We start from the raw sequence: 57,367 nt of genomic DNA, 5'->3' as shown, positions 1-57,367 counted from the left end.
CTTCATCGTTCGACTTGCATGTGTTAAGCACGCCGCCAGCGTTCGTCCTGAGCCAGGATCAAACTCTCCGTGAATGTGTACCCGTAATCGGGTCCGACACCACGAGAGCGGAACAGCCGAGAGGAATAATCCCGACCGTTCACAGCGTCCTCGCTGTGCGCCTGCACGACCATCGGCCGTACAGGACTTTTTCAAAGGAACCTCAACTCACCGGAGTGAGTCGGGGTATCAACATATCTGGCGTTGACTTTTGGCACGCTGTTGAGTTCTCAAGGAACGGACGCTTCCTTTGTACTCACCCGAGAGACTCTCTCAGGCTTTCCTCCGGGCGCTTCCCTTCGGTGTTTCTTTTTGTTTCTCTTGTTCTCGCGTTTCCGACTCTATCAGATCTTTCCGGCTTCCCGTTCCGATCCGATTTTATCGGTGCTTTCCAGGTCTCCGCTTTCGCGTTTCCCTTTCCGGCGGCTCCGACTTTATCAGAGATTCTGAGTCGGACTTTCCGGCCCGTTCGAGGCTCCCCGGCACACCGTGCGCGGCGGTTCCCCGTCTGGCGGAGCCGTAAACGTACTGGAGCGGGGCGCCCCGATGCAAATCGAGGCGCCCCGCTCCGGAAGACCGCTCGTCAGAGGGGTCGTACAGGTCGGGTGGGCCCTCAGACCTCGACCACGACAGGCAGGATCATCGGGCGGCGGCGGTAGTTGTCCGACACCCACTTGCCCAGCGTGCGGCGGATGAGCTGCTGCAGCTGGTGGGGTTCGACGACGCCGTCCTGGGCCGACTTCTCCAGGACCTCCTGGACCTTCGGCAGGACCGCGTTGAAGGCGGAGTCCTCGATGCCGGACCCGCGGGCCTGGACGTGCGGGCCGCCGGTGATCTTGCCGGTGGTCGAGTCGACCACGACGAACACCGAGATGATGCCCTCGTCCCCGAGGATCTTGCGGTCCTTCAGGGCGGGCTCGCCCACGTCGCCCACGGAGAGGCCGTCGACGTACACATACCCGGCCTGGACCTTGCCCGTGATCTTGGCCTTGCCCTCGACGAGGTCGACGACGACGCCGTCCTCGGCGATGACGATCCGGTCGTGCGGGACGCCGGTGAGGGCGCCGAGCTCGGCGTTGGCGCGCAGGTGGCGCCACTCGCCGTGGACCGGCATCAGGTTCTTCGGCCGGCAGATGTTGTAGAAGTACAGCAGCTCGCCGGCCGAGGCGTGGCCCGAGACGTGCACCTTGGCGTTGCCCTTGTGCACGACGTTGGCGCCCCAGCGCGTCAGGCCGTTGATGACGCGGTAGACCGCGTTCTCGTTGCCCGGGATGAGGGACGAGGCCAGGATCACCGTGTCGCCGGAGACGATACGGATCTGGTGGTCGCGGTTGGCCATGCGCGAGAGGGCGGCCATCGGCTCTCCCTGGGAGCCCGTGCAGACCAGGACGACCTCGTGGTCGGGCAGGTCGTCGAGGGTCTTCACATCGACGACGAGGCCCGGCGGGACCTTCAGATAGCCCAGGTCACGGGCGATGCCCATGTTGCGGACCATGGAGCGGCCGACGAAGGCGACCCGGCGGCCGTACTCGTGGGCGGCGTCCAGGATCTGCTGGATGCGGTGCACATGGCTGGCGAAGCTGGCCACGATGATCCGCTTGCGGGCGCCCGCGAACACCTGGCGGAGCACGTTCGAGATGTCGCGCTCCGGCGGCACGAAGCCCGGGACCTCGGCGTTCGTCGAGTCCGAGAGGAGGAGGTCGATGCCCTCCTCGCTCAGGCGCGCGAAGGCGTGCAGGTCGGTCAGGCGACGGTCGAGGGGCAGCTGGTCCATCTTGAAGTCGCCGGTGTGCACGACCATGCCCGCGGGCGTGCGGATGGCCACGGCCAGAGCGTCCGGGATGGAGTGGTTGACCGCGACGAACTCGCAGTCGAAGGGGCCGACACGCTCGCGGTGGCCCTCGGCCACCTCCAGCGTGTAGGGCCGGATCCGGTGCTCCTGGAGCTTGGCCTCGATCAGGGCGAGGGTCAGCTTGGAGCCGATCAGCGGGATGTCCGGCTTCTCGCGCAGGAGGTAGGGGACACCGCCGATGTGGTCCTCGTGACCGTGCGTGAGGACGATGCCCTCGATGTCGTCCAGGCGGTCCCGGATGGACGTGAAGTCCGGCAGGATCAGGTCGATGCCGGGCTGCTCCTCCTCGGGGAAGAGGACGCCGCAGTCGACGATCAGAAGACGCCCGTCGTACTCGAAGACGGTCATGTTGCGGCCGATCTCGCCGAGGCCGCCGAGCGGGGTGACCCGCAGGCCGCCCTTCGGGAGCTTGGGCGGGGCGCCGAGTTCAGGATGCGGATGACTCAAAAGACTCTCCTCACCACACACGCCACGTACCTGAGGGGGCACGTGGCGCGCATGACGTTCGTGCAGTAGCAGTTGTCTGGGTGCAGGCTTCTGGCCTGCGGTGTTGCGTATTCAGTTGTGAAGTCTGTGGTTACAGCTGTACCCCACCGGCGGCAAGATCGATCTTGAGCTGGGCCGTCTCCTCGGGTGACAGTTCGACGAGCGGAAGGCGCAGCGGTCCGGCGGGGCGGCCCTGGAGGGCGAGCGCCGCCTTGCTGGTGATCACACCCTGCGTGCGGAACATGCCCGTGAACACCGGGAGCAGCCGCTGGTGGATCTCGGTCGCCTTCTGGACGTCGCCGTTGCTGTACGCCTCGAGCATCGCGCGCAGCTCGGGCGTGACGACGTGGCCGACCACGGAGACGAATCCGCAGGCGCCGACCGAGAGCAGGGGCAGGTTCAGCATGTCGTCGCCGGAGTACCAGGCGAGGCCGGAGCGGGCGATGGTCCAGCTGGCGCGGCCGAGGTCGCCCTTGGCGTCCTTGTTGGCGACGATCCGGGGGTGCTCGGCGAGACGGACGATCGTCTCCGTGTTGATCGGGACCCCGCTGCGCCCAGGGATGTCGTACAGCATCACCGGCAGCTCGGTGGCGTCGGCGATCGCGGTGAAGTGCCGGAGGAGGCCCTCTTGCGGGGGCTTGTTGTAGTACGGCGTGACGGTGAGCAGTCCGTGTGCGCCGGCGCGCTCGGCGGCGCGGGCGAGCTCGATGCTGTGGCGGGTGTCGTTCGTGCCGACACCGGCGACGACGTGGGCGCGGTCGCCGACGGCGTCCACTACGGCTCGTACGAGTTCTGCTTTCTCCGCGTCGCTGGTGGTCGGGGACTCGCCGGTGGTGCCGTTGACGATCAGGCCGTCGTTGCCTGCGTCCACCAGATGGGCGGCCAGCTGCCGTGCGCCGTCGAGGTCGAGTGCGCCGTCCGCCGTGAAGGGCGTGACCATGGCGGTGAGGACCCTCCCGAAGGGGGTCTGCGGAGTGGAGGTCGGAGCCATGGGTAACACGCTACTCGCTGCTCAGCGCGGGGTCGCCCCTCGGGTGACGCACTGGACCTGACAAGACCTGACAAGAGAGGAGCCCGGCACTGCCTGCTCGGGGGTTCAAGCAGTGCCGGGTCCGTTTGATCAGGCTAGATGAACTTCTAGAAATGCCGCAATACGGACACTTCGCTTGGATCACCCGCACATCTGTGCCGCGGCGAACCGCGCGTCCGCGCCGCGCGCGGCGCGACGAGGGGGCCGCACGCGGTCGTGCGCCCCAGGTCACCGCGGTCCGGTACCCGCATCTTTGACGAATTTGCCGAAACCGGGCACCTTTTGGGCGATTCGAGCGTCTGTCTAGTTGACACAGTTCAGTTCGAGTCCCGTGAGGAGACGCGCTACCCATGTTCCGTCGGCGAGAGCCCGTACCCTTCGCCTTCGTCGCCGAAGCCGACAAGTTCCGCAGCAACGTCACTCCCCCTCCGCGCGAGCGCGCCACGGCGGGCCAGATCATGGGCCGCACGCTCATCGGCCTCACCGTGGTCGCCGGCCTGGTGGGCTCCCTGCTCTTCGGGATGCCCGCGATGTCCGCCGGCCAGTCGCCCGCCAAGACCCAGCAGTCCGAGGCCTCCGACGGACGCTGACCCCCTTGGCCCCCCAAGGGTGGTAGCAGGGAGCACGGCTCGATAACCTCACCGGGCACAGCCCATGCATGGATTGAGTGAGGATCAGCCGTGCCCCTGCCCTTCCTGACCGCGGACCGCGCCTTCGACGACGCGGCGCACGATGTCGCGCTGCCCTTCGACGACCGTGACCGCTGGCGTCGGCCGTACCGCCCCGGCCCCTGGCGCGTGGGCGCCGCCGCCGTGCTGCTGCTCCTGGCCTCGTACGTCCTCGCGGCCGCCGTGATCATCGCCGCCGCCGAGTCCCTGCCGGGGGCCGGGGCCTGCGCCGGTCTCGCCGTCCTGATCATCGGCACCGCCCTGCGGCTCCTCCGCATGGGCACCTGGGTGAGCGCGCAGGGACTGCGCAGGGTCTCCTTCCTGGCCACGCGGACGGTGCCGTGGGCGCAGGTGGGCTCGGTGCGCACGACCCAGCAGCCGGTGCGGTGGCTCGGACTGCCCCGCACCGTGCAGGGCCAGGCACTGCTCCTCGTACGGCAGGACAAGGCGGCCGCTGATCCCTGGCTGCTCCTGACCGACCGGAACGCGGACTTCCTCGCGCGCCGCGCGGCCTTCGACCGGGCGGCCGACACGGTCGAGGTGTGGGCCGAGGAGTACCGGGCCACGGCCTGACCGGGCCCTCCGACCCTCCGGGGCCTCCCCGGCTCCCGGCCCGTCCGTCGGCTCCCGGCCCGTCCGTCGGCTCCTGGGCCTCCCCCGGCCCCCGCTCCTAGGCCCCGACCGCCCCGCCCTCGTGCAGAGTGATCGCCTTCTGCATGGCCTTGCGCGCGCGGGGGGTGTCCCGGGCGTCGTGGTAGGCGATGGCGAGCCGGAACCAGCAGCGCCAGTCGTCCGGGGTGTCCTCCGTCTCCGCCTTGCGCCGGGCGAAGACCTCGTCCGCCGAGTCCCGGTCGATACGGCCGCTCGGCGTCCGCTTCAACTCGTCGACGGGCAGCCCGCCTTCGGCCTCGAGCTCGGCGGCGAGCCGGTTCGCGCGCTGCACGAACCGGGTGTTCTGCCACAGGAACCAGACGCCGATGACCGGCAGGATGAGCACCGCGACACCGAACGTGACGGTGAGCAGGGTGCCGTGCTGTATCAGGAGCACACCCCGGCTGCCGACCAGGACGAAGTAGACGACCAGGACGGCAGCCGTGACGGCGTAGGTGATCTTTGCGCGCATGAGCTCAGTTCAGGTCCATGATGTCAGTTCAGATCCAGGAAGTGTTCCAGGCCGAAGGTCAGGCCCGGAGTGGACACCACCCGGCGCACGCCGAGCAGGATGCCCGGCATGAAGCTGCTGTGGTGCAGCGAGTCGTGGCGGACCGTGAGGGTCTCGCCCTCGCCGCCGAGCAGGACCTCCTGGTGGGCGAGGAGGCCGCGCAGCCGCACCGAGTGCACCGGCACACCGTCGACGTCCGCGCCACGGGCACCGTCGAGGGCGGTGCTCGTGGCGTCGGGCTGCGGGGCGCTGCCCGCCTGACTGCGGGCCTCGGCGATGAGCTGGGCGGTGCGCGTGGCGGTGCCGCTGGGGGCGTCCGCCTTGTTCGGGTGGTGCAGCTCGACGACCTCGACCGACTCGAAGTACGGCGCCGCGATCTGCGCGAACTTCATGGTCAGGACCGCGCCGATGGAGAAGTTCGGGGCGATGAGGACGCCCGTCCCCGGGGACGCCGCGAGGGACGTCCGCAGCTGCGCGAGGCGTTCGTCGGTCCAGCCCGTCGTACCCACGACGGTGTGGATGCCGTGTCGTACGCAGAAGTCGAGGTTGCCCACCACCGAACCCGGGTTGGTCAGTTCGACCGCGACCTGGGCGCCGGCTTCCACCAGCGTCTCCAGCTTGTCGCCGCGGCTCAGGGCGGCGACCACTTCCATGTCGTCGGCGGCCTCTACGGCCCGGACGGCCTCGGAGCCGATCCGGCCCTTGGCGCCGATGACCGCCACGCGCAGCTTGCTCATGTCCTTCATCCTTAAACGGGAGTCGGTCCTCGGCAGGACGGGAGTCCTGCGGGAGGGCGGGCTAGGCGACCGCGTCGTGCAGCCGCGCGGCCTGCTTGTCCTTGAGCGGGCCGATCGCCGAGAGCGAGGGGCGCCGGCCGAGGACGTCCGCGGCCACCGCGCGCACCTCGTCCGGGGTGACCGCCGTGATCTTCGCGAGCATGTCGTCGACGGACATCTGCTCGCCCCAGCACAGCTCGCTCTTGCCGATACGGTTCATCAGCGCCCCGGTGTCCTCGAGACCGAGGACGGTGGAGCCCGCGAGCTGGCCGATGGCACGGGCGACCTCGTCGTCCGTGAGACCGTGCTGCGCGACCTGGTCCAGCTCGTCGCGGCAGATCTTCAGGACGTCGTGCACCTGGCTCGGGCGGCAGCCCGCGTACACCCCGAAGAGGCCGGTGTCGGCGAAGCCCGAGGTGTACGAGTACACGCTGTAGGCCAGGCCGCGCTTCTCCCTGACCTCCTGGAACAGGCGGGACGACATGCCGCCGCCGAGCGCGGCGTTCAGGACCCCGAGGGCCCAGCGGCGCTCGTCGGTGCGGGCGAGGCCCGGCATGCCGAGGATGACGTGGGCCTGCTCGGTCCTGCGGTCGACGATCTCCACCCGGCCCGACGTGGTCAGGCGGCGCGAGCCGGAGCGCGGGGCCACCGGGGTCACGTCCGTGCGGTGCAGCGCGCCGGCCTTCTCGAAGGCGGCGCGGACCTGGCGGACGACCTTCTGGTGGTCGACGTTGCCCGCGGCCGCGACGACCAGGTGCGTCGGGTCGTAGTGCTTCTTGTAGAAGCGGCGGATGCGGTCGGCCGTCAGGGCGTTGATCGTGTCGACGGTGCCGAGGACCGGGCGGCCGAGCGGGGTGTCGCCGAGCATCGTGTGCGCGAACAGGTCGTGCACGCAGTCGCCCGGGTCGTCCTCCGTCATCGCGATCTCTTCGAGGATGACGCCGCGCTCGGCGTCCACGTCCTCCTGCTCGATGAGCGAGCCGGTGAGCATGTCGCAGACGACGTCTATCGCGAGCGGCAGATCGGTGTCGAGCACGCGCGCGTAGTAGCACGTGTACTCCTTGGCCGTGAACGCGTTCATCTCGCCGCCGACCGCGTCGATCGCCGAGGAGATGTCCAGGGCGCTGCGGCGGGCGGTGCCCTTGAAGAGCAGGTGCTCCAGGTAGTGCGTCGCGCCGTTCAGAGCGGGTGTCTCGTCGCGGGAGCCGACGTGGGCCCAGATGCCGAAGGTGGCCGAGCGGACGGACGGCAGGGTCTCGGTGACGACGCGCAGGCCCCCGGGGAGGGTGGTCTTGCGGACCGTGCCGACGCCGTCGCGGCCCTTGATGAGGGTTTGGGTACGGGCGACGGCCCGCGCCTCCGAGGAGGTGCGGGCCGTCGCCTTGGAGCTACGGGACGTCACTTGGCGGCGTCGTCCTTCGTCTCGGAGTCCTTCGCGGCGGTGTCCTCGCCGTCCTCGCCCTCGACGACGGGGATCAGGGAGAGCTTGCCGCGGGAGTCGATCTCGGCGATCTCGACCTGGACCTTCTGGCCCACGCCGAGGACGTCCTCGACGTTCTCCACGCGCTTGCCGCCGGCGAGCTTGCGGATCTGCGAGATGTGCAGCAGACCGTCCTTGCCCGGGAGCAGCGACACGAACGCACCGAAGGTGGTGGTCTTGACGACCGTGCCCAGGTAGCGCTCGCCGACCTCCGGCATGGTCGGGTTGGCGATGCCGTTGATCGTGGCGCGGGCGGCCTCGGCGGCCGGGCCGTCGGCGGCACCGATGTAGATGGTGCCGTCGTCCTCGATCGTGATGTCGGCGCCGGTGTCCTCCTGGATCTGGTTGATCATCTTGCCCTTCGGGCCGATGACCTCACCGATCTTGTCCACCGGGATCTTGACGGTGATGATCCGCGGGGCGTTCGGGGACATCTCGTCCGGGACGTCGATCGCTTCCATCATCACGTCGAGGATGTGGAGGCGGGCGTCACGGGCCTGCTTCAGCGCGGCGGCCAGGACCGAGGCGGGGATGCCGTCGAGCTTGGTGTCGAGCTGAAGCGCGGTCACGAACTGCTTGGTTCCCGCGACCTTGAAGTCCATGTCACCGAAGGCGTCCTCCGCACCGAGGATGTCGGTGAGGGCGACGTAGTGCGTCTGGCCGTCGATCTCCTGGGAGATCAGGCCCATGGCGATACCGGCGACGGCGGCCTTCAGCGGCACACCGGCGTTGAGCAGCGACATCGTCGAGGCGCAGACCGAGCCCATGGACGTCGAGCCGTTCGAGCCGAGGGCTTCGGAGACCTGACGGATCGCGTACGGGAACTCCTCGCGCGAGGGGAGCACCGGCACGATGGCGCGCTCGGCGAGCGCGCCGTGGCCGATCTCGCGGCGCTTGGGCGAACCGACGCGGCCCGTCTCACCGACCGAGTACGGCGGGAAGTTGTAGTTGTGCATGTAGCGCTTGCGCGTCACCGGGGACAGCGTGTCGAGCTGCTGCTCCATGCGGAGCATGTTCAGCGTCGTCACGCCGAGGATCTGGGTCTCGCCGCGCTCGAACAGCGCCGAGCCGTGCACGCGCGGGATGGCCTCGACCTCGGCGGCCAGCGTACGGATGTCCGTGACGCCGCGGCCGTCGATGCGGACCTTGTCCTTGATGACGCGCTCGCGGACCAGCTTCTTGGTCAGCGCGCGGTAGGCACCGGAGATCTCCTTCTCGCGGCCCTCGAACTGCGGGAGCAGCTTCTCGGAGGCGATCTCCTTGACGCGGTCGAGCTCGGCCTCGCGCTCCTGCTTGCCGGGGATGGTCAGGGCCTGGGACAGCTCCGACTTCACGGCGGCGGTCAGGGCCTCGAGGACGTCGTCCTCGTAGTCCAGGAAGACCGGGAACTCGCCGGTGGGCTTGGCGGCCTTGGCGGCGAGGTCGGCCTGGGCCTTGCAGAGGACCTTGATGAAGGGCTTCGCGGCCTCGAGACCGGCGGCGACGACCTCCTCCGTGGGGGCCTCGGCGCCGTCCTTGACGAGCTGGACGGTCTTCTCGGTGGCCTCGGCCTCGACCATCATGATCGCGACGTCGCCGTCCTCCAGGACGCGACCGGCGACGACCATGTCGAAGACGGCGTCCTCGAGCTCGGTGTGCGTCGGGAAGGCGACCCACTGGCCCTTGATGAGCGCCACGCGCGTGCCGCCGATCGGGCCCGAGAAGGGCAGGCCGGCCAGCTGCGTGGAGCAGGAGGCGGCGTTGATCGCGACCACGTCGTACAGGTGGTCGGGGTTGAGCGCCATGATCGTCTCGACGATCTGGATCTCGTTGCGCAGGCCCTTCTTGAAGGAAGGACGCAGCGGGCGGTCGATCAGGCGGCAGGTCAGGACCGCGTCCTCGGAGGGGCGGCCCTCACGGCGGAAGAAGGAGCCGGGGATCTTGCCGGCCGCGTACTGCCGCTCCTCGACGTCCACCGTCAGGGGGAAGAAGTCGAGCTGGTCCTTGGGCTTCTTGGACGCGCTGGTGGCCGAGAGGACCATCGTGTCGTCGTCCAGGTAGGCCACGGCGGAGCCGGCGGCCTGACGGGCCAGGCGGCCCGTCTCGAAGCGGATGGTGCGGGTGCCGAAGGTGCCGTTGTCGATGACGGCCTCGGCGTAGTGGGTCTCGTTCTCCACCAGCGGTTCTCCTACGTTTCGTCTTCGCTCCCGGGCCCGTGTGGCCGGGGAGATCCCTCGGCCCGTGTGGCCGGGGGGATTCCACCGCGGGCCCGTGCGGCCGTGCGGTGGCGGGAGAAGCGCATCGTGTGTGCGGGCCGGTCTTCGATCGAAGCACCCGGGGTTCGTCTCTTTCGTATCCCGGGGGCCACTACCGAGGACCGGCGGCGGCGGATGCGCCCCTCCCATGGGGTCGTACTGCGTACGGCGTACTTCTTGCTGTGCTCGATGCACTTCTTGCTGTGCTCGATGCTGTCCGTACCGTGCCGGACGTCACCAGGTTACAAAGCTCCGCTGACAACGCGCACGTACAGCAAAGGGAGCGGCCCCCTTCGAGTGGGAACCGCTCCCTTCACGGCGTCTTACTTGGCGCCGGCCGCACCGCGGCGGATGCCGAGCCGGTCGACCAGCGCACGGAAGCGCTGGATGTCCTTCTTGGCCAGGTACTGCAGCAGACGGCGGCGCTGACCGACGAGGATCAGCAGACCACGACGGGAGTGGTGGTCGTGCTTGTGCGTCTTGAGGTGCTCGGTCAGGTCCGAGATGCGGCGGGAGAGCAGTGCCACCTGGACCTCGGGGGAGCCGGTGTCGCCCTCCTTCTGGCCGAACTCGGTCATGATCTGCTTCTTCGTAGCGGCGTCGAGCGACACGCGTACTCCTTGTGATGTCTTCAGTGCCTTCGAGTGCCCCTGGTCTTCTACTCAGGGGAGCTTCCGTGACTCGGGAGGCCGGGGTCCGCCCCGGGGGGCGGGCTGCCGCGCGGCGCTTCTCCCTGGCCTGGGGGCCTCGGGGGGTGCGCAGACATGCGGCCGTCACACAGAGTACCAGGCCGGGGCTCGGGCGCTTACAGGAGGCGGCTGCCCCGGCCGCGGGGGGTGCGCCTCAGCTCGTCATCGCGCGGGCCGACGCGTACACGTCGAACACCGCAAGGGTGAGCGGCACCAGGGTCAGGAGGACGAAGACCTCGGCGATCTCCAGGAAGCGGCCCCAGAAGGGGGTCACTCCGCTACGTGCCGTGATCAGGCCGACGGCGGTGGTCAGCGCGGCCACCGCCGCGATCGCCGCCACGAGCCAGATCGTCCGCAGGTCGAGCGCGCCCGAGTCACCGGCGAGGGCGTCGCGGACCAGGCCCTCCGGCGGGTTCAGGCACAGCCCGACGCCGAGCAGCAGCAGGCAGCCGAGCCCGGCGGCCAGCGTGGCGGCGACCTGGGCCGTGTAGCGGAAGAGCTGGGCGCGCATGAGCATGGCGACGCCGGTGGCGAGGGCGAGCAGCTGGGCCCACACGTCGTCCGCGAAGCCGAGGACCGCCGCGGCGCCGACGGACACCAGGGCGCAGCCGCCGACCAGGCCGACAAGGAGTTCGTGGCCGCGGCGGGCCTGGGCGGCGATGCGCTCGGCGTCGACCGGCTCGTGGGGCGCGGGGTCCGGGTCGGGGTCGTAGGCAGGTCGTGAGGCGTGCGGCGAGTCGAAGCCGATGGGCAGCCGGGCGAAGCGCATGGAGAGGCCCGGCAGGAAGGCGAGCGCGCCGACGGCCACGGGAGCGCAGAGCGATGCCGTCTCGGCCGGTGTCAGCTCGCGGACACCGGCGGCGAACGCGGCGAGGAGCCCGATGGCGGCGGCGGAGGCACAGGCCACGAACGGGCCGTCGGCGCGCGGCGACACCAGGACGAGCACCACGGAGGCGATGAGCACGGCCGCGCAGGCGAGCAGGAACTGCAGCCTGCCGACGCCCTGTCCGTCGGTCAGGGGCAGCAGCCCCGAGCCGGCCACCGCCACGTTCGGCAGGGCGCCGACGCCGAGCGCCACGGCCGCGGCCCGGTCGTCGTAGATCCGCGCGCGGACGCAGGCGAAGGTGAGCAGCAGCAGGCCGGCGACGGCCGCGAGGACGCCGGAAAGACCGTGCGTGTCGTGCCGGGGAGCCGCGCTCCAGGCCGCGAACGCGAGGAGGAACGGCAGCACGGCGCCGCCTGCCAGGCCCGCGACCCGCGTCAGATCGGCGTTCCACAGCGCCCGGTCGCGCGTCACCGCGGAGGCGATGGCGTCGGACACGTCGTCGAAGACGGCGGGCGGCAGCGACGCGGAGAAGGGGCGCAGGGTGAGCAGCTCGCCGTCGAGGATGCGCTGGGCGGCGAAGGAGCGGGCGCTGTCGAGGACGGTGCCGTCACGGCGTACGAGGTGGTAGCCGACGGGTGCGCCATCGGCGGGGCGCTGCCGCGAGAGGCGGAGGATCTCGGGGTAGATGTCGGCGACCGGGATGTCGTCGGGGAGCGCCACGTCCATGCGGCTGTCGGGGGCGACGACGGTGACTCGGCAGAAGCCGAGGCCGGACGCGGATCCGGGGAGCACCGCGGGTGCGGCGGCGGCCGGGGCGCCGCTCCCCGGCGTCCGCCCGGGACCGCCGGCCCCGGCGGCGGCAGAAGTTGTCACGCTCACCCGTCGTCCCCCTCTGGCGCGCCCGCTGCCGGTCACACCGAACGGCCTTTCTCCTTCGCGCAGTTCGCAGATGCTCACGCGAACCAGAGGCACCTTATCGCCCCGCCTGACGACCTGGGTCAGTAGGATCGCGAGTCGGCCGACAGTCGCCCTCGCACGGTCGCGGCGGGCGGTTCCGCACTCCTGCGAGGGAATGGGTGGTCAGTGAGCCACATCGTCGTCAAGCGGCCGCCGCGGGCTCTGCCGTCCGAGGTGCCCACGGCAGAGGTCGTCCTGCAACCCCCTCCTGAGCTGCCGCGCGGCCAGCAGGAGGGCGCGCTCATGCAGTTGTTGCCGATGCTGGGCATGGGCGGCTCGGTGGTGTTCTTCTTCATGCCCACGGCGCATCCCTTCATGAGGATCATGGGCATGGTGATGATCGCATCGACCGTCGCCATGGCGGTGGCGATGCTCGTCCGCCACCGCCGGGGCGCGCAGGGCCAGTTGGCCGATATGCGTCGCGATTATCTGCGGTATCTGGCGCAAACACGACGTGCCGCCGTCGCCGCGGAGCGGGCGCAGCGGGACGCGCAGTACTACCTCCACCCGTCGCCCGAGCAGTTGTGGGCGCTCGTCGCCGAGGGCAGCCGGGTATGGGAACGGCGGCCGGGCGACCCGGACTTCGGGCAGGTGCGCGTGGGCCTCGGCCCGCAGGCGCTCGCCACACCGCTGCGCGCCCCCGAAACGGCTCCTGTCGACGACCTGGAACCCCTGACCGCCGGGGCGATGCAGCGCTTCCTCGCCGCGCACACCACGGTGGCGGACCTGCCGATGGCCGTGTCCCTGCGGGCCTTCTACCACCTGACCCTCAGCGGTGAGCCGGAGGCGGCGCGTGCCACGGCGCGCGCCCTGACGGCGTCCCTCGTCGCGCTGCACTCGCCCCAGGACGTGGTCGTCGCCGTCGCGGCCGGCCGGGACGCGGCGTCCCACTGGGAGTGGACGAAGTGGCTCCCGCACTGCCAGGCCCCCGACGCGACGGACGGCGCGGGCTCGCGCCGTCTGATCAGCGCGGATCCGCGGGTGCTAGAGCAGTTGCTCGCCGCCCGTCTCGCGGGCCGCCCGCGCTTCCAGCCGTCCGGTACGCCGGTGCCCGACGAGCCGCACCTCCTCGTCCTCCTCGACGGTGTCACGCTCTCGCCGGACTCCCCCCTCGCCACGGCGGAGGGCCTCCAGGGCGTCACGGTCGTCGAGATCGTGCCGGGCGAGCCCGCGGGCGGCCGGGGCGACCTGTCCGTCGTCGTACGGCCGAACGCGCTGCGCATGGAATCCGGACACGGCCTGGTGTACGAGGGGGCTCCCGACGCGCTCTCGTACGAGGCCGCCGAGGCCCTCGCGCGGCAGCTCGCCCCGCTGCGCGTCGCGTCGGGCGGTGACGACGACCAGCCGCTGCTCGCCAACCTGGACTTCACCGACCTCCTCGGCCTCGGCGACGCCGCGTCGGTGGACACGGCCCGCACCTGGCGGCCGCGTTCCCTCGCCGAGCGGCTGCGGGTCCCGATCGGGGTGGGTGAGGACGGCCGCCCGGTGATGCTCGACCTCAAGGAGGCCGCCCAGGAGGGCATGGGGCCGCACGGGCTGTGTGTGGGAGCGACGGGTTCCGGCAAGTCGGAGCTGCTTCGCACCCTCGTGCTCGGCCTCGCCGTGACCCACTCGTCGGAGACGCTGAACTTCGTCCTCGCCGACTTCAAGGGCGGCGCGACCTTCGCGGGCATGGCGCAGCTGCCGCACGTCGCCGCGATGATCACCAACCTCGCGGACGATCTGGCCCTGGTGGACCGCATGGGCGACTCCATCCGGGGCGAGCTCAACCGCCGCCAGGAACTGCTGCGCGACGCCGGCAACTACGCGAACGTCCACGACTACGAGAAGGCGCGGGCGGCGGGTGCCCCCTTGGGGCCCATCCCCTCGCTCGTCCTCGTGATCGACGAGTTCAGTGAACTCCTCACCGCCAAGCCTGACTTCATCGACATGTTCGTGCAGATCGGCCGCATCGGCCGCTCGCTCGGCGTGCATCTGCTGCTCGCTTCGCAGCGTCTGGAGGAGGGGCGGCTGCGCGGCCTGGAGACCTATCTCTCCTACCGCGTGGGCCTGCGTACGTTCTCCGTGGCGGAGTCCCGGGCGGCGCTGGGCGTCGCCGATGCCTACCACCTGCCGAACGTGCCCGGCTCCGGCTACCTCAAGTTCGGCACGGACGAGATGGTGCGCTTCAAGGCCGCGTATGTCTCCGGGGCGTATCGGTCCGGTGCGGCGCGGGCCGCCGCGCTCGGCGGGCCGCTGCCCGTGGACCGGCGTCCTGTGCTGTTCACGGCGGCCGAGGTGCCGGTGCGCTACGCGCGGCCCGCGGTGCCCGATCCGCGGGCCGCCGCCGACCCGGACGCCGACGACGCGCTCGCCGACACGGTGCTCGATGTGATCGTGGGCCGCGTCGAGGCCCGCGGCCCGGCCGCGCACCAGGTGTGGCTGCCGCCGCTGGACAGTCCGCCGCCGCTCGACGCGCTGCTCCCGGGGCTCGCGGCCGTGCCCGGCCGGGGTCTCACGCAGCCCGGTTACGAGGGCGCGGGCCGTCTCGTCGTACCCCTCGGCCTCGTCGACAAGCCGTACGAACAGCGCCGTGACCCGCTCTGGTGCGACTTCGCGGGCGCGGCGGGCCATCTGCAGATCCTGGGCGGCCCGCAGTCCGGCAAGTCGACGCTGCTGCGCTCCCTGATCGCGTCCTTCGCCCTCACCCACACCCCGCACGAAGTGCAGTTCTACGGACTGGACTTCGGTGGCGGCGGCCTTTCGGCGGTGGCGGGCCTGCCGCACGTCGGCGGGGTGGCGTCCCGGCTCGACCCGGAGCGGGTGCGGCGGACGGTCGCCGAGGTGTACGGCGTCCTGTCGCGCCGCGAGGAGTACTTCCGTACGGCGGGCATCGCGTCGATCGCCGACTTCCGGGCGCGCCGGGCGCGCGGGGACATCACCGTCCAGGACCAGCCGTGGGGCGATGTCTTCCTGGTGATCGACGGATGGGGCAACTTCCGTTCCGAGTACGAGGCGTTGGAGGAGCACGTCCTCGACATCGCGGCCCGCGGCCTCGGCTACGGCGTCCATCTGGTCCTTGCCGCGTCCCGGTCGATGGAGGTCCGCGCGAACCTCAAGGACCACCTGGTCAACCGCCTGGAGCTGCGGCTGGGCGACACGATGGACTCCGAGTTCGACCGCAAGGTCGCCGCCAACGTGCCCCCGGGGGTGCCGGGCCGCGGCCAGTCGCCCCAGAAGCAGCACTTCATGGCGGCCGTGCCGCGCCTCGACGGCGTCACGTCGGACGTGGACCTCGCCGAGGCGACCGCCGCGCTCGCCGCCGAGGTCGCCCGGCACTGGACGCAGGCGCCCGCGCCCCAGGTCCGGCTGCTCCCGCGTGAACTCCCCGCGGAGCTGCTGCCGCCGGGCGACGCGTTCCCCGACCGGGGTGTGTCCTTCGCCCTGGACGAGTCCCGTCTGGAGCCCGTCTTCGTGGACTTCGAGCAGGACCCGTTCTTCCTGATCCTCGGTGAGAGCGAGTCCGGCAAGTCGAACCTGCTGCGCCTGCTCGTCCGGCGCCTGACGGAACGCTACAGCGGAGACGCCTGCAAGCTCTTCGTGGTCGACAACCGCCGCTCGCTCCTGGACGTCACCCCGGCGTCGCACCTGGCGGAGTACGTGCCGATGTCGAACGCCATGGACCATCACGTCGACGCCCTCGCCGACCTGATGCGCCGCCGCACGCCCGGCTCGGACGTCACGGCGCAGCAGCTGCGCGACCGCTCCTGGTGGCAGGGCCCCACGGTCTTCGTGATCGTGGACGACTACGACCTCGTGTCCACATCCAGCGGCAACCCGCTCGCCAAGCTCACCGAGAGCCTGCCCTTCGCCCGCGACGTCGGCGTCCGCTTCATCATCGCCCGCTCGACCGCGGGCGCGAGCCGGGCCGCGTACGAGCCCTTCATGCAGCGCATGCTGGAACTCGGGGCGCAGGGTGTCGTCATGGCGGGCGATCCGAGCGAGGGTGACGTCCTGGGCGGGGTACGGCCCCGGCCGATGCCGGTGGGGCGGGGCGTCTTCGTCTCGCGGAAGCGGGGGAGGCCGTTGGTGCAGACGGGGTTGGTGGCTGCGCGGTTGTGAGGCCAGGGGGGCGGGCGGGGCTGCTTCGGGTTCGCTGGACGCCCCCCTGAGTAACAGAGCGCGAAGTAGGGTGTGCGCAGAGTTCGTCCGTACGCCGTACGTCGGGAAGGGGCCGTTCCACCATGGCCGAGGCACAGAACGAGGCGCAGGAGCAGGGCGGGGAATTGGAGCCAGGCCGGGAGTCGGAGCAGGCCCGAGGGGCGGAGCCAGGCCGGGAGTCGGAACAGGCCCGAGGGGCGGAGCCAGGCCGGGAGTCGGAACAGGCCCGAGGGGCGGAGCGGGGCCGGGAGTCCGAAGAGGAGATCAAGGCGCGCAAGGAGCGGGAGAAGAACGAGCTCTACGCACTCGACATCTCCGGCGTCGAATGGCACAGCGCCCCCGGTACCGAGACGCACGAGGAGCGGGTCGAGATCGCGTACCTGCCCGACGGCGCCGTCGCCATGCGGTCCTCCCTCGACCCGGAGACCGTCCTGCGCTACACCGAGGCGGAGTGGACGGCCTTCGTGCTCGGGGCGCGGGACGGGGAGTTCGATCTGGAGCCGGCGCCTCAGGACGGCGGTGCGGCGGGCGGGTAGCGGGTGGGGCGCGGCTTGGGGTGCGGCTTGCGGCACGGCTTGCGGCACGGCCGAGGAGGGGGTTCCGCGCCTGCGCGCTGCGTGCTGCCCCGCGTCGGGGCAACCGGGCAAGACGGTGACCGGGCAAGACGGGGATCGGGCAAGACGGGGATCGGGCAAGACGGGGTGGGCACCTTCCGCGCGTGCCCACCCCGTTGTCCCGTACCGGTATTCGGCCTCGTCGGCCTCACTGGAAGTAGCTGGCGCCCTTCAGGTCGCCACCCCGGTAGTCACCGCCCGCCTGGCCGACCTTCTGGCCGATCTGCATGAGGGCCTGGTGGATGGCCTCGGCATGCTCGTCCCACGCCTTCTGCTTCAGGAGGTACGCCTGGTGGGCATCGCCCTCCCACCCTTCGGCGACCTTGGCCACCGCCCGCTTGATGTCGGCGAGGTCGGACTCCAGTTGCTTCGCCTGGAGACCGAGTTCGGTGGTGATGGAGTCCAGGCCGCCGTACTTGACGGCGAGTTCATCGAAATTGACGCTTGCCATGTTTGTCCATCTCCTGGTGGTGTCGGCCGGGCTCCCGGGGGGGCCGGTGCCCGGTGCCTATGGCCCGCTGCTTGGGGCCTGGGGACAGTCCGCTCAGTACCTGAGTACCTAAATACCTAAGTACCTAAATGCCGAAATACCTGCGTACCTCAGTAGCCCAGTAGCTCAGTAGCTGCTGATGGCCGAGTGCTTGCCGCCGTGCTGCACGTCGATGCTGTTCATCGTCGCGCGCACCTCGTCCTCGAGCCTGTCCTTGTCCTTGCGGTTGGCGTTGATGCCTTCCAGGAAGTCCACGAGGATGCGGCCGATGGCCTGCATGCGCTGGTTGATCTCGGTCTGCTTCGCGTCGAAGGCGTGCGCGCCGATGCCCCGCCAGTTGGCCTCCATGGTGTCGAGCGTTCCCTGCAAGCGCTTGAGTTGCCTCTGGACGGAGTCGTACTTGTCGACGATCTCCTTCTCGAGCAGCGCGACTTGCTGATCATTGAGCTTCCGGCCGTCGCCCATGAGCGGGCTCTCCTTAGGTAGGCAGGTGGTCGTTCAGGCTGTGGTTGATGCTTGTCGGCGCGGGTCGCGCGGGTTGCGCGGGTCGCGCGGGTTGCGCGGATCGCGCTGCTTGCACCTGTTGTTGTGCTCAGGCATTGCGTCGGTTTCGTACGAACGCGAAGGCCGCGCCGCCGATGACCGCCACCGCGGCTGCGGCGCCGACGGCGATCCACAGCTGGTCGTTGTCGTCGTCCGACTTCACGTTTGCCGCGGATGCCGCGGGTTCGCTGTCGGCCTCGCTCTCACGGGGGTTCGCGGTGGGCGCTGAGGACTCCTTCGGCGGAGCGGAGGTTCCCGTAGCTGCTACGCCGGGCGTCTTCTTGTTGGTGAGGGGATCGATGTCCGGCGGTCCGGGGTTCCCTCTGCCCTTCAACAGATTCGGCGCCGGCCGCACCAAGCCGTAGCCGAGGTAGTCACTGGGCTTGTCCTTCGGCCAGCTGCGGCCGGCAGTGTCGATGAGGACGCGGAGGACCTGGTTGGCGGTCCAGTTCGGGTGTTTGGACCAGATGAGGGCTGCGGAGGCGGACGCGATTGCGGTGGCGGCGCTGGTGCCGCCCTCTCCCTCACAGTAGGAGCGGAACGTCGCGTCGCACCAGCGGGGGATATCACGGCCCGGCGCCGCCAAGTCCACGTACTTTCCGAACTCTGAGTACTTGGCAACCTTGCCTGTCTTATCGGCGGCGGAGACGCCGGTGACATTAGGGTACGCGGCCGGGTAGCCGACAAAATTCTTCTTCCCCGCATCGTTTCCCACGCTCGCGAACAACAACTTGCCCTTGGAGACTGCATACCTAACCGCTGCCTGCTCAGCTGTATACATGACGTCAGCCCCGAACGACATGCTGATGATCTGCGCATCACTGTCTGCGGCAGCACGAATGGCTTCAGCGCTATCACTCGCGTCCTTCTTACCGCCGCTGGCATCTCCGGCCTTCTTGAGGCTGGTGCGAAATGAGATGACCTTGGCGCCGGGCGCCAAGCCCTGGAGCCCTCCGCGCCCCCTTCCGACGATCAGCTCCGCCATGGTGGTTCCATGACCGCCATAGTCGTGCAGGGATCCGCCTTTCATGTCCGTCACGTCCCTACCGGCGAGGGCTTGACCCTTTAGTGAGGGAGTCTCCGTGACGCCGGTGTCCACCAAGGCAACCTTGATGCCCTTGCCCGTGCTGACCTCCCACAGTTCCTCCGTGCCCATCGCATCCAGGTACCACTGCTTCGACCGGACGTCATCAGCGGCCGCACTCGGCGCCATCCACCCTGACAACAGAGCGAGTACTCCGATCACCGAACCCGCGGACGCGGTCCAACGCCTCGCGGACCGTGCCGTCCCGCCATGTCGGCTCACTACTGACTTCACGCCCTGCACGCCCTCACTCATCACTGGCCGACTACCGGCGGCACGCGCCGCCGTTCGCCGGGAAGATGTGTCTCTTCGTCCTCGACCACGTAGTCAGGCCGCTGGCTGACTTCGCCCTCTTCGCTCTCTGGGTGTCGGCCACGGCCGGGGCCTCGAACCAGACCGGTACCACCGGCGGTAAATCCGCTCTGGCGGCTGCCCCCTGCAGACGTGCGCTCCTTGGGCATGCCGATAACGCCGTCAGGATTGCCAACGGGACGACGTGTCGTCTGACCTCTCGCGTACGGGGATTGGGATGCCGCTCCCAGAACGCCGCGCTGACCAGGACCACCAACCCCAGGGCGTGAGTGCCCGGCGGCTCCTGCTCCGACGGCCGGGCTTTGCGGGACCCGTGACGTCGGCCCCGCAGTGGGGGCTGGCGCGGGGCGCCCTCCTACGACACCGTCTGCGCGAGGTGAACCGGTGACCCCTTGTACCGCCGGGCGCGGCCCAGATCCGCCCGGCATACCAGGAGGCTGTGGCATACCCCCCGTGATACCGCGCGCCGCTGGCAGCGGCTGCGCAGGAGTCGCCAGGCCAGGACCCGACGGACTGCGCACCGGGGCTCCGCTCGACTCTTTGGGGCGACGGTCGACGCCTGTTCGCGCCGGAGCGGGCGGGGAAGACTGACCGGCGTCTTCGCGACGTGATGCCGAGATGTCGGGGGCATTGTTCGGCTGCCTGGTGGAACCGTCCCCAGGCAATGGTGGCAAGCCACCGTCAATACTTATCGGGACAGGTGCGTGAGGTAGCGAATTAGACGGCGTAGGCGCAACGGTCTGTGGCGGAAGCTGACCGCCGCTGTTGATCGCTGTGCCGACTTGCCTCGTATCAGCAGGCTGCTCAGGAAGGGAGAGCGGGGCACGCCCATCATTATCCGAAGGCTGGGGACCACCAGAAGCCGGAGGCGCCTGCTGTGCCACTGGCGCTTCATAGGGCTGAGTCGATGCAAAAACACCCCCGGGGGCAGCGCCGGAGGGCTCAGCCTGACGCTGATCAGCGTATGGGTCTTCCCTGACCCTCCGCAGCGGAGGGGGCATCCCCACATCCGGCATAACCGAAAACGAAGGCACCTCCTGCCCCGCCATCTCATGCTGGGAAACCCGGTAGAACGACGCCAACCGGTTCATCTGGTTGATCGCCTCCTGGCGGTGCTTCTCGGCCTTGACGGCTGCCTCGAAGTCCGCATTGCCATCCACTCTCTTCGGAGAGGGGATGTCCTCCACCGCCTTCGGATCGGTGCGTGTGTCGCGCGGCGGCATGGAGCTGCGTACGGAGGCCAGACCCGCGCCGGCCGAGGCGATCTGGACGCCGGCGGTGTCCGCGAAGTCGGAGAGTTGGTGCGTCTCCTTGACGAGGTTCTTGCCCCACTTGCGGAACGCCTGGCCGGCCTCGCCCTCCCAGTCCACCCGGTCGATGTGCTCGCCGAGCTCCCGGGCCGCCGCCGCGATCGCGTCGCGCGCCTTCTGGAGCGCCGCGCCCGCGCTCTCCAGATCGGCCGGATTCGCCTGCTCGACCAGGTCGATCATGTCGTTGAGCCGGTGCTCTTCGAAGCTCACAACTTCCACCCCGAGTCGGACTTGTCGCTGCCCTGACCGCCCCGCTCGTCGGTCTTCCCGCCGGTCTCCCGCCCGTCCGGCACCTCCGCGCGGCCGATCCGCGTCTGGATCGCCCAGAAGCGCTGCCGCAGGTCGTCCTCCAGGTTGTCGAAGCCGACGTCCGCGCCGTGCACGGCGATCCCCATGGCTTCGATCTGGTCGCCGAGCAACTTCGAGAGCGAGGTGAGCCGCTCGTGCACACGGTCGTACTGCGAGTAGAGGCCGTCGGCCTCGGGGAAGGGGGCCGCCGCGCCGCTGAAGGAGGCGCGGACGATCTTCTGGTGGCCGACCTCGGAGGAGCCGCCGGCGGAGCCCTCGAACTCCGTGAGGAGTGTGTCGACCCGTCGCCGGAACTGCTTCAGGGCCTCCAGGCCGCGCTTGAGGTCGGCAGCCGGTGGCTGCGCGGAACCCTGATAGCCGTCCTCCAGCACGATGCCCCCTGCCCGCTTCCCCCGTTGGCCCGTCGCACGCCCGCGACGGGCCGGACGCGGCCACCCCGGACGCGCGTCATACTTTGGTCACTCTAGCCACACCGAGAGTGACGGCCAACCGGAGTTTGCCGCACAACAGTTGCAAATTGGCCAGGGAGGCAATGCGGATGATCGCGCTCCCTTCGCCTATGCGCGCCGCGCGCTGTCCGGAGCCTCCGCGAGCACCGGCGAGGGCGACGGGAACAAGACAACTCGGTTGGAACGGGTGCGTGTTGCGGCGTTGCGTGGAGGGGTGGGCCGGCCTCGGGAGAGACTGGTACGCGGGGGAGGCACGCTGCCGTGTCATGGGACGAGTGGGAGCAGCCGAGGGCCCAGGCAGCGGAGCGGCAGTCCACACGCGTGCAACTCGACCAGGTCCCGCCCGGCACGGAGGCGGCCCCGGAACGACCCCATCGGCGTACCTCATCGTGACGACGCCCAGGCGGTGAAGAAGCTGATCACAGCCTGCACCGAGGTAGTCGAGCAGCAGTCGAAGTCCTGCCGTCCGGAGCACCCCGGACGCCCCGAACGGCAGGACGGCCCGAGCGATCCGGATGCCCCCGGGCGACCCGGGCGACTAAAGACGCCCCGCCGCCCCGCTCAGTCGCCCGCATTCCCCCGCCGCCTCCGCGCATCCCGCACAGTCACCCCCACCCCACCAAGCCCCACAACCACCACCACCGCCCCCACGGCCACATACGTGGAAAGGCGGGCTGTTCGCTCTTGGGTCGTTTCGGTCAGGTGAAGTTCCGCGGGGTTCGGGGCCTTGCCCCGGGGGACGCCCTCGTGGGACGTGGGTCGTTCGATCGGGTGGTCGTCGTCCGTCAGGGCGCGGACGGGGTCGACCACGCCCCAGCCGACCAGGCGGTCGTGGCCCGGGATGGAGCGTTCGGCGGTCTGTTGGATCTGGGCGGTGATCTGGCGGGCCGTCCAGGAGGGGTGCTTGGCCTTGATGAGGGCGGCGAGGCCGGCCGCGTACGGGGCGGCGAAGCTGGTGCCGTTGTCGGAGCAGTGGCCGCCGCGGGGGACAGTCGAGATCATGTCCACTCCGGGGGCCGCCACGTCGACGAAGTCGCCGGACTGGGAGAAGGGGGCGCGTTCGTTGTTGCGGTCCGATGCCGCGACCGCGAGGACGCCCTCGTACGAGGCCGGGTACGTCGGCTTCACGTTGCCGCCGAGGCCGTCGTTGCCCGCCGAGGCGACGATCACGCGTTGCTTCGCGAGCGCTTTGCCGACGGCCTCTTCGAGTTGCGGCGCGGGCTTCACCGCGTTCGCCGTGTCCTGAGAGATGTTGATGACGTCGGCGCCCTCGGCGACCGCGTGGTCGATGGCTTTCGCGAGGGTCTCCGTCGTTCCGTGGCCCTCCGCGTCGTTCTGCTTGACGGGGATGATCGTCGCCCCGGGGGCCAGTCCCACGAAGCCCGTGCCCTTGGTGGGGCGGGCCGCGATGATGCCCGCCACGCGCGTGCCGTGGCCGACCGTGTCCGTGGTGCCGTTCGGGCTGCCCCGGTCCACCTTGTCGCCGTTCTCGTCCTTGAGGTCCGGGGAGAGGAAGTTGCCGCCGCTGGACGCGTCCACAGCCCGCCGGAGCTGAGGGTTCTTGATGTCCACGCCGGTGTCGATCACCGCCACCCGTACGCCTTCACCGGTGGACTGACGCCACAGTTCGTCGAGGAGGACCCGCTGGAGCGACCACGGCCGTCCCGAGTACTTCTTGGACGGGAACTCGCACTGGCCCGGGGACGACGGCGCCGCGTGGGCGACGGGGACCGGTGACACGGGGAGTGGTGACGCGGGGAGCGGTGACGCGGGGACCGGTGACGCGGCGACCGCCACCGCGGCGGTGAGTGCCGCGGCGGTCCGTCGCCACACGCGCGTGCGGGCGTGAGGACGGCGGGCGGATGGTGTGTACGTCGTCATCGCGGGACCCCTCACGCGCTCAGGAGCCCTGCGGCTGGCGTGCCGCCGCCGTCGACAGACGGGGGCCCGTGGGCAGGAACGTGGACCACGCCGCGGGCACCCGGCCCGCCTCGGCGCCCCCGTAGCCGAGGCGGGTCTGGGCCTGCTGTGCCTCCTGCTCCTGCTGCTCGCGCTGCTTCTTGGACGTGCCGATGCCCACGTCGTCCGTCGCGCTGTCGCTGTTGGACTGCATGGCGTACCGCAGGCCCGTGTCCGTGACCAGGAAGAGACCGCCCGACTTCGTGTCCGTACCGGTGAACTGGCGGTAGAACTGGCCCGATCCGGGCGTGACGTACGCGCTGGACGAGCCGGTGGGCAGGGGTGCCGGGAAGTCCGGGCCCGTCCACGTGCTCAGTGTGGTCGAGCCGTCGTCGGTGTCGACGTCGCGCAGGACGCTGCACACGGTATTGCCGCTCCCGGGCGCGGCGGCGGCTTCGCCGGGCGGCCTGGGACGCCGGGTCGGCCACGTGTGCTCGTCGCCGAACTCGTCGGCGTCGGGCCTGATGTCGGCGGCGCTCATGTCACGGGCTCTGCCGCCCTGCCCGAGGACGGACAACTCGTCGCTGCTGAGGAGCAGCCGCGCGGTGAAGTCGGAGACGGGGGCGACGCGACCGGGCAGCACCACGTAGTAGCGCCAGTCGGCCCCGTCGCGCGCCCGCAGCACCATGCCCACCTTGTTCGCGGTCCGGTCCGGCAGGCCCTCGGCGTCGGCGTCGGCCCCGGGGACGCCGTCCACCTCGGGGAAGACGATCCGGTCGCCCCGGTGCAGCGTGGCGAGCCACTCCCTGGACACACGCTGCGGCGCACGGCCGGAGCCCACGACCGTGCGCAGGAGCAGTTCGTCCTCCGCGGAGATCCGGTACGCGCGCCCGCGCGCGTCGACCACGTAGCGGGACTTGTCGGGGCCCATCACGTACAGCAGTTCCCCGCCGCGCAGCCGTCCGGAGCCATCCGTCCTGTCCTGCTCCCGTTCCGCGAGGACGAACGCCGCCTTCTGGATGGCGCGGCCGCCCTGGACGGGCCGCTCGCACACCGCCCAGCGCTTGGCGGAGCCCGCTTCGGAAGGCGAGGGCAGGCGGTCGGGGGCGTAGGGGATGCCGATCGTGGCGCCGTGCGGGAGTTCGCCGTTGTCGAGGACGGACTCCTCGACCTTGATGACGTCCCCCTTGCCCGCGTCGAGGAGGAGCTTCGCCGACGCCATGTTGAGAACGGGGTGCAACTGCCGCTTGCCGTCGGTCTTGAGGACCACGTAGCGGGTGGTGGACTCGCTCGCGATGATCACATGTTCCTTGGGCTTGTCCCAGCCCGGCTTGGCCGCGGGCTTCAGCATCCCCCACGCGCCGAAGACCGCCAGGACGACGACCCCGACGATCAGGCCGGGAACCACGGCCCGCAGCGGTCGGGGGGCGCTCTCCTCCGAGCCCGAGGGCGTCGGCTGGATGAAGGCGGCGAGTGCGCGGCGCTTCGCGAAGGTGTAGGCGTTGAGTTCGTCGCGGCGTGAGGCCATGTGCGGCTGCTTCCCCCTGATCGTCACCGGGGGTGCCCGGCCCCCACCCCTGCGTTGTCAGACCGAGCCCCTACTATGCCTGCTGTGTAGTCACGCGTGCGGGGTGGGTGAGGTTTCCGGGCCTCAAGCTCCTTGCGCACCAGGGCAATTCGGGAGATTCACCAGGGGGTGGGCCGATGGCTTCCGCAGCACGGACGCGGGTACGGGGGCGGCCGGGACCCGGAGGCCAGGAGCCGCCCGGGGCGGCCGTGCCGGACGTGTCGCGCGCCGACCGCCCCATCGCCCTGCGGCTCCGCCATCCATCGTCGCGCTGGGGCCCGTTCCGGCTGCAACGGCTGGTGCTCGTGGAGGTCGCGGCTGCTCTGCCGCTGGTCGGGTGGGCCGTCGGGGGCTCGTCGGCCGCCGCGCTCGCGGGCGGTGTCGCGGCGGTCCTCGTGCTGCTCGCCGTGGTGCGCCGCAACGGCCGGGCGCTGCCCGCGCTCCTCGGCGCGTCCCGGAGGCTGAAGGAGCGCAGACGGCGCGCGGCACGGACTCCGGTGCCGCCGGGGACGGACCCCGCGTTCACCGCTGCCCTGGAGTGCGACCCGGCCCTGCGGACGTACAGCCATCGCGGTCGTGACCGGCGCGACGTGGGCATGGTGGGCGACGGCACCTTCGTGACCGTCGTGCTCCAGATCGAGCCGGACGGCGCCGCCCTGCGCACGGGACCGGCCGGACGGCCCCTGCCCCTGGGCCCGGTGCGGGACGCGCTCGAAGTGGACGGGATCCGTCTCGCGTCGGCGCAGATCGTGCTGCACACCCAGCCCGCGCCCGCGCTGCATCTCCCCCAGCAGTCCGTGGCCGTCAGCAACTACGCGCCCTTGCAGGCGCGGACGGGCGCGCCCGCGCTGCGTCTCACGTGGATCGCCCTGAAGCTGGATCCCGAGCTGTGCCCCGAGGCCGTGGCGGCTCGTGGCGGTGGGCTCGCCGGCGCGCAGAAGTGCGTGATGCGGGCCGCGGACCAGCTGGCGAGCCGCCTGGCGGGCCGGGGCTTTCGGGCGACGGCCCTGAGCGAGGAGGAACTCACCGCCGCCCTCGCGACCTCGGCCTGCGCCAATCCGCTGGTGACGGCGCAGTCCGGCCGCGACGACGCGCCGCAGCGCAGAACGGAGGAGTCCACGCGCTCCTGGCGCTGCGACAACCGCAGACACACGACCTACTGGGTGCGCCGCTGGCCGCAGTTGGGCGGTGCGGGCGGACCTGCGATGTCTCAGCTCGTCACCCTCCTCACCGCCGTTCCGACCCTCGCGACGACCTTCAGCCTCACCCTCGGACCCGACCGACAGCAGGTGAGACGGGACGGACACGAGGGGCTTGCGCTGCGCGGCCATGTACGGGTGACCGGGCGCAGCGACTCCGAGCTGGACACCGCGCGCCGCGCGTTGGAGCAGGGCGCCCGGCAGGCGGGGGCCGGCCTCGTACGGCTCGACCACGAACAGCTCCCCGGAATGCTCGCCACCCTGCCGCTCGGGGGAACCCGCTGATGACCACGGCATCCACCTCCGCTCCCGGCTCCCCCGGCTCCCCCGACTCCCCTGGCTCCCCCGGCTCCGGCGCACGTCCCGCGCCGCCGCCTCCAGGCCGCGGCGGTCTGCGTGCCGCCGTACGCGGAGGATTCGGGCTGCTCGGGCCGCGCCACGGTCACCACTCCCTGTCGGCCGAGCAAGTGGACACGCTCACCCTGCCGATGGGTGACGACGGCGTGGTCGTCGGCACCGACGCGCAGGGGCACCCCGCGGTGCTCGGATTCCACCGCCCCACTCCCTATGACGCCCTGCTCATCGGTGGCCTCTGGACGGCCCAGGTGATCGCCCTGCGGGCCGCGGCCACCGGGGCGCGGGTGGTCGTGGAGACCGGGCGGGCAGCGGCATGGGCGACGGTCGTGCGGGCTCTCGGGGTGGGGCCGAGCGGCATGTCGGTGCACGACGTGGGGCGGGTGCCGCCACAGGGGGCGTCGGCCGGGAACCCGGTGCTCGTCGTGCGGGACTGCGGGATGCGGCCGCCCCGGGGGCGCGTCGTGTCGGGGCCCTGGCAGTCGGTCCTCACGCTGCTTCCGTACGTGAGTCCCGTGGCGCCCCGGCTCATCCGGCAGGCGCGGCTCGTCGGGCTGCAGCGGATCTCGCCGGACGAGGCCACGCAGGTCGGGCGGGTCCTCGGGCTCGGACGTGAGCAGATCGAGTCGCTGCCGACGCTCGCGGACGGAGTGACGCTGTGGTGTGCCGAGCGCGATCGGCAGTACGTCGTGACGCACGGCACGGACACCGAGACCGGCCTGCTCGGAGCCGCCCGCAGAATGGACTGAGCCCGTAGATTTACGGCGTTCATTGACCGTTGACCGATTTGTTCATCACCGCGGCGACTGGACGACCGCTCCTGAGTGAGGCATGACGTAACGGTCGCTCACCGGCGGGTGGACTGGCCTGCCGTGCTCGTGCTTTTGGTGATTAGGCTGGGACAGGGCGCGACGTCAGAACCCGCGAGTGCGGTGTGCGCGTCCCGCACACGGGGAGAGCCAGGCGGATCTGACGACAGGAACGGTCGCCCCCCACCACGGCACGAGCGTGCTCGACCACACCAGGAGGCATTGTGAACAGCGATCGGGACAAGATCCGCGGCGGCTGGGACACACCCGTCGACGATCAGTCCGACGCGGAGTCCGCTGCCGAGACCACGGGCGAGTTCACCATCGACTACGCTCCGCCCGCCTGGTACACCCAGAACGCTTCCGGCAGCGCCGGAGAGACGCCGTCCGCCTCCCCCGCGTCGGCGCCCGAGACCGCGTCGGCGCCCGAGACCTCGTCGGCGCCCGAGACCTCGTCGGCGCCCGACACCACTCCTCCGGCCACCACTCCTCCGGCCACCACGCCTCCGCCCGCGCCCACTTCGGCGCCCGCTTCGGCGCCCACGTCCGTGCCCGCGGAGTCCGGTGCCCCTGCTCCGCCGCCTTCCCCCGCTCCGGCGACCGTCGTGCCCAAGCTCCCCGTCGGCAGCGGCTTCCAGCCGGCACCGCCCACCGGCGAGTCGCTCGCTCCGCCCACTCCTCCTGCGCCGCCTGCGACACCGCCGTCGACCCCTGCGACAGCGCCGTCGACACCGCCTGCGTCCGCCCCTCCGGTGACGTCTCCCGTGTCCGGGGGTGCGGCGGACTGGAGTGGTGCTGTCGCCGGTGCCGCGTCGTCCGTACCCGTACGGGGTGTGAGCGAGACGGAAGCGGCCCCTCCTGCCGCCGCTGTCGCCCCTGCTGCCCCTGACACCCCTGTTTCCCCTGTTGCCGAGAGCCTGGGCGGGGGTGACCTGGAGAGCGGGACCACCATGCGGTTCTCCCCCGCCGCGCTGCGCCGCGAGATGGCCGAGCGCGAGGCGGCCGCCGCGCGAGCCGACGCCGACGAAGCTTCGGCGGACGCGGAGGAGCAGGAGGCGGCCGGTACGTCCGAGGGCGAGGCCTCTTCTGAAACGGGCGGCGAGGGCGCCCTCCTGTCGCTCTCCTTCGATACGAGTACGAGTGCCGATACCGGCAGCGACAGCAACCGAGGCGACAGCGGGCAAGGCGACAGCACGGGCGTCCTCGACGGGAGCGACGGCTTCGAGGGCTCCGGGGACTCCGTGGATCCCGATGACTCCGAGGGTGCCGAAGACAAGGCCGCGCCCGCCGCCGAGGGCGACGACGAGGCACATTCCAAGAGCGCGACCGCCGCCCCGGCCGCCTGGACCCCGCCGCCGCCCGCGCCGGAGAGCGGGCTGCCCCCGCTGCCGCCCGCGTTCCAGCCCGCGGCCCCTGCGCCCGCGCCGCAGTGGCCCGCGCCGACGCACCCCCCGGCCACCGCTGCCCCCGCGGCCTCCGCCGCCCAGGGCGAGCAGCCGGTCGAGCCCGAGGCGGCGCCCGAGCCCCAGCCCGCAGCACCGCAGGTACCGGCACCGCAGGCAGCAACACCGCAGGCACCGGCGCCGCAGCAACCCGCCCCGCAACAGCCCGCCCCCCAGCCCTGGTCCGCACCGCAGAGCGGGTACGGCTTCCCGGCCCCCGAGCCCCCTGCCTCGCCCCCGGCCCAGGCACAGGCACCGCAGCCCGGTTACGGCTTCCCGCAGCCACCCCAAGCACAGCCCCGGACACAGCCCCAGCCGCCGCAGCAGCAGGCCATGCCGCCCGCCGAGGCCCCCGTGCCGCCGCAGCAGACCGCACCGCAGCAGACCGCACCGCAGCAGCCACAACCACAGCAACAGCAACAGCAACAGCAACAGTTCCCCGCCCAGCCAGGGCCGTACCAGCACCAGCCGTCGCAGGCACAACCGCAGCCCCCCTCCCAGCAGGGGCAGTACCCGCAGGGGCAGTACCCGCAGGGGCAGTACCCGCAAGGGCCACACCCGCAGGGGCAGTACCCGCAGGGCGCATTCCCGCAGCAGCAGGCATATCCGCAGGCGCAGCCCATGCCGCCCGCCCAGCCGTACGCGCCGCACGACCCCCAGCAGCAGGAGCAGCAGGTCCCGCAGGCGGGCCCGCAGGCAGGTCAGACCCCGGTGGACCCCCGTACGGGGGCGGCCTGGCCGCAGCCGGTGCAGCACGATCAGCGTGAGCGGACCAATCCGGGGGCGCCGCTGGGCTACACGGCGGCCGTGGAGCTGTCCTCCGACCGCCTCCTGAACAACAAGAAGCAGAAGACCAAGAGCAACCGGCCGGTCGGCGGTTCGCGGTTCAGGATCGGCGGCAAGAAGGAGGAGGCGGAGCGGCAGCGGAAGCTGGAGCTGATCCGTACGCCGGTGCTGTCCTGCTACCGCATCGCCGTCATCTCGCTCAAGGGCGGTGTCGGCAAGACGACCACGACCACGGCGCTCGGTTCGACGCTCGCCAGTGAGCGGCAGGACAAGATCCTCGCCATCGACGCCAACCCGGACGCGGGGACGCTCGGGCGGCGCGTGCGGCGTGAGACGGGGGCGACGATCCGCGACCTCGTCCAGGCCATCCCGTACCTCAACTCGTACATGGACATCCGCCGCTTCACGTCGCAGGCGCCGTCCGGCCTGGAGATCATCGCGAACGACGTCGACCCGGCCGTGTCCACGACGTTCAACGACGAGGACTACCGGCGGGCGATCGACGTACTCGGCAAGCAGTACCCGATCATCCTGACGGACTCCGGTACCGGTCTGCTGTACAGCGCGATGCGCGGGGTCCTCGACCTGGCCGACCAGCTCATCATCATCTCCACGCCGTCCGTGGACGGGGCGAGCAGCGCGTCGACGACGCTGGACTGGCTGTCGGCGCACGGGTACGCGGATCTGGTCTCGCGGTCGCTCACCGTCATCTCCGGGGTGCGGGAGACCGGGAAGATGATCAAGGTCGAGGACATCGTGTCGCACTTCGAGACGCGGTGCCGGGGCGTGGTCGTCGTACCGTTCGACGAGCATCTGGCCGCCGGGGCCGAGGTCAATCTGGACATGATGCGGCCGAAGGTGCGGGAGGCGTACTTCAATCTCTCGGCGTTGGTGGCCGAGGATTTCGTGCGGGCGCAGCAGGCTCAGGGGTTGTGGACGTCGGACGGCAATCCGCCGCCTCGGGTGGCTCCGCCCATGCCCGGACAGGGGTACGCGGCTCCCGGCGGGGCGCCGGGGTGGCAGGGGGGCGCTGTTCCGCCAGGGTACGGAGCGCAGCCCGGCGCCGGGCCCGGCCCCGTACCCGGCTCCGGACACTCGGCGCCGGAGGCTCCTGGGCAGCCGCCGCAGCAGCAGCAGTAGTAGTAGTAGACGTAACCACAGCAGCCATAGACATAACCACAGCGACCACGAGGGCCCGCACCGACACGGTGCGGGCCCTCGTGGTTGCCGCCCCCCACCGACGGAAAAGCGAAACAATCGCGACGCGTCGCCCCATAACCCCACCGAATTCTCACGCCATCCTCTGGCCAGCACAGCGTCAGTGGTCTTGACCAATGCGGGTGAATTCCCGGTCAACTCGTTATTTCCGCAGGCCACATGGGGTTCATGTGCCGTTGACGCGCGATGACCGGCGCTGATACACACACATCAACCGCTGACATTCCTTGATCATGCAGTCGTAACCGGCCATCTCTGTGCAAGCGATGACGCGAGGTCACCGTCCATGGATAGACAAGATCAGCACGGCAGAAGCAGAACACGTCCCGCCCCCGCCCGCTCCCGGCTGCCTTTCGTGGCGGCGGCGGCCGCGGCCGCCGCATTCGTTCTCACGGCCGGCCTGGCCACCCCCCTCAATCCGGCGCCCCAGAAGGCGGCGGCCGAGGCAGCGGCCGAGGACGACGGCAAGAAGACCCTGACCGTCGCGGTGGCACAGAGCGTCGACTCGCTCAGCCCGTTCATCGCGCAGCGTCTGCTCAGCACCAGTATTCACCGGCTGACGTACGAGTATCTGACGAACTACGACCCCAAGGACAACCACGCGGTCCCGGCATTCGCCACGAAATGGCAGCCGTCGGCGGACAAGCTCACCTGGACGTACACCATTCGGTCCAATTCCAGGTGGTCGGACGGGAAGAAGGCGACAGCGCAGGACGCGGCCTGGACATTCAACAAAATCATGTCCAAGGAAGGCACGGCGACGGCCAACTCCAACTTCGTCACCAATTTCAGGAAGGTGACGGCCCCCTCCCCCACCCAGCTCGTCATCGAACTCAAGAAGCCGCAGTCGACCATGGCGGCCCTCGATGTCCCGATCGTCCCCAAGCATGTGTGGGAGAAGGTCGACGACATTTCGAAGTTCAACAACGACAAGGACTTCCCGGTGGTCGGGAACGGCCCGTTCGTGCTCACGGACTTCAAGGTCGACCAGTATGTGAAGCTCAGGGCGAACAAGAACTTCTGGCGGGGCGCGCCGAAGTTCGACGAGCTGGTCTTCAAGACGTACAAGGACCAGGACGCCGCCGTCGCGGCCCTGAAGAAGGGCGAGGTGTCCTTCGTGGCGGGCCAGCCGGCCCTGACGCCCGCGCAGGCGAACGGTCTCAAGGGCGAGCCGGACGTCAAGGTGAACAACGGTCCGGGCCGCCGCTTCTTCGCCCTGGCGACGAACCCGGGCGCGCGCACGCGGGACGGCAAGAAGTTCGGTGACGGCCACCCCGCGCTCCTCGACAAGCGGGTCCGTCAGGCCCTCTTCCTCTCCGTGGACAGGAAGGCGATCGTCGACAAGGTGTTCCAGGGGAACGCCGTGGAGGGCGCCGGGTACATCCCGCCGCGCTTCTCCGAGTACTCCTGGCAGCCCTCCGCCGGGCAGGAGCTCGGCTACGACCCGCAGCGGGCGGCGAAGCTGCTCGACGAGGCCGGGTACGAGAAGAAGGGCGGCAAGCGCGTGGGCAAGGACGGGAAGCCGCTGAACCTCCGGATCCTGTGCCACGCGACGGACCCGAACGACAAGGCCGTCGGCAAGTACCTCAAGGAGTGGTGGGGCGACCTCGGCATCGGTCTGAAGGTCAACTGCCTGGACGACGTGTCCGTGCCCTGGTACGCGGGCGAGTACGACCTGGCGTTCGACGGCTGGTCGGTGAACCCGGACCCGGACTTCGTGCTCGGCATCCACACCTGCGCGGCGCTGCCGGAGAAGGCGAAGGAGAGCGCGGCGACGGACAACTTCATCTGCGACAAGAAGTACGACGAGCTGTACGAGAAGCAGCTCGCGGAGTACGACCCGGCCAAGCGGGCCGGCCTGGTCAAGCAGATGGAGTCGTGGCTGTACGACTCGGGCTACATGAACGTCATCGCGTACCCGAACGCGGTGGAGGCGTACCGGACGGACCAGATCAAGTCCATCGCCACCATGCCGTCGGCGGCGGGCAACATCTACGGCCAGGACGGCTATTGGAGTTGGTGGTCGGCGGTTCCGGCGAGTGGGAAGACTTCCTCCGACGGCGGCAGCTCGACCGGTGTCATCATCGGTATCGCCGTAGCCGCGGTGGTGCTGGCAGGCGGCGGAGCCCTGTTCGCCCTGCGCCGCCGCTCGACAGCAGACGACCGTGAGTGACGAGTGAGCGACGGGTGAGCGACCATGCCGCGAGCAACCACGAGTATCGGGATTACCGCGAATACCTCCAGTATCGCCAGCATCGCGAGTACCGGATGAACCACGCCACCGCGAGTGACGCATGAGACGCCTGACTGGTGGTGACGCATGACTGGTGCCGAGAGCAACCCGGCGGCGATCCTGGCCGCCGAGGCCGAAGCAGCACGGACGGACCGAGGGGCGCCCGGCGGCCCGGCCGGGCAGGCCGGACCGCGGGGACGCCGCGACTCCGGCCCCCGGGCGCGCGACACGACCGCCTACCTCCAGTACGCGGCGGGCAAGCTGGGCGGCGCCCTGGTGTCGATGTTCGCCGTGCTCGTCACGAGCTTCTTCCTGTTCCGCCTGATCCCGGGCGACCCGGTGAAGCAGATGACGGGCGGCCGCCGGGTCTCCAGTGAGCAACTGGAGGCGATGAGGCAGGAGTTCGGTCTCGACCAGCCAGTGTGGCAGCAGTTCACGGCCTACTGCGGCAACGTCCTGACCGGCGACTTCGGCACGTCGTACCAGTTCCACGCGCCGGTGATGGACAAGATCACGGAAGCGCTGCCCGCGACGCTGTGGCTCACCGGAACGGCGTACGTCCTCTACACGCTGATCGGCATCTGGCTCGGCACACGCACGGCCTGGCGCAACGGCCGTCTTGGCGACCGCTTCCACACGGGCCTCGCGCTAACCCTGTACTCCGTGCCGTCGTTCTGGCTCGGGCTGCTGCTCATCATCACGTTCTCGGTGGGGATGGGGCCGCTGCCCGGCCTGTTCCCGACGGGCGGGATGGAGAGCGGCGACGAGAGCGGGTTCGCGTACGTGGTGGACGTGGCGCACCACATGGTGCTTCCGGTGCTCACGCTGGTCGCGGTGGGGTACGCGCAGACGCTCCTGGTGATGCGTTCGTCGCTGCTCGACGAGATGGGCAGCGACTATCTGACGACGGCTCGGGCGAAGGGGCTGAGGGACGACCTGGTGCGGCGCAGGCACGCGGTGCCGAACGCGCTGCTCCCGACGGTCACGCTGATGTTCGTGAACCTCGGCACGGTGGTGGCGGGCGCGATCCTGGTGGAGACGGTGTTCTCCTGGCCGGGGCTCGGCGGGCTGTTCTACCAGGCGCTGAGCGTCCCGGACCTGCCGCTGGTGCAGGGGCTCTTCTTCGTCTTCGCCACGGCGGTGATCCTGATGAACACGGTGGCCGACGTGATCTATCCGCTGCTCGATCCCAGGGTGGGCCGATGACGACCGAGACGGCATCAGTTCCGGCACCGCAGGAGCCGGAGAACGCCGAGGGCAACCGGCCGCCGCAGGAGGTGAAGAGCCCCCGGGCCCTGGCCTGGACGCGCAGGCGGCACTCGGCGGCCCGCTTCTGGCGGGAGTACCGCACGCACCGGGCGGGAGTCGTCGGGCTCGCGGCGCTCGTGCTGATCGCCCTCGCGGCGCTCGGCGCGCCGCTCCTCGTGGGATCCGACGCGCAGAGCGTGACGGAGGCGCCGGGCGAGGCCATGCAGGCGCCGAGCGGCGAGTTCCCACTGGGCACGGACCAGTTCGGCCGTGATCTGCTGGCGCTGCTCGTGTGGGGCGCGCGGATCTCACTGACGGTGGGCCTGCTCGCGGCGTTCCTCTCCGTGGCCATCGGTACGGTCGTGGGGATCACGGCGGGCCACTACCGGGGCTGGTACGCGACCGTGATCATGCGGGTCACGGACTGGTTCCTGGTGATGCCGACGCTGGTCCTCGCGATCGCCCTCGCGTCCGTGATGGACCGTTCCGTGTGGACGATCATCCTGGCGATCGGGGTGACGACGTGGCCGACGACGGCACGCCTGGTGCGCGCGCAGACCCTCGCCGTGGAGTCACGGCCGTACATCGAGCGGGCGCGGGCGCTCGGCGGCGGGCACGGTCACATCATGGCCCGGCACGTGCTGCCGAACGTGATGCCGCTGGTGCTCGCGCAGACCACGCTGGTCATCTCCAGCGCGATCCTGACCGAGGCGACCCTTGCGTTCCTCGGCCTCGGCGACCCGACGGTGGTGTCGTGGGGCGGTCTGCTCCAGGACGCCCGTGAGGCGGGCGCGGTGAGCGCGGGCGACTGGTGGTACCTGGCGCCGCCCGGCATCGCGATCGCCGTGGTCGCGCTCGCGTTCACGCTGTGCGGGCGGGCCGTGGAGTCCGTGCTCAACCCGAGGCTGGGAGTGTCCCGTTGACGACTGACGGACTGCTGACCGACGTACCGCCCACCGCCGTACCGCCGACCGACCGACTGCTGGACGTACGGAACCTCACCGTGACGTACGCGACGGGTGCCGCCGCGGTCCGCGGGGTCGACCTCTCCGTGGCCGCCGGGCAGAAGCTGGGCGTGGCGGGCGAGTCGGGCTGCGGCAAGTCGACGCTGGCGCTCGCGCTGCTGCGGCTGCTGCCCGCGGGGACGAAGGTGACCGGCGAGATCCTGCTCGACGGTGAGGACGTGCTCACGATGAAGTGGGGCCGGGTGCGGGCGGTGCGCTGGGCGGGCGCGTCGATCGTGTTCCAGGGCGCGATGCACTCCCTGAACGCGGTGCACCGCATCGGTGACCAGATCGCCGAGCCGATCGTGCTGCACAAGAAGGCGACACCCGCGGGCGCGAAGAAGAGGGCCCGGGAGCTCCTGGAGCACGTGGGCCTGCCGGGCGCCCGCGCGGACGCCTATCCGCACGAGCTGTCCGGGGGCCAGCGCCAGCGCGTGATGATCGCGATGGCGCTGGCCTGCGACCCCCGTCTGATCGTCGCGGACGAGCCCACGACGGCCCTCGACGTCATGATCCAGGCGCAGATCCTGCGCCTCATCGAGCAGCTCGTCACCGACCAGGACCTGGGCCTGATCATGATCAGCCACGACCTGGCGGTGCTCTCCGACACCTGTGACCGGCTCGCGGTGATGTACGCGGGCCGGGTGGTGGAGGAGGGACCGGCGCAGGAGGTGTACGAGCGGGCGCAGCACCCCTACGGCAAGGCCCTGTCGGCGGCGTTCCCGCGCGTCGGGGACCTCTCGTCGCGGTTCGCGCCGCGCGGTCTGCCCGGTGACCCGCCCGACCCGGCGGCGCTGCCGTCCGGCTGCACGTTCCACCCGCGGTGCGCCGTGGCCCTCGACACGTGCGCCACGGAGGACCAGGTGCTGCGCGTGGCGGGCGCCGAGCGCTGGGCGGCGTGCGTGCACGTGGGCGCGCCGGGGCGGCCGGAACCGGCCGCGGAGGGCGCGCGATGACCTGCGTCCGCCCCTCGCGCGCTTTCCGCGTACGGGTCCCGGGTCGGGGCCCCGCGCACGCCGCAGTGCCCCCGTCCCGCGCCGCGCACGCCGCAGTCTCCCCGCCCCGCGCCGCGCATGCCGAAGTGCCCCCGTCCCGCGCCGCGCACCCCCCGGCGCACACCGCGAACCGTCCGCTCGGGTCCCCGGCCGTGAGGAGCAGCGCATGACGACCGAAGCCACCGCAGGGACGGCCACGGAGCCGGGTGCCGTCGCGCCCCTGCTCTCGGCCTCCGACCTGCACATCACGTTCCCGGGGCGCCGGGGCGCCGACCCGGCGCGCGCGGTGGACGGCGTGGACCTGGACATCCGCCCCGGCGAGATCGTCGCGCTCGTCGGCGAGTCGGGCTGCGGCAAGACGACGCTCGCGCGGTCCCTGCTCGGCCTCGTCCCGCCCACGTCCGGGCGGGTCACGTTCAGCGGTCAGCCGCTCGACTACCGCTCCCGGGCCCTGAAGGCGTACCGCAAGCGCGTCCAGCTCGTGCTCCAGGATCCGAGCGGTTCGCTCAATCCCCGGCACACCGTGTACGAGGCCGTCGCCGAGGGGCTGCGCATCCACAAGTACGGCGGTGACGAGCGGGCCGCGGTCGGCGGGGCGCTCGCCCGGGCCGGGCTGCGGCCGCCCGAGCGGTTCTTCCTGCGCTACCCGCACGAGCTGTCCGGCGGGCAGCGGCAGCGCGTCGTCATCGCGGGCGCCCTGGTCCTGCAACCGGAGCTGATCGTCGCGGACGAGCCCGTCGCCTCGCTCGACGCGTCCGTGCGCGGGGAGATCCTCGCGCTGATCCTGCGGCTGCGCGCGGAACTCGGTCTCTCCGCGCTCGTGGTGACCCACGACCTGGGTCTCGCCTGGAACATCGCGGACCGGGTGGCGGTGATGTACCTGGGCCGGATCGTCGAGACCGGGCCGGTCGAGCGGGTCCTCACGGCCCCTCAGCACCCTTACACCCAGGCCCTGTTGTCGGTGCTGCCGGAGGCGGAGGGGGAGCCGGTGGTGCTCACCGGGGAGCCGCCGGATCCGTCCCGGGTGCCGGCCGGGTGCCGGTTCCACGCGCGGTGCCAGGTTCTCGCCGGGGGCGCGGCGGAGCGGGCCGGGGTCTCGGAGGACTGTCGTACGCGGGACCTTCCGGTGCTTTCCGGCTCCGCGGGGGCGCAGGTTGCCTGTCACTGGGCGGTTGCCCGGGGGTGACCTTGCGGTCGGCTTGGGGTGGAGTCGGGTGGCCCTGCGGTCTGCTGACCCTGCGGTCTGCTGGCCCTGCGGTCTGCTGGCCCAGCTGTTCGGCTGACCCTGCGGTCTGCTGGCCGTCGATCGCCCTTCGGGCTCGTCCTCAAACGCCGGACGGGCTGAAAGATGCTCGCCCCGCAGGCAACGGCGAGGCTACCGGACGGATTGAAAGATGCTCGCCCCGCAGGCAACGGCGAGGCTGCCAGACGGGCTGAAAGATGCTCGCCCGGCGGGCAACCGCGAGGCTGCCAGACGGGCTGAAAGATGCTCGCCCCGCAGGCAACCGCGAGGCTACCGGACGGATTGAAAGATGCTCGCCCCGCAGGCAACGGCGAGGCTGCCAGACGGGCTGAAAGATGCTCGCCCGGCGGGCAACCGCGAGGCTGCCAGACGGGCTGAAAGATGCTCGCCCCGCAGGCAACGGCGAGGCTGCCGGGCGAGCTGGAAGACTCACCCGGCAGACAGGCTGAAGAAGCTCACCCGACAGGTGCTGGCAAGGCTGCCGGGCGGACTGCCGAGGCTCGCCCGGCAGGCAGAAGACAGGCTGTCGGGCGGGCTGGAGAATGCTCGACCGGCGAGGTGAGCGCACCGCGTGCGCTCAGCTCTGTGCGGACTCGATCAGGTCGCGGGACTTCTTCACGTCGTCCGCCATCGCGACCAGGAGCTGGTCGATGGAGTCGAACTTGGCCTGGCCGCGGACGAAGGCGAGGAAGTCGACGGCCACGTGCAGGCCGTACAGGTCGAGGCCGACGCGGTCGATGGCGTAGGCCTCGACCGTGCGCTCGGTGCCGTCGAACGTGGGGTTGGTGCCCACGGAGATCGCCGCGGGCATCGCCTCGCCGTCGGCGTGCAGCCAGCCCGCGTAGACGCCGTCGGCGGGGATCGCGGTGTGCGGCAGGGTTTCGACGTTGGCGGTGGGGAAGCCCAGTTCACGGCCCCGCTGGGCGCCGCGCACGACCACGCCCTCCACGCGGTGCGGTCGGCCGAGGATCTCGTGGGCCCCTGCGACGTCCCCCTCGGCGATGAGGCGCCGGGTGAGCGTGGACGAGAAGGGCTGCCCCCCGCCCGCGGTGCCGCTCACGTACAGGTCGACGACCTCGACGTCGTAGTCGTAGGTGCGGCCGAGCTCGGCGAGGACCTCCACGTTGCCCGCGGCGCGGTGGCCGAAGCGGAAGTTGGGGCCCTCGACGACGGCGCGGGCGTGCAGCTTGTCGACGAGGACCTTCACCACGAAGTCGGCGGGCGACAGCTTCGAGAACTCGGTGGTGAAGGGCAGGATGAGGACGGCGTCCACACCGAGCTCCGCCATCAGCTCCGCGCGCCGGTGGTGCGGGGCGAGCAGCGGCGGATGGCTGCCGGGCCGCACGACCTCACTCGGGTGCGGGTCGAAGGTGACGACCACCGCGGGCACGCCGAGCTCGCGGGCGCGGGCCACCGCACGGCCGATGATGAGCTGGTGACCGCGGTGCACACCGTCGTAGGAACCGATGGTGACGACGCTGCGCCCCCAGTCCTGGGGGATGTCCTCCAAGCCACGCCAGCGCTGCACTGTCTTCGCTCCTCGCCGAACCCGTGTATGTATCCGTACGCGCGCGTACGTCTGTACGTTCACTGCCGATGTACGTTCACTGCCGATTGCGCAGGTCTAAGACTGCCATGCCGACAGATTGTCGACCGCATCGGCCGGGGTGGCGGACCTCACGCCGACACCGGGACGGCGCCCGCCGACTGCGCCACGGTACGCCGGGCGCTCGGCCCGACCAGGGCGGCCCAGGCGTCCGGGGCGTCGGTGAGCCAGCTGGTCAGCCGCGCCGCGAAGCCCGGCACGCGCTGCGCGAGGTCGACGAGGACCCGGTCGGAACGGGTGGCTCCGTCCGGTGTGCGGCCGAACAGCAGGACGGCGCGGCGCACCAGGTCCCGGTCGCCCTCCGCGCCGCCGCCACGGCCGCCGACCGCGCGCAGCAGGGCCTCGAAGACCGGGTGCTCCCGTTCGCCGGCGAGCAGCAGGTCGAGCAGTTCGCTCCGCAGGGGCCGGGAGCCGGGGGTTCCGGGCGCGGCGAGCACAGGGGCGAGCGCGACCCGTACGTCCACGCCACGGCCGCGCAGCAACCCGGCGACCAGCGGGAACAGTTCGTCCCGCACCTCGGTGCCCTGTTCGAGGCGCAGGTCCACGTACGCCGCGGCGTCCGCGGCGGCACGGGGGCACTGCTCCACCTGGTCCTGTACGAGCTCCGCGACGCGCCGCGCGAGGGTGGGCGACGTCACGTGGGCGAGGCTGCGCAGGATGTCGCCGGTGCCGGTGTCCCGGGTGCGCAGGCGGGCTCGGAAGGCGTCGAGCACGGGCTCGGGGTCGGTGGCGAGCACGGCGGCGAGGGCGCTCGCGGGCAGGCTCGGGTCGCCGTCGGCGAAGCGCTTCAGGGCGCGCGGCAGGAAGCGGGCGCGGGAGTACGGGTCGCGTACGAGCAGGGCGAGGGCCACGCCGTGCAGGGCGTCGTCGGAGGTGTGGGAGAGCAGGGCCTGGGCGGCGTACCGCAGGAGGCGACGGTCGGCCTCGCCGGTGGCGTGCGGCGCGGTGCGCGGCGCGTACGTGGCGGCGGCGATGCGGCGGGCGGGGCGCGCGTCGTGGGCCCAGCGGTCGACGGCGCGGCAGAGCGCGGACGGCTCGTCCTCGGTGAGCGCGCCGAGCAGTTCCTCGGCGCGCGGGTGCCCGCAGTCGGCCAGGGCTTCGGTGAGGTCGTCGACGGCGCGGTGCCGGTGGGTGTGGAGCAGGGCCTGCGCGGCGGAGGCCACCGTTGCCTCCGGGGCGGCGCGCAGGGGCCGCTCGTCGGCGAACCAGCGGGTGAGGTGGCGCTGCACGGCGGCGGGCTCGGCGGCGAGACGCTCGGCGACGGCGTCCAGGCAGCGGCGCCGTCCGGCACGGGGCGGGCCGTCGTGCACCACGGCGGCCCGCAGCAACTCGTACCGCCCCGCCTCCGGCAGCGGCAGCGCAAGCCAGAACTCGGGGCCGAACTCCCTGCGGGCGGCGATCCGTTGCAGCAGATCGCCGTACGGGGACGCGTCGGGCACCCGGAGCAGCGTCTCCCGCAGCAGGTACCGGGCCCACCACGTGGCGTCCTCCGTGCCGTTCGAGGGGGTGGGACGAGGTGTGGGCGAGGGGCCTGACGTGGGCTCGGGGGAGGTACCGGGCGGCGGCCCGAGCGCCGACAACGCCGACGGGGGCGACACGGCCGACAGAGCCGACAGAGCCGACAGGAGATGCCCCAGCCGAACCCCCAGCTCGGCGACCCCGCGCTGTCGTTCCAGTTGGAGAAGTGCCTGGAGGACCGGGCCCGCCCGGTGGCGCGGCACCGGGAGCGGCCTCGGCGCGGGGACGGCGGTGCCCGGCTGCGCGTACCGCAGGACCAGGGACGTGAGGGCGCCGTCCACGTCGAGGTGGAGGCCCTGAATCCAGTCCCCCACCTCCTCGTGGGCGAAGCGGTAGCCGCCTCCGGCCGGGACGAGGAGGCCCTCGGTGAGGACCGCTGAGGCCCAGCCGGTACAGGCGTCGAAGCCCTTGCCGGGGAGGGCGCCCCACGGGAAGACCTCTTCGAAGGCGGTGCGGTCGAGCTGGCCCTGGCCGGGGCCGAGGCAGCGTCTGGCCGCCTCGTGGACCTGCCCGGACACCTTCGCGGCGAGCCGTCGCACGGCGGTCCCGCGCAGCCCGCTCTCGGCGGCGAGACGGACGGCGATCCGCAGGCCGAGCAGGTCGAGGTAGGCGGCGAACACGTCCTGGCGTGTGGGCTGCCCGATGAGGCCGGTGGGACCGGTGGGACCGGTGGCGCTGGTGGGACCGGTGGGACCGGTGGGACGAGTGAACCCCGATGGACCCGAAAGATCCGAGAGACCCGAGAGACCGGTGACGTCAGCGGCGTCAGCGGCGTCAGCGGCATCGGCGGCATCGGCGACACCGGCGACACCGGCGGTATCAACGACATCGGCCGGAAGCGCCGACACCACCTCCGCGAGCAGCCGGAGGGCCAGCGGATGGCGGGCGTCAGCGTCGGCCAGCGCCCCTTCCGGGATGCCGAACCGGGCCCGCGCGCCCTGCGCCTGCGCGTCCGGCAGCGCACCGAGGCGCACACAGCCGACGAGCCCGCCACCCCGTTCACCGTTCGTGTCGTCGCCCACGCCGCGGGCCACGCCACCGGCCACCCCGCTGCTCACACCATCGGCCATGCCACCGGCCACCCCGCTGCTCACGCCACCCGCCACGCCCCTGACCGTGCCCTCGTCCGGGCCCGGGGTGTGCAGCAGGGCCGGCGGGAAGTGGGCGCCCGCCTCCTCCCAGTACTCCGCGCGGCAGGCCACGACGAGTCGGGTGCCGGTGTCCCGCAGCCAGCCCGCCGTCCCGGCGCTCCACGCGGCGAGGCGGTGCGCGAGCACGGGCGGCATCTCCTCGGGGCCGTCGAGGAGCAGCATCAGGGGCCGCCCCGCGTCCCGCAGGAGGCGGGCGACACGGCCCGCCGAGATGTCCCCGAGCCCGTCGTCGCCGCCGGCGGTGGCGTCCGAGGCGGCGAGGATGCGTCCGGCCCGCTCCAGGGCGCGGGCGACGGCGTCGGCCACGGAGGTGTCGGTCGCCCGCAGGTCGGCGCCGCGCAGCCACACGGTGGGGGCGGGCTCGGCCCCCCGGGCGCGGCGGGCGGCGAGCGCGGCCAGCTCCGTGGTGCGGCCGGTGCCGGGGTCGCCGACGAGGCCGAGTACGCGTGCGGGGCCCCCGGCGAAGCGGGCGAACTCGCGGGCCGTGTCGGGCCGTTCGACGGGCCCGGGGTCCAGGGCGCGGGGGCCGTCGGAGCCGACCGAGGTGGCCGTGAGATGCAGGGCGCCCGCCAGGTTCAGGTCCCGGCCGTAGCCGGGCACGGTGGCGGCGTTGCGTGCCAGGAGGCGGGCGAGCGGCCCGCCGGGGTCGGCGGCGGCCGCGGGCGCCAGCGGCACGGCGAAGCCCGCCGAGCGGTGCGGGGCCTGCATGGCGGTGGCGACGACGCCGAGGACGGCTCCGGTGGCGGCGTCCACGACGGGCCCGCCCGCGGCACCGCCGCCGAGCCGCAGCGCGTCGGCGCCGTCCGTGCCGATGGCCAGCTCCAGGGCGCCGTCCAGGAGGTGGAAGCGGTCCGTGGCGGTGTACGTCACGGCGGCCGGACCGAGGATCCTGGCCTGCCGCCAGCCGCGGGCCGCGACGCGTACGTAGGTGCCGACGGCCACCGGGCCGCGCGCGGTGACCGGCAGCGGACGCAGGCCGAGCCCTTCGGTGCGGACGAGGGCGAGGTCGGACTCCGGGAGCGCGGTGACCGCGTCGTCGGTGACGAGGCAGGTGCGCTCGCCCGCCGCGTGCAGCACTATGCGGGCGAGTCCGTCGACCGCCTCGTGGCTGGTGACGACCGTGCCGTGCTCGTCGGCGGCGAAACCGTGGCCGCGCGGGCGTCCTGCCAGGTCGCAGATCCACACCAGGGAGCGCTCGGGCTCCCGCCACGCGCCCCGCCCCGCCGTCCACGCGCCGGACCGCGCACCACGGTCGAGACGCCCACGGCGCCCGCCAGAGCCGCCGCGCTCACCACGACCACCGGCCCCGCCACGCTCATCGCCCTCGGACCGGTCACGCTCACCACGACCACCGGCACCGGGCCCGCCGCTGTCGCCCCGGTCACCGTCACGCCCGTCCCGCGCCCTCATGTCGCCCCGGCTGTCCCGGACCCGCGGGCCCCGTCCCGCCATGCTCGAACCTCCCAGCCGCACCCCGTTCTTCGACCGTAGGTCGGGGATGATCAGCTGGACAGAACGCGAGCCGAACGCGCCCCCTTCCACTCCCTCGGTTCACTCCGAGCGCTGGTCCAAAGGGGTGAATCCGCAGGCGGGGGTGGACAGACCTTCATGGGGGAGCGAGTGGGGGGACTGTGGAGCGGCGGGCCGAAGCCCGCCGCTCCACACACCGTCAGAAGGTGGCGAGGCTCTTCGCCTTGCCCCTCGACTCCTCGGCCAGGACCAGGAAGCGCCCTTCGGGCCCGAAGACGGCCACGGGACCGGCGCCCGCGTACTCGTCCGGCATCTCGATGCGTACGCCGTTGCCGAGCAGCCGCGCGCGCCGCTCGTCGACGTCCCAGCGGGGGAACGCCGTGGCGGCGGCCTCGGCGACCGGCATCACCGTCAGCTCCTCCTGGAGCTGGTCGATGGTCCGGGCGGCGTCCAACTTGTACGGGCCGACGCGGGTGCGGCGCAGCGCCGTGAGGTGGCCGCCGACGCCAAGGTCCGCGCCGAGATCGCGGGCGAGCGCCCGGATGTACGTGCCCGACGAGCAGACGACGGACACGACCAGGTCGAGGACGGGGGTGCCGTCGTCGGCGACCGCGTCCCTGATGTCGTACACCTGGAACGAGGAGACCCTGACCGGGCGGGCCGGGATCTCGAAGTCCTCGCCCTGCCGGGCCCGTGCGTAGGACCGCTTGCCGTCGATCTTGATGGCGCTGACCTTCGACGGGACCTGCATGATGTCGCCGGACAGCTTGGCGATGCCCGCGTCGACGGCGTCCCGCTTGACGCCGGAGGCGTCGGCGGAACCGGTGATCTCGCCCTCCGCGTCGTCCGTGACGGACGACTGGCCGAGGCGGATCGTGCCGAGATACTCCTTCTCGGTGAGGGCGAGGTGGCCGAGCAGCTTGGTGGCGCGCTCGACGCCGAGCACGAGGACACCGGTCGCCATCGGGTCCAGGGTGCCCGCGTGTCCGACGCGGCGGGTCTTCGCGATGCCCCGCATCTTGGCGACCACGTCGTGCGAAGTGAAGCCGGACGGCTTGTCGACGATGACAAGGCCGTCCGGCGTGGTCCCACTGGTACTGCGCTTGCTCATCGGGAAGCGTCGCCGCCCTTGTCCTGGCCGGCGTCCTCCGCGGTCTCCGCCGCGGCTTCCTCGTCTTCGTCCTCGGGCTTGCGGTACGGGTCCGCGCCGCCCGCGAACTCGGCGCCCGCGGAGGCCTCGCGGACCTTCGCGTCGGAGGCGCGGGCCCGGTCGAGGAGGTCCTCGATGGCCCGTGCGTTGTCCGGGAGGGCGTCCGCCACGAAGGTCAGCGTCGGCGTGAACTTCACGCCCGCCGCGCGGCCGACCTCGGAGCGGAGGACGCCCTTGGCGCTCTCCAGGCCCGCGGCCGCTGCCGCGCGCTCCTCGTCGTCCCCGTAGACCGTGTAGAAGACGGTCGCCTCCCGCAGGTCACCCGTGACCCGGGTGTCCGTGATGGTGACATGCGAGCCGAGCCGCGGGTCCTTGATCCCGCGCTGCAGCTTCTGGGCCACCACCTCTCGGATGAGGTCCGCCAGCCTCTTCGCCCGCGCGTTGTCGGCCACTGCTCCGTCTCCTTCTGTGCTGTGCTCGCCGCTGGTCGTTCATGTCGTTCAGTCGTCGTCTTCGCCGTGGAACCGCCGCCGTACCGACAGCAGCTCCACTTCGGGCCGGGCGGCGACGAGCCGTTCGCACCGGTCCAGCACGTCCGTCACGTGCCCTGCGTCCCCGGAGACCAGCGCGAGGCCGATCTCGCTCCTGCGGTGCAGTTCCTGATGGCCGACCTCCGCCGCGCTCACCGCGTACTTCCGCTGGAGTTCCGCCACGATCGGGCGGACGAGGGAGCGTTTCTCCTTCAGCGAATGTACGTCGCCGAGGAGCAGGTCGAAGGACAGAGTCCCCACATACATATGTGTGCCGGATGACCCGCCGGTGCGGGATCGCGCCCTGCGCACGGTTGGCAGGGTCACCTGAACCGTACAACGAGCGCCCCTTCCGCCACGACGGAGTTTCGCCCTCACCGCCCCCGCCCGTCCCGTACCGGGGGCTGCGCCCCGGCCCCGCCGTCGCGCTGACGCGCTCGTCCTCAATCGCCGGACGGGCTCAGACTTTCGCCGGAGCGGCGGGATCTCAGCCCGTCCGGCGTCTGAGGACGAGGCGCGAAGCGCCGAAAAGCACGGGTAAACGGGGGCGGGGGGTGCCCGGGGAACTCCCCGGGCACCCCCCACCGCGAACGCTAAGCCCGCGGCTTCTCGCGCATCTCGTACGTCGCGATGACGTCGTCGACCTTGATGTCGTTGAAGTTGCCGAGGTTGATACCGCCCTCGAACCCTTCGCGGATCTCGGTGACGTCGTCCTTGAAGCGACGCAGGCCCTCGATGTTGAGGTTCTCCGCGATGACCTTGCCATCGCGCAGGAGCCGGGCCTTGGTGTTGCGCTTGACCTCGCCGGAGCGGATGAGCACACCCGCGATGTTGCCCAGCTTGGACGAGCGGAAGACCTCGCGGATCTCCGCCGTACCCAGCTCGACCTCTTCGTACTCCGGCTTGAGCATGCCCTTGAGGGCCGCCTCGATCTCCTCGATGGCCTGGTAGATCACCGAGTAGTAGCGGACGTCGACGCCCTCGCGCTCCGCCATCTGCGCGGCACGGCCTGCCGCACGGACGTTGAAGCCGATGACGATGGCGTCGGAGCCCATCGCCAGGTCGATGTCCGACTCGGTGACCGCACCCACACCGCGGTGCAGGACGCGGATGTCGACCTCTTCGCCGACGTCCAGCTGGAGCAGGGAGGACTCGAGAGCCTCGACGGAACCGGAAGCGTCACCCTTGATGATGAGGTTGAGCTGCTGGATCTCGCCGGCCTTGAGCACCTTGTCCAGGTCCTCGAGGGAGACACGGCGCACGCGCTTGGCGAACGCGGCGTTCCGCTCGCGGGCGGCACGCTTCTCGGCGATCTGACGGGCCGTACGGTCCTCGTCGACGACCAGGAAGTTGTCGCCGGCACCCGGGACGTTGGTGAGACCGAGGACGAGGACCGGGGTCGAGGGACCCGCCTCCTCCACGTTCTCGCCCTTGTCGTCGAGCATCGCGCGGACTCGGCCGTACGCGTCACCGGCGACCATCGTGTCGCCGACGCGGAGCGTACCGCGCTGGACGAGGACGGTCGCGACGGCGCCGCGGCCCTTGTCGAGGTGGGCCTCGATGGCGATGCCCTGCGCGTCCTGCTCCGGGTTGGCCCGCAGGTCGAGCGAGGCGTCCGCGGTCAGGACCACGGCTTCGAGCAGCTGCTCGATGTTGGTGCCCTGGCGCGCGGAGATGTCGACGAACATCGTGTCGCCGCCGTACTCCTCGGCCACCAGACCGAACTCGGTGAGCTGACCGCGCACCTTGGTCGGGTCGGCGCCCTCGACGTCGATCTTGTTGACCGCGACCACGATCGGCACGTCGGCCGCCTTGGCGTGGTTCAGCGCCTCGATCGTCTGCGGCATCACACCGTCGTTGGCCGCCACCACGAGGATCGCGATGTCGGTCGACTTCGCACCGCGGGCACGCATGGCGGTGAACGCCTCGTGACCCGGGGTGTCGATGAAGGTGATCGCGCGGTCCTCGCCGTTGACCTCGGTCGCGACCTGGTAGGCACCGATGTGCTGGGTGATGCCACCGGCCTCGCCCGCGACCACGTTGGTCTTGCGGATCGCGTCGAGGAGTCGGGTCTTTCCGTGGTCGACGTGACCCATGACGGTCACCACCGGCGGACGCGAGACCAGGGCCTCGTCGCCGCCCTCGTCCTCACCGAACTCGATGGAGAACGACTCGAGCAGCTCGCGGTCCTCCTCCTCGGGGCTGACGATCTGAACCGTGTAGTTCATCTCGTCGCCGAGGAGCTGCAGCGTCTCGTCGGAGACGGACTGCGTGGCCGTGACCATCTCGCCGAGGTTCATCATCACCGCGACGAGCGACGCCGGGTTGGCGTTGATCTTCTCGGCGAAGTCGGTGAGGGACGCACCGCGCGACAGGCGAACGGTCTCGCCGTTGCCGCGGGGCAGCATCACGCCGCCGACCGACGGGGCCTGCATGGCCTCGTACTCCTGGCGCCTCTGCCGCTTCGACTTGCGACCGCGCCGCGCGGGACCGCCGGGACGGCCGAAGGCGCCCTGCGTGCCACCGCGGCCACCGGGACCGCCGGGACGGCCACCGAAGCCGGGACGGCCGCCGAAGCCACCGCCGCCGCCGGGACGGCCGGCACCGCCGCCACCGCCCGGACCACCGGGACGGCCGGCGAAGCCGCCGCCACCGCCACCGGGACCGCCGGGACGACCGGCGAAGCCGGGACGGCCACCGCCGCCGCCACCGGGACGACCGCCGCCGCCGGGACCGCGGCCACCGCCGGGGCCGCCGCCGGGACGCGGGCCCGCGGCGGGACGCTGCGGCATCATGCCGGGGTTCGGACGGTTGCCGCCGGGGCCACCGCCCGGACGCGGCGCCTGCGGGCGCGGCATGCCGGCCGGGGACGGACGCGCGCCGCCCTGGCCCTGGGGACGGGGACCACCCTGGCCGCCGCCTTGTCCGCCCTGCGGACGGGGACCGCCGCCGGGCGCGCCGGGGCCGCCCTGGCCGCCGGGACGCGGGGCGCCGCCCGGACGGGGCGCCTGCGGGCGCGCCATGCCGGTGGAGCCGCCGGAGGTGAAGGGGTTGTTGCCCGGACGCGGTCCCGCGGGACGGCCGCCGGGACGGGGGGCGCCACCCTGGCCGCCGGGGCGCGGCGCGCCCTGGCGGTCGCCGCGGTCGCCCCTGTCACCACGGTCGCCGCCGCGCTGACCCTGGCCGGGCGCCGGACGGGCACCGGGCTTCGGGGCACCGGGACGGGCGCCGGGGCGCGGGGCGGACGGGGCCTGGGAACCGCCGCCGGAGGACGCCGCGGGAGCGGCGGGCGGGGCGGTGAACTCGGGCGCGGCCGGGGCCGGGGCGGCCGGAGCCGCCGGGGCAGGCTTGGGCGCTGGGGGCTTGGGACCCGGCGTCGGGCGCGGGCCCGGGGTCGCCGGGGCGGCGGGCCTGTCGGCGGCCGGCTCGGCGGGCTTGTCGGCGGCAGGCGGCTTGGGGGCCGCCGGACGGGGCGCGGCGGGCCGCGGGGCCGCCTGCGCCGGGGAGGGGGCGGCCGGCTTCGCGGCGGCCTTGCGCGGGGCGGGCTTCGCGGACTTGCCGGAGCCGTTGCCCTGCTGGAATGCGTCAGTCAGTTTGCGTACTACGGGCGCCTCGATCGTCGAGGACGCCGAACGTACGAATTCACCGAGTTCTTGGAGCTTGGCCATGACGGCCTTGCTCTCCACTCCGAACTCCTTGGCGAGTTCGTATACCCGGACCTTAGCCACTTCGCTCCTTTTAGGTCCGGGTTACGCCGGACCGTCGCTACTTCATGGGCGTACTCATCGCGTGCTCATCGAGTGCTCATCGCAATCTCGACCTACTTCCAACTCGCGGGGTACCAGGGCCGCACGGGGTTCCGTGCGACACGTCTTACGGTGTTGCCTGCTGGGCAACGGTCTCGGCTGCCTCGACATTCCCGCGCAGTTCCGCGGTGTCGAGCGGTCCCTGGACCCGGAAGGCCCGGGGGAACGCCCGGCGGCGGAGCGCCAGATCGAGACAGACCAGGGCGGGGTGCACATAGGCACCCCGGCCGGGCAGCGTACCGCTTGGGTCGGGGACACATGTGCCCTCGACCGCCACGATGCGCAGCAGCTCGCTCTTGGCCGCTCGCTCCCGGCACCCCACACACGTGCGTTCAGGGCATGCGCGGGCATGCGTCCGGCCAGACACGCTTAAGTCTACCTCCCCGCACCGACCTCGCCCCTTTGGGGCAGAAATCGAACGACTGTTGTCTTGATCAGTACCTGACCGGGTGCGGCCGGTCATGGCACGACAGGGTGCTGCGGGGTGCTCTGGGGCGCTCCGCAGCGCTCCAGAGCGCTCCAGGGCACTCGGCCCGCGCTCAGTCCTCCGCGCCGGGACCGTCGGACCCGGAGCGGCCGGTGTGCGCCTGCCCCTCAGGCACCTCGGTGTCCGGGCGGATGTCGATGCGCCAGCCGGTGAGCCGGGCCGCGAGGCGGGCGTTCTGGCCCTCCTTGCCGATCGCCAGCGAGAGCTGGTAGTCGGGCACGGTCACGCGGGCGGAGCGGGCGGCCAGGTCGACGATCTCGACCTTGCTGACACGGGCCGGGGAGAGCGCGTGGGCGACCATGTCGGCCGGGTCCTCCGACCAGTCCACGATGTCGATCTTCTCGCCGTTGAGCTCACCCATGACGTTGCGCACCCGGCTGCCCATCGGGCCGATGCAGGCGCCCTTGGCGTTGAGGCCCGAGCGGGTCGAACGGACCGCGATCTTGGTGCGGTGACCGGCCTCGCGGGCGATCGCGGCGATCTCCACGGAGCCGTCGGCGATCTCCGGCACCTCGAGCGCGAACAGCTTCTTGACCAGGTTCGGGTGGGTGCGCGACAGGGTCACGGACGGGCCGCGGACGCCCTTGGCCACCCGGACGACGTAGGAGCGCAGGCGCATGCCGTGGCGGTACTCCTCGCCCGGCACCTGCTCCTGCACGGGCAGGATGGCCTCCAGCTTGCCGATGTCGACCAGGACGTTCTTCGGGTCGCGGCCCTGCTGGACGACGCCGGTGACGATGTCGCCCTCGCGGCCGGCGTACTCACCGAGCGTCGCGTCGTCCTCGGCGTCGCGCAGCCGCTGCAGGATGACCTGCTTGGCGGTGGTGGCGGCGATGCGGCCGAAGTCGGACGGGGTGTCGTCGAACTCGCGGGGCTCCTGCCCCTCCTCGAGGTCGTCGGGGTCCTCCTTCGCCCACACCGTCACGTGGCCGCTGTCGCGGTCGAGCTTCACGCGCGCGTGGCGGCGGCTTCCCTCGGTGCGGTGGTAGGCGATGAGGAGGGCCGACTCGATCGCCTCGACAAGGAGGTCGAAGGAGATCTCCTTCTCCCGTACCAGACCCCGCAGGGCACTCATGTCGATGTCCACGGCTACGCCTCCTCCTCTTCCTTCATGTCCTTCTTGTCCTTGCGGTTGAACTCGACCTGCACGCGCGCCTTGTCGATCTCGGCGAAGGCGAGGCGGCGCGCGGTGGGCTTGCGGCCCTTCACACCGGGCACCTCCAGGTCAAGACCCTCGTCGTCCACGGTGAGGATGCGGGCGACGAGCTCGCCGCCCTCCGCCAGCTGGAACTTCACCAGGCGGTCCACGGCACGCACGTAGTGGCGGTGTTCGGTCAGGGCGCGCTCGGCGCCGGGGGACCCGACCTCCAGGTCGTACTCCCCCTCGCCCATGACGTCGCTCTCGTCGAGCTTCGCGGAGAGCAGGCGGCTCACTTCCGCGATCGTGTCGAGGTCCACGCCGTCCTCGGAGTCGATGACGACTCGCAGCACTCGCTTGCGTCCGACCGGGGCCACTTCGATCTCTTCGAGATCGAGGTCCTGGGAGCTGACGAGCGGTTCCAGCAGTTCTCGCAGCCTCTCGCTCTGGGTGGTGCTCATCCGGGTGACTCCTCGGCCGCGTGTGCTGTTGTGGGATCGTCGCGTGTCAGGTCAAAGGGTATCCGGTCCCGGAGGGTGTTGCCGTCCACCGTCGGGCCGCGGAACACCCGGGATCGGGCCGATCACGGGGACATCGCACGGACATCGAGCCGATCGCACGTACGAGGACAGCGCGCAGGTACGGTGATCACCGGCCCGGGGCCTGTCGCCCTGGCGCCCATCCCCGCCCCTCGTGCCCTCGCGGCCCACCTTTCCGAGGACGTCTGCCGTGCCGTCGTATCTCACCCCTTCGTGGTCCCGACCGGGTCCGCGCAGACGGAGTCTGCTCACCGGTGCCGCCGCCGCGGCCGGGAGCACGCTGCTGCTCGCCGGGTGCTCCGGCTCCGACACCGCGAGCGACGGGCGCTCGTCCGCCGAGAAGCGGGTGCGCGCGCGTGCGGCGCGGGACAGCGCGGCGCTGCTGCGGCGGTACGACGCCGTGCTCGCGGCCCATGCCTCCCTCGCGGACCGCCTCGGTCCGCTGCGGGCGGAGGTGGCACGGCACGAGCGGGCCTTCGGCGGCGGCCGCCCGTCCGGCTCGTCCGCGAAGCCCGCCTCCTCGGGCTCCCCGGCCTCCTCCGGCGCCTCCGCCGAGGCCTCGCCGTCGGAGCGGCCGGTCGACGTGCCGTCCGGCAGGAGGAGCGCGCTGCGGTTCCTCGCCACGGCGGAGCGTGACCTGGCCGACCGGCGCGGCAAGCAGCTCCTGGAAGCACCCGCCGAACTCGCCCGGCTGCTCGCCTCCGTGGCGGCGGCGGGCGCCGCGCACGCCTACCTGCTGACGGAGGACGCCAAGTGAGCCGAGTGAGCCGCGTGGCACGGGACGAGAAGCGGGACGACGCCGAGGACGGCGGCGACACGAAGGCCGAGCTCAAGGCCGAGCTCAAGGCCGTGCAGGCGGCGCTGCGGGCCGAGCACGCGGCCGTGTACGGCTACGGCGTCGTCGGCGGCCGGATCGGCGACCGGCGCAGGGCGGACGCCCGTACGGCGTACGACGCCCATCGCGCCCGTCGGGACGAGCTGGCGCGGGCGGTGCGTGACCTCGGCGGCGAGCCGGAGCCCTCGGCGGCCGCGTACGCGCTGCCCTTCCCGGTGCCGGACGCGGCGGCCGCGGCCCGGCTCGCGGCCGAGCTGGAGGAGCGGGTCGCGGCGGTCTACGCCGACCTGGTGCGGGCGGCGGACGGGCCGCGGCGCGCGCTCGCGGCCGAGTCGCTGCGGGAGGCGGCGGTGCGGGCGGCGCGGTGGCGCGGCGGGAGCGTAGCCTTCCCAGGGCTCGCGGAGCGGCCGGCCGCGTCCGGATGACGCCCCGGTGTCGCCGCGCGGGCCCGGTGCACGGGCGCCCTCGGGGGTGGCCGGGCCGGTCGGCGTGACGGCGCCACCACGTACGCATGCCTTCGGGCAGCCGGGACACGAACGCCTTCGGGCGGCCGGGAAGGGAACACCTCGCGCATGGCTTTCGAACCGCCGCCGCGCCTCGTCCGTGCGCTCGGCGAGACGCCGCGCGACACCGCCACCGACGACTGGCTGCACCGCCTGCCGGAACTGGTACGGGACGCGATGGCGCGCCGGGAGCTGACCGTCGAGCGGGTACAGGTGCCCGGCGGTCGCAGCAGTGTCGTCCTGCTCGTACGGACCCGCGAGGACACCCCCGCGGTGCTCAAGCTGGTGCCGCCGCGGTCGCGGCCCGACAGCGAGCGGGCGGCGATGGCGCACTGGGGCGGCCTCGGGGCGGCGCGGCTCCTGGACGCCGGTTCCGGGGCCGGCGCGGAGGCGGACGGGGCGCTGCTGGTCGAGCGGCTGCACCGGGATGTGTCCGTACGGTCGCTGCCCGAGGCCAAGTCGATGCTGGAGGCGGCCGGGACGCTGCGGCGGCTGTGGGTGCCGCCGCCGTCGGAGCACCGGTTCGAGACCGTCGCGGAGCGGACGGGGCGGCAGGCCGACGCGATGGCCGCGTGCCCGGAGCCGGACGTCGGGCCGCTGGTGGACGCCGCGCTCGCCGCGCGCGACGAGCTGCTCGCCTCGGCACCCGCCGGGGCCGACGGTGCCGTGCTGCTGCACGGGACGTTCCGGCAGAGCAAGGTGCTCGCCGCCGAGCGGGTGCCGTGGCTGGCCGTGGGGCCCGACCCCGTGGTGGGTGAGCCCGCCTTCGACCTGGCGCGCCTGGTGCGGGACCGGGTGGAGGACCTGATCGCCACGCCGTCCGGAGCCGGGGTGACGCGGCGGCGCGTCAAGCGGCTCGCCGAGTCCCTGGAGGTCGACCCCGAGCGGCTTCGGGGGTGGGCGCTGTTCCGGGCCGTGGAGTCCGGGGTGCGGGCGCTCCGCGTGGGGCGCGCGCAGGATGCGGAACTCCTCCTGGAGTTCGCGGGCTGGCTGTGAGCCCGCGCGGGACGCCCCAGGCCCGCCCCTTCACCGAAACCGGGGCTCCGCCCCGGACCCCGTATCGGCGCTCCGCGCCTCGTCCTCAAACGCCGGACGGGCTGAAACCTGAGCGGGGTCCGGGGCGGAGCCCCGGGATCCCTACGCCGACAGGCGGGCGATCGCCTCCGCCACGGAGAGCTCCTCCCGCTCACCGGTACGCCGGTCCTTGAGCTCCAGGACCCCCTCCGCGGAGCGGCGCCCTGCGACCAGGATCTGCGGGACGCCGATCAGCTCGGCGTCGGTGAACTTGACGCCGGGCGACACCCCGGCCCGGTCGTCGACGAGCACCCGCACCCCGGCGGCCCCGAGCTGCCCCGCGACATCGAGCGCCAGCTCGGTCTGCACGGCCTTGCCCGCGGCGACGACGTGCACGTCGGCCGGGGCGACCTCCTTGGACCAGCAGAGCCCGTGCTCGTCGGCGGTCTGCTCGACGAGCGCGGCGACGGCACGGGAGACACCGATGCCGTAGGAGCCCATGGTGACGCGGACGGGCTTGCCGTTCTGGCCGAGGACGTCGAGCTGGAAGGTGTCGGCGTACTTGCGGCCGAGCTGGAAGATGTGGCCGATCTCGATGGCCCGGTCCAGCTTCAGGCCCGCGCCGCAGGCGGGGCAGGGGTCGCCGGCCTCGACCACGACGACGTCCAGATAGTCGTCGACCTCGAAGTCGCGGCCGCAGACGACGTTGCGGGCGTGGCGGTCGGGCTTGTTGGCGCCGGTGATCCAGGAGGTGCCGGGCGCGACGCGCGGGTCGGCGATGTAGCGGACCTTGTCCAGGCCCTGGGGGCCGACGTAGCCGCGGACGAGGTCGGCGCGGCCCTCGAAGTCCTCGGCGGTGACCAGCTCGACCTCGGCGGGGGCGAGGTGCTCGCCGAGCTTGCCGAGGTCGACCTCGCGGTCCCCGGGCACGCCCACGGCGACGATCTCGCCGTCGACCTTGACGAGGAGGTTCTTGAGGGTGGCGGAGGCCGGGACCCCGAGGTGCTCGGCGAGGGTCTCGATGGTGGGGGTGTCGGGGGTGTCCAGCTCCTCGACGGCGGGGTGCCCCTCGGTGGACGCCGGCTTCAGGGCGAAGGTCACGGCCTCGGTGTTCGCCGCGTAGTCGCACGCGGGACAGTCCACGAAGGTGTCCTCACCGGCGGGCGCGGGCGCGAGGAACTCCTCGGACTGCGAGCCGCCCATGGCGCCGGACACGGCGGACACGATGCGGTAGTCCAGGCCGAGGCGCTCGAAGATCCGCTGGTAGGCGCCGCGGTGCAGGGCGTACGCCTCGGCGAGGCCCTCGTCGGAGGTGTCGAAGGAGTACGCGTCCTTCATCTGGAACTCGCGGCCGCGCAGCACACCGGCGCGCGGGCGGGCCTCGTCGCGGTACTTCGTCTGGATCTGGTAGAGGATCACCGGCAGGTCCTTGTAGGACGAGCACTGGTCCTTGACGACCTGGGTGAAGATCTCCTCGTGGGTGGGGCCGAGGAGGTAGTCGGAGCCCTTGCGGTCCTTGAGGCGGAACAGCAGGTCGCCGTACTCCTCATAGCGCCCGCTGGCCTCGTAGGGCTCCTTGGGCAGCAGGGCGGGGAGCAGGACCTCCTGGCCGCCGATGGCGTCCATCTCCTCGCGGACGACGCGGGCCACGTTCTCGTAGACCTTCTTGCCGAGCGGCAGCCAGGTCCAGATGCCCGCGGCGGTGCGGCGTACGTAGCCGGCGCGCACGAGCAGCTTGTGGTTGAGCGTCTCCGCGTCCGCCGGGTCGTCGCGCAGTGTCTTGACCATCAAACGGGACATGCGCTGGACCTGGGCCATGATGAACTCCTGCTACGAAAAGTGTGGTGGCCGCAGGTTAGCCCCGCCGGGCGCGCACCCGGAAATCCGTTTCCCGCCGTCAGCCCCGCGCAGGACGCACGAGCGGCAGTGGAGCGCCCATCACGGCGTACGGCTTGGGTGCGCTCGGGAAGAGGACGTTGCACGCCAGGTCGGTGTAGCCGAGCGACCGGTACAGGCCGCGGGCCGGGCTCTCGGTGTCGATGGCGGAGAGGATCGAGCGGGGCTCGGCGGCGGTGTCCGTGATGGTGGTGATCAGGGTGCGGCCGACGCCGCGGTTCTGATAGCCGGGGCGTACGTGCAGCTCGGTGATCACGAAGGAGCCGTCGAGCCAGTCGTCGAGGCCCCAGCCGCGCAGATAGGGCTCGACGACGGTGGACCACCAGTGCCCGCGGTCGTTGGGCATGCCGTAGACGAAGCCGACGAGTCGTCCGTCGCTCGTCGTGGCGCCGTACGCCCGCGCCCCGGGGTAGGTGAGGTGCCGCAGCACGATCTGGCGGCGTACGGCGATCTCGTCGTCGCTGAGCCCGAAGGCGAGGGCCTGCACGCGCAGCGCGTCGTCGACTCGCCCGGCGAGGTCCAGGGGCCCGATCACGACTTCGTCCGTCATGCGGGAACCCTACTTCGCCGGGTGCCCCGTCAGGGGCGCGGGGAACTGCGCGCTCAGCCCGAGAAGAGCCGCGGACGCGTCCGCACAGTTGCCCGGCAGACACGTCTGCGGCTGTTCCGTGGCTGGTCGCGCAGTTCCCCGCGCCCCTGACCGGGAGGGTCAGAACAGGACGCTCATGAAGGCGCCGACTTCCTTGAAGCCCACCCGCCGGTAGGCGGCCCGCGCCGCCGTGTTGAAGTCGTTGACGTACAGGCTGACCACGGGCGCCACATCGGCGAGGGCGTAGCGCATGACGGCGGCCATGCCGGGCGCCGCGTACCCCTGCCCCCGGTACTCGGGGGCCACCCACACGCCCTGTACCTGACAGGCCAGATCCGTCGCCGCGCCGATCTCGGCCTTGAAGATCACGCGGCCGTCGGCGTCGAGCCGGGCGAAGGAGCGGCCGGAGCCGACGAGTTCGGCGACCCTGGCCTGGTAGAGCAGTCCACCGTCGCCGGCGAGCGGGGAGATGCCGACCTCCTCGGTGAACATCGCCACGCACGCCGGCATGATCGTCTCCATCTCGTCCTTGCGGACGCGGCGGACGTACGGGTCGGGCGTGATGTCGTCGGGCAGCCGGTCGGCGACCATCAGGGGCTGCTGGGCGCGGACTTCGCGGGCCGGGCCCCAGGACGGTTCGAGCAGTCGCCACAGCCGGGCGGTCGCCTCGGCGGGGCCGACGATGGAGGAGCAGCGGCGTCCGGCCCTGCGGGCGCGGTCGGCGAAGCCGCGTACGGCGCGCGGGGTGGCGCAGATCGGGACGAGGTTGGCGCCCGCGTAGCACAGGGACTCCAGCATGCCGTCCTCGTACCAGCCCCACATCTCGCCGCCGAGGCGCCACGGGTCGAGGCCCGCGACGCGCACCCGGGCGGTGACGAAGGCATTGGCGACCGGCTCGCGGTCGAGTACCGCGAGCGCAGCGTCCAGGTCACTCGGTTCGAGGACCCTGGTAGTGGTCTGGGTCAACACGTGCGGGGGCCTCACCATACGGTCTGCTGATCTCCGCACTGTACCTGGCGGGATTGTCTGCTGCCGCCCGGTTGCCCGCGGTCCCGGGCGGCATGCGTGCCCGCCCGGAACCGGTCCGCACCACCCGCGGCCCCCGGGACCGGGACCGGGACCAGACCCGGAACCGGGACCAGACCCGGAACCGGGGCCGGGGCCGGGGCCGGGGCCAAGCCCGGAACCGGGGCCAGGGCCGAGACCAGGGCAGGGGGCCGGGACCGGGACCAGGGCAGGGCCCGCCCGGGACCAGACCCGGGGTTCGGGACCGGCACAGGGCCCAGGGGCCAGGACTAGCTGACGGTGACCTCGGGCTCGCCCGAGAGCACGCCGTCCTTCTCCATCTGCTCGGCGATCTTCATGGCCTCGTCGATCAGGGTCTCCACGATCTTCGACTCCGGCACGGTCTTGATGACCTCGCCCTTCACGAAGATCTGCCCCTTGCCGTTGCCCGACGCCACACCCAGATCCGCCTCGCGCGCCTCACCCGGACCATTCACCACACAGCCCATCACCGCCACGCGCAGCGGCACCTCCATACCCTCAAGCCCCGCCGTCACCTCGTCCGCCAGCTTGTACACATCCACCTGCGCACGCCCGCACGAAGGACACGACACGATCTCCAGACGCCGCTGACGCAGATTCAGCGACTCCAGGATCTGGATACCGACCTTGACCTCCTCCGC

Annotated in this window: 42 protein-coding genes, 1 rRNA gene and 1 pseudogene; 16 read left to right on the top strand and 28 right to left on the bottom strand. The window is 71.8% G+C overall.

The genetic code is table 11. The features are described from left to right. From GPA10_RS40380 to dapA, 3 genes are all read right to left on the bottom strand, one after another. Positions 1-74, bottom strand: a 16S ribosomal RNA gene (locus GPA10_RS40380); the annotation flags it as partial. Between the two features lie 578 nt (positions 75-652). Further along, positions 653-2,338 carry a ribonuclease J gene (locus tag GPA10_RS40375; protein WP_058845502.1) on the bottom strand — a complete coding sequence of 562 codons (1,686 nt, stop codon included), beginning with the start codon at positions 2,336-2,338 and terminating at the stop codon, positions 653-655. A gap of 130 nt (positions 2,339-2,468) precedes the next feature. After that, complete coding sequence (dapA, locus tag GPA10_RS40370; protein WP_058845503.1) at positions 2,469-3,368, bottom strand: 4-hydroxy-tetrahydrodipicolinate synthase; 900 nt, start codon at positions 3,366-3,368, stop codon at positions 2,469-2,471. Between the two features lie 389 nt (positions 3,369-3,757). On the opposite strand from dapA, the gene GPA10_RS40365 reads away from it, so the two are divergent. Both GPA10_RS40365 and GPA10_RS40360 read left to right on the top strand, forming a co-directional pair. Beyond that, positions 3,758-3,997, top strand: coding sequence for a hypothetical protein (locus tag GPA10_RS40365; protein ID WP_157169747.1), 240 nt, complete (start codon positions 3,758-3,760; stop codon positions 3,995-3,997). Positions 3,998-4,087: 90 nt separating this feature from the next. Further along, positions 4,088-4,648 (top strand): PH domain-containing protein, encoded by a 561-nt coding sequence (locus GPA10_RS40360; protein ID WP_343041873.1) that lies wholly within the window; start codon positions 4,088-4,090, stop codon positions 4,646-4,648. Between the two features lie 97 nt (positions 4,649-4,745). On the opposite strand, the gene GPA10_RS40355 is transcribed toward GPA10_RS40360, so the two are convergent. The 6 genes from GPA10_RS40355 to eccD all read right to left on the bottom strand — a co-directional run bounded on the left by GPA10_RS40355 (position 4,746) and on the right by eccD (position 12,121). Next, positions 4,746-5,198 carry a hypothetical protein gene (locus tag GPA10_RS40355; protein ID WP_058845506.1) on the bottom strand — a complete coding sequence of 151 codons (453 nt, stop codon included), beginning with the start codon at positions 5,196-5,198 and terminating at the stop codon, positions 4,746-4,748. A 23-nt stretch (positions 5,199-5,221) separates the two neighbouring features. Continuing rightward, entirely contained in the window at positions 5,222-5,974 is a 753-nt protein-coding gene (gene dapB, locus GPA10_RS40350; protein ID WP_058845534.1) for a 4-hydroxy-tetrahydrodipicolinate reductase, read from the bottom strand. A 61-nt stretch (positions 5,975-6,035) separates the two neighbouring features. After that, positions 6,036-7,415 (bottom strand): M16 family metallopeptidase, encoded by a 1,380-nt coding sequence (locus GPA10_RS40345; RefSeq protein WP_058845507.1) that lies wholly within the window; start codon positions 7,413-7,415, stop codon positions 6,036-6,038. Next, positions 7,412-9,649, bottom strand: a complete 2,238-nt coding sequence (locus GPA10_RS40340) for a polyribonucleotide nucleotidyltransferase (RefSeq protein ID WP_058845508.1) — start codon at positions 9,647-9,649, stop codon at positions 7,412-7,414. Before GPA10_RS40340 ends, GPA10_RS40345 begins: the two co-directional genes overlap by 4 nt. Before the next feature lie 401 nt (positions 9,650-10,050). After that, a complete protein-coding gene (gene rpsO, locus GPA10_RS40335) occupies positions 10,051-10,338 on the bottom strand; it encodes a 30S ribosomal protein S15 (protein ID WP_030363216.1) in 288 nt (95 codons plus the stop codon). 232 nt (positions 10,339-10,570) lie between these two features. Next, complete coding sequence (eccD, locus tag GPA10_RS40330; RefSeq protein WP_343041872.1) at positions 10,571-12,121, bottom strand: type VII secretion integral membrane protein EccD; 1,551 nt, start codon at positions 12,119-12,121, stop codon at positions 10,571-10,573. Positions 12,122-12,325: 204 nt separating this feature from the next. On the opposite strand from eccD, the gene eccCa reads away from it, so the two are divergent. After that, positions 12,326-16,300 (top strand): type VII secretion protein EccCa, encoded by a 3,975-nt coding sequence (gene eccCa, locus GPA10_RS40325; protein WP_343041871.1) that lies wholly within the window; start codon positions 12,326-12,328, stop codon positions 16,298-16,300. Positions 16,301-16,602: 302 nt separating this feature from the next. After that, positions 16,603-16,875, top strand: a complete 273-nt coding sequence (locus tag GPA10_RS40320) for a DUF397 domain-containing protein (RefSeq protein ID WP_058845535.1) — start codon at positions 16,603-16,605, stop codon at positions 16,873-16,875. Between the two features lie 226 nt (positions 16,876-17,101). Here the strand turns inward: GPA10_RS40320 and GPA10_RS40315 are convergent, their stop codons facing one another. The 3 genes from GPA10_RS40315 to GPA10_RS40305 all read right to left on the bottom strand — a co-directional run bounded on the left by GPA10_RS40315 (position 17,102) and on the right by GPA10_RS40305 (position 19,232). Continuing rightward, positions 17,102-17,404: a WXG100 family type VII secretion target gene (locus GPA10_RS40315; protein WP_058845511.1), complete on the bottom strand. Its 303-nt coding sequence runs from the start codon at positions 17,402-17,404 to the stop codon at positions 17,102-17,104. A gap of 165 nt (positions 17,405-17,569) precedes the next feature. Then, positions 17,570-17,908, bottom strand: coding sequence for a WXG100 family type VII secretion target (locus GPA10_RS40310; RefSeq protein ID WP_058845512.1), 339 nt, complete (start codon positions 17,906-17,908; stop codon positions 17,570-17,572). Between the two features lie 127 nt (positions 17,909-18,035). Next, a complete protein-coding gene (locus GPA10_RS40305; protein ID WP_343041870.1) occupies positions 18,036-19,232 on the bottom strand; it encodes a S8 family serine peptidase in 1,197 nt (398 codons plus the stop codon). Between the two features lie 1,451 nt (positions 19,233-20,683). Here GPA10_RS40305 and GPA10_RS40300 point away from each other — a divergent pair. Next, positions 20,684-20,938 (top strand): hypothetical protein, encoded by a 255-nt coding sequence (locus GPA10_RS40300; RefSeq protein WP_058845513.1) that lies wholly within the window; start codon positions 20,684-20,686, stop codon positions 20,936-20,938. Here the strand turns inward: GPA10_RS40300 and GPA10_RS40295 are convergent. From GPA10_RS40295 to eccB, 3 genes are all read right to left on the bottom strand, one after another. Continuing rightward, entirely contained in the window at positions 20,899-21,372 is a 474-nt protein-coding gene (locus GPA10_RS40295) for a hypothetical protein (RefSeq protein WP_343041869.1), read from the bottom strand. The two genes, GPA10_RS40300 and GPA10_RS40295, sit on opposite strands and share 40 nt — an antisense overlap. 639 nt (positions 21,373-22,011) lie before the next feature. Further along, a complete protein-coding gene (gene mycP / locus GPA10_RS40290) occupies positions 22,012-23,331 on the bottom strand; it encodes a type VII secretion-associated serine protease mycosin (protein ID WP_157169745.1) in 1,320 nt (439 codons plus the stop codon). A gap of 19 nt (positions 23,332-23,350) precedes the next feature. Beyond that, a complete protein-coding gene (gene eccB, locus GPA10_RS40285) occupies positions 23,351-24,877 on the bottom strand; it encodes a type VII secretion protein EccB (RefSeq protein WP_157169744.1) in 1,527 nt (508 codons plus the stop codon). Positions 24,878-25,053: 176 nt separating this feature from the next. Between eccB and eccE the strand changes: the two genes are divergently transcribed. The 8 genes from eccE to GPA10_RS40245 all read left to right on the top strand — a co-directional run bounded on the left by eccE (position 25,054) and on the right by GPA10_RS40245 (position 37,390). Further along, on the top strand, positions 25,054-26,400 hold the full coding sequence (gene eccE, locus GPA10_RS40280) for a type VII secretion protein EccE (RefSeq protein WP_157169743.1): 1,347 nt from the start codon (positions 25,054-25,056) through the stop codon (positions 26,398-26,400). Then, positions 26,400-27,218, top strand: a complete 819-nt coding sequence (locus GPA10_RS40275) for a hypothetical protein (protein ID WP_157169742.1) — start codon at positions 26,400-26,402, stop codon at positions 27,216-27,218. The genes eccE and GPA10_RS40275 overlap by 1 nt, the downstream gene beginning before the upstream one ends. Positions 27,219-27,502: 284 nt before the next feature. Beyond that, the gene (locus GPA10_RS43565) at positions 27,503-30,646 is read left to right on the top strand and encodes an SCO5717 family growth-regulating ATPase (protein ID WP_343041868.1); all 3,144 of its coding nucleotides are present in this window, start codon (positions 27,503-27,505) and stop codon (positions 30,644-30,646) included. 364 nt (positions 30,647-31,010) lie between these two features. Then, the gene (locus GPA10_RS40265) at positions 31,011-32,897 is read left to right on the top strand and encodes an ABC transporter substrate-binding protein (protein ID WP_157169741.1); all 1,887 of its coding nucleotides are present in this window, start codon (positions 31,011-31,013) and stop codon (positions 32,895-32,897) included. 147 nt (positions 32,898-33,044) lie between these two features. Continuing rightward, entirely contained in the window at positions 33,045-34,163 is a 1,119-nt protein-coding gene (locus GPA10_RS40260; protein ID WP_107450084.1) for an ABC transporter permease, read from the top strand. Next, positions 34,160-35,128, top strand: a complete 969-nt coding sequence (locus GPA10_RS40255) for an ABC transporter permease (protein WP_058845518.1) — start codon at positions 34,160-34,162, stop codon at positions 35,126-35,128. Before GPA10_RS40260 ends, GPA10_RS40255 begins: the two co-directional genes overlap by 4 nt. Then, positions 35,125-36,165, top strand: coding sequence for an ABC transporter ATP-binding protein (locus GPA10_RS40250; protein WP_246260624.1), 1,041 nt, complete (start codon positions 35,125-35,127; stop codon positions 36,163-36,165). Before GPA10_RS40255 ends, GPA10_RS40250 begins: the two co-directional genes overlap by 4 nt. A 205-nt stretch (positions 36,166-36,370) precedes the next feature. Continuing rightward, the gene (locus tag GPA10_RS40245; protein WP_157169740.1) at positions 36,371-37,390 is read left to right on the top strand and encodes an ABC transporter ATP-binding protein; all 1,020 of its coding nucleotides are present in this window, start codon (positions 36,371-36,373) and stop codon (positions 37,388-37,390) included. 634 nt (positions 37,391-38,024) lie between these two features. Here GPA10_RS40245 and GPA10_RS40240 read toward each other — a convergent pair. From GPA10_RS40240 to rimP, 9 genes are all read right to left on the bottom strand, one after another. Further along, complete coding sequence (locus GPA10_RS40240; protein WP_058845520.1) at positions 38,025-38,975, bottom strand: bifunctional riboflavin kinase/FAD synthetase; 951 nt, start codon at positions 38,973-38,975, stop codon at positions 38,025-38,027. A 149-nt stretch (positions 38,976-39,124) separates the two neighbouring features. Beyond that, positions 39,125-43,174, bottom strand: a complete 4,050-nt coding sequence (locus GPA10_RS40235) for a serine protease (RefSeq protein ID WP_246260623.1) — start codon at positions 43,172-43,174, stop codon at positions 39,125-39,127. 217 nt (positions 43,175-43,391) lie between these two features. Continuing rightward, positions 43,392-44,303, bottom strand: a complete 912-nt coding sequence (gene truB, locus GPA10_RS40230) for a tRNA pseudouridine(55) synthase TruB (RefSeq protein WP_058845522.1) — start codon at positions 44,301-44,303, stop codon at positions 43,392-43,394. Beyond that, positions 44,300-44,794, bottom strand: coding sequence for a 30S ribosome-binding factor RbfA (gene rbfA, locus GPA10_RS40225; protein ID WP_058845523.1), 495 nt, complete (start codon positions 44,792-44,794; stop codon positions 44,300-44,302). The genes truB and rbfA overlap by 4 nt, the downstream gene beginning before the upstream one ends. Before the next feature lie 48 nt (positions 44,795-44,842). Beyond that, positions 44,843-45,139 carry a DUF503 domain-containing protein gene (locus GPA10_RS40220; protein WP_058845524.1) on the bottom strand — a complete coding sequence of 99 codons (297 nt, stop codon included), beginning with the start codon at positions 45,137-45,139 and terminating at the stop codon, positions 44,843-44,845. Between the two features lie 326 nt (positions 45,140-45,465). Beyond that, positions 45,466-48,600, bottom strand: coding sequence for a translation initiation factor IF-2 (infB, locus tag GPA10_RS40215; RefSeq protein ID WP_343041867.1), 3,135 nt, complete (start codon positions 48,598-48,600; stop codon positions 45,466-45,468). A 145-nt stretch (positions 48,601-48,745) separates the two neighbouring features. Beyond that, positions 48,746-49,045: a YlxR family protein gene (locus GPA10_RS40210; RefSeq protein ID WP_079085905.1), complete on the bottom strand. Its 300-nt coding sequence runs from the start codon at positions 49,043-49,045 to the stop codon at positions 48,746-48,748. Positions 49,046-49,217: 172 nt separating this feature from the next. Then, on the bottom strand, positions 49,218-50,252 hold the full coding sequence (nusA, locus tag GPA10_RS40205; protein ID WP_343041866.1) for a transcription termination factor NusA: 1,035 nt from the start codon (positions 50,250-50,252) through the stop codon (positions 49,218-49,220). A 2-nt stretch (positions 50,253-50,254) separates the two neighbouring features. Next, positions 50,255-50,764 carry a ribosome maturation factor RimP gene (gene rimP / locus GPA10_RS40200; RefSeq protein ID WP_157169739.1) on the bottom strand — a complete coding sequence of 170 codons (510 nt, stop codon included), beginning with the start codon at positions 50,762-50,764 and terminating at the stop codon, positions 50,255-50,257. Between the two features lie 268 nt (positions 50,765-51,032). On the opposite strand from rimP, the gene GPA10_RS40195 reads away from it, so the two are divergent. The 3 genes from GPA10_RS40195 to GPA10_RS40185 all read left to right on the top strand — a co-directional run bounded on the left by GPA10_RS40195 (position 51,033) and on the right by GPA10_RS40185 (position 53,176). Then, positions 51,033-51,599, top strand: a complete 567-nt coding sequence (locus GPA10_RS40195) for a hypothetical protein (protein WP_343041865.1) — start codon at positions 51,033-51,035, stop codon at positions 51,597-51,599. A gap of 92 nt (positions 51,600-51,691) precedes the next feature. Then, positions 51,692-52,102: a ferritin-like domain-containing protein gene (locus tag GPA10_RS40190; protein WP_343041874.1), complete on the top strand. Its 411-nt coding sequence runs from the start codon at positions 51,692-51,694 to the stop codon at positions 52,100-52,102. A gap of 147 nt (positions 52,103-52,249) precedes the next feature. Continuing rightward, positions 52,250-53,176, top strand: a complete 927-nt coding sequence (locus GPA10_RS40185) for an aminoglycoside phosphotransferase family protein (protein ID WP_157169738.1) — start codon at positions 52,250-52,252, stop codon at positions 53,174-53,176. 141 nt (positions 53,177-53,317) lie between these two features. Here GPA10_RS40185 and GPA10_RS40180 read toward each other — a convergent pair whose 3' ends face one another. The 4 genes and pseudogenes from GPA10_RS40180 to GPA10_RS40165 all read right to left on the bottom strand — a co-directional run. Next, positions 53,318-55,012 carry a proline--tRNA ligase gene (locus GPA10_RS40180; protein WP_058845532.1) on the bottom strand — a complete coding sequence of 565 codons (1,695 nt, stop codon included), beginning with the start codon at positions 55,010-55,012 and terminating at the stop codon, positions 53,318-53,320. Between the two features lie 79 nt (positions 55,013-55,091). Next, the gene (locus tag GPA10_RS40175; RefSeq protein WP_157169737.1) at positions 55,092-55,640 is read right to left on the bottom strand and encodes a GNAT family N-acetyltransferase; all 549 of its coding nucleotides are present in this window, start codon (positions 55,638-55,640) and stop codon (positions 55,092-55,094) included. A gap of 159 nt (positions 55,641-55,799) precedes the next feature. After that, the gene (locus tag GPA10_RS40170; protein WP_343041864.1) at positions 55,800-56,648 is read right to left on the bottom strand and encodes a GNAT family N-acetyltransferase; all 849 of its coding nucleotides are present in this window, start codon (positions 56,646-56,648) and stop codon (positions 55,800-55,802) included. A 326-nt stretch (positions 56,649-56,974) separates the two neighbouring features. After that, a pseudogene (locus tag GPA10_RS40165) lies at positions 56,975-57,367 on the bottom strand (flavodoxin-dependent (E)-4-hydroxy-3-methylbut-2-enyl-diphosphate synthase); the annotation flags it as partial.

The sequence above is a fragment of the Streptomyces typhae genome (genome assembly GCF_009755605.1).
GTDB lineage: Bacteria > Actinomycetota > Actinomycetes > Streptomycetales > Streptomycetaceae > Streptomyces > Streptomyces typhae.
The sequence above is the reverse complement of the archived record's forward strand: the minus strand, read 5'-3'. Positions and strand labels throughout refer to the sequence as shown.

What these genes read in the sequence shown, in the direction of transcription:
- dapA (WP_058845503.1), bottom strand. Translation starts at nt 3,368, where the DNA reads ATGGCTCCGACCTCCACTCCGCAGACCCCCTTCGGGAGGGTCCTCACC.
- GPA10_RS40365 (WP_157169747.1), top strand. Translation starts at nt 3,758, where the DNA reads ATGTTCCGTCGGCGAGAGCCCGTACCCTTCGCCTTCGTCGCCGAAGCC.
- GPA10_RS40355 (WP_058845506.1), bottom strand. Translation starts at nt 5,198, where the DNA reads ATGCGCGCAAAGATCACCTACGCCGTCACGGCTGCCGTCCTGGTCGTC.
- dapB (WP_058845534.1), bottom strand. Translation starts at nt 5,974, where the DNA reads ATGAGCAAGCTGCGCGTGGCGGTCATCGGCGCCAAGGGCCGGATCGGC.
- GPA10_RS40315 (WP_058845511.1), bottom strand. Translation starts at nt 17,404, where the DNA reads ATGGCAAGCGTCAATTTCGATGAACTCGCCGTCAAGTACGGCGGCCTG.
- GPA10_RS40310 (WP_058845512.1), bottom strand. Translation starts at nt 17,908, where the DNA reads ATGGGCGACGGCCGGAAGCTCAATGATCAGCAAGTCGCGCTGCTCGAG.
- mycP (WP_157169745.1), bottom strand. Translation starts at nt 23,331, where the DNA reads ATGACGACGTACACACCATCCGCCCGCCGTCCTCACGCCCGCACGCGC.
- eccB (WP_157169744.1), bottom strand. Translation starts at nt 24,877, where the DNA reads ATGGCCTCACGCCGCGACGAACTCAACGCCTACACCTTCGCGAAGCGC.
- eccE (WP_157169743.1), top strand. Translation starts at nt 25,054, where the DNA reads ATGGCTTCCGCAGCACGGACGCGGGTACGGGGGCGGCCGGGACCCGGA.
- GPA10_RS40275 (WP_157169742.1), top strand. Translation starts at nt 26,400, where the DNA reads ATGACCACGGCATCCACCTCCGCTCCCGGCTCCCCCGGCTCCCCCGAC.
- GPA10_RS40265 (WP_157169741.1), top strand. Translation starts at nt 31,011, where the DNA reads ATGGATAGACAAGATCAGCACGGCAGAAGCAGAACACGTCCCGCCCCC.
- GPA10_RS40260 (WP_107450084.1), top strand. Translation starts at nt 33,045, where the DNA reads ATGACTGGTGCCGAGAGCAACCCGGCGGCGATCCTGGCCGCCGAGGCC.
- GPA10_RS40255 (WP_058845518.1), top strand. Translation starts at nt 34,160, where the DNA reads ATGACGACCGAGACGGCATCAGTTCCGGCACCGCAGGAGCCGGAGAAC.
- GPA10_RS40245 (WP_157169740.1), top strand. Translation starts at nt 36,371, where the DNA reads ATGACGACCGAAGCCACCGCAGGGACGGCCACGGAGCCGGGTGCCGTC.
- GPA10_RS40235 (WP_246260623.1), bottom strand. Translation starts at nt 43,174, where the DNA reads ATGGCGGGACGGGGCCCGCGGGTCCGGGACAGCCGGGGCGACATGAGG.
- truB (WP_058845522.1), bottom strand. Translation starts at nt 44,303, where the DNA reads ATGAGCAAGCGCAGTACCAGTGGGACCACGCCGGACGGCCTTGTCATC.
- GPA10_RS40220 (WP_058845524.1), bottom strand. Translation starts at nt 45,139, where the DNA reads ATGTATGTGGGGACTCTGTCCTTCGACCTGCTCCTCGGCGACGTACAT.
- rimP (WP_157169739.1), bottom strand. Translation starts at nt 50,764, where the DNA reads ATGAGCACCACCCAGAGCGAGAGGCTGCGAGAACTGCTGGAACCGCTC.
- GPA10_RS40185 (WP_157169738.1), top strand. Translation starts at nt 52,250, where the DNA reads ATGGCTTTCGAACCGCCGCCGCGCCTCGTCCGTGCGCTCGGCGAGACG.
- GPA10_RS40180 (WP_058845532.1), bottom strand. Translation starts at nt 55,012, where the DNA reads ATGGCCCAGGTCCAGCGCATGTCCCGTTTGATGGTCAAGACACTGCGC.
- GPA10_RS40175 (WP_157169737.1), bottom strand. Translation starts at nt 55,640, where the DNA reads ATGACGGACGAAGTCGTGATCGGGCCCCTGGACCTCGCCGGGCGAGTC.